This is a genomic window from Pseudazoarcus sp. NS36, assembly GCF_059703705.1.
Genome location: NZ_BAAKJA010000010.1, coordinates 1 through 56651, shown reverse-complemented (window position 1 = coordinate 56651; position 56651 = coordinate 1). Strand labels below are relative to the sequence as shown.

54 protein-coding genes and 1 rRNA gene (1 of these 55 running past the window's edge) are annotated in these 56651 nt (G+C 62.5%); 15 read left to right on the top strand and 40 right to left on the bottom strand.

The genetic code is table 11. The annotated features are described in order from the left end of the window. The 3 genes from glmM to ftsH form a co-directional block, all read right to left on the bottom strand. A protein-coding gene (gene glmM, locus AC6H0R_RS14840) for a phosphoglucosamine mutase (protein WP_497582147.1) crosses the window boundary here: on the bottom strand, positions 1-765 show its 5' portion. Its footprint begins 588 nt before the window's first position; the window shows 765 of its 1353 coding nt (coding positions 1-765); its start codon is at positions 763-765; its stop codon lies off the left edge, out of view. Positions 766-795: 30 nt separating this feature from the next. Further along, positions 796-1650 (bottom strand): dihydropteroate synthase, encoded by an 855-nt coding sequence (gene folP / locus AC6H0R_RS14835; RefSeq protein ID WP_497582146.1) that lies wholly within the window; start codon positions 1648-1650, stop codon positions 796-798. 73 nt (positions 1651-1723) lie between these two features. Next, positions 1724-3622, bottom strand: coding sequence for an ATP-dependent zinc metalloprotease FtsH (gene ftsH / locus AC6H0R_RS14830; RefSeq protein ID WP_497582145.1), 1899 nt, complete (start codon positions 3620-3622; stop codon positions 1724-1726). 183 nt (positions 3623-3805) lie between these two features. On the opposite strand from ftsH, the gene AC6H0R_RS14825 reads away from it, so the two are divergent. After that, positions 3806-5002: a CaiB/BaiF CoA transferase family protein gene (locus AC6H0R_RS14825; protein ID WP_497582144.1), complete on the top strand. Its 1197-nt coding sequence runs from the start codon at positions 3806-3808 to the stop codon at positions 5000-5002. On the opposite strand, the gene AC6H0R_RS14820 is transcribed toward AC6H0R_RS14825, so the two are convergent. The 3 genes from AC6H0R_RS14820 to rlmE are packed head-to-tail and all read right to left on the bottom strand — an operon-like array spanning position 5003 to position 7142. Continuing rightward, on the bottom strand, positions 5003-5827 hold the full coding sequence (locus AC6H0R_RS14820; RefSeq protein ID WP_497582143.1) for a Rossmann-like domain-containing protein: 825 nt from the start codon (positions 5825-5827) through the stop codon (positions 5003-5005). Beyond that, positions 5824-6489, bottom strand: a complete 666-nt coding sequence (locus AC6H0R_RS14815; RefSeq protein WP_497582142.1) for a DsbA family oxidoreductase — start codon at positions 6487-6489, stop codon at positions 5824-5826. The genes AC6H0R_RS14820 and AC6H0R_RS14815 overlap by 4 nt, the downstream gene beginning before the upstream one ends. A 26-nt stretch (positions 6490-6515) precedes the next feature. Next, a complete protein-coding gene (gene rlmE / locus AC6H0R_RS14810; RefSeq protein WP_497582141.1) occupies positions 6516-7142 on the bottom strand; it encodes a 23S rRNA (uridine(2552)-2'-O)-methyltransferase RlmE in 627 nt (208 codons plus the stop codon). 38 nt (positions 7143-7180) lie between these two features. Between rlmE and AC6H0R_RS14805 the strand changes: the two genes are divergently transcribed. Next, positions 7181-7636 carry a YhbY family RNA-binding protein gene (locus tag AC6H0R_RS14805; protein WP_497582140.1) on the top strand — a complete coding sequence of 152 codons (456 nt, stop codon included), beginning with the start codon at positions 7181-7183 and terminating at the stop codon, positions 7634-7636. 5 nt (positions 7637-7641) lie between these two features. On the opposite strand, the gene AC6H0R_RS14800 is transcribed toward AC6H0R_RS14805, so the two are convergent. The 6 genes from AC6H0R_RS14800 to AC6H0R_RS14775 form a co-directional block, all read right to left on the bottom strand. Continuing rightward, a complete protein-coding gene (locus AC6H0R_RS14800; RefSeq protein ID WP_497582139.1) occupies positions 7642-8133 on the bottom strand; it encodes a DUF4149 domain-containing protein in 492 nt (163 codons plus the stop codon). Next, positions 8117-8593: a transcription elongation factor GreA gene (gene greA / locus AC6H0R_RS14795; protein ID WP_497582138.1), complete on the bottom strand. Its 477-nt coding sequence runs from the start codon at positions 8591-8593 to the stop codon at positions 8117-8119. The genes AC6H0R_RS14800 and greA overlap by 17 nt, the downstream gene beginning before the upstream one ends. Next, positions 8590-11820, bottom strand: coding sequence for a carbamoyl-phosphate synthase large subunit (carB, locus tag AC6H0R_RS14790; protein WP_497582137.1), 3231 nt, complete (start codon positions 11818-11820; stop codon positions 8590-8592). Before carB ends, greA begins: the two co-directional genes overlap by 4 nt. A 54-nt stretch (positions 11821-11874) precedes the next feature. After that, positions 11875-13017 (bottom strand): glutamine-hydrolyzing carbamoyl-phosphate synthase small subunit, encoded by a 1143-nt coding sequence (gene carA, locus AC6H0R_RS14785; protein WP_497582136.1) that lies wholly within the window; start codon positions 13015-13017, stop codon positions 11875-11877. Positions 13018-13181: 164 nt separating this feature from the next. Beyond that, positions 13182-13988 (bottom strand): 4-hydroxy-tetrahydrodipicolinate reductase, encoded by an 807-nt coding sequence (gene dapB / locus AC6H0R_RS14780; protein WP_497582135.1) that lies wholly within the window; start codon positions 13986-13988, stop codon positions 13182-13184. 38 nt (positions 13989-14026) lie between these two features. Next, positions 14027-14413, bottom strand: a complete 387-nt coding sequence (locus tag AC6H0R_RS14775; RefSeq protein ID WP_497582134.1) for an outer membrane protein assembly factor BamE — start codon at positions 14411-14413, stop codon at positions 14027-14029. A 161-nt stretch (positions 14414-14574) separates the two neighbouring features. On the opposite strand from AC6H0R_RS14775, the gene fur reads away from it, so the two are divergent. Beyond that, positions 14575-15012 carry a ferric iron uptake transcriptional regulator gene (fur, locus tag AC6H0R_RS14770; protein WP_497582133.1) on the top strand — a complete coding sequence of 146 codons (438 nt, stop codon included), beginning with the start codon at positions 14575-14577 and terminating at the stop codon, positions 15010-15012. A 6-nt stretch (positions 15013-15018) separates the two neighbouring features. On the opposite strand, the gene recN is transcribed toward fur, so the two are convergent. Together recN and AC6H0R_RS14760 are read right to left on the bottom strand one after the other, a co-directional pair. Beyond that, a complete protein-coding gene (gene recN, locus AC6H0R_RS14765) occupies positions 15019-16698 on the bottom strand; it encodes a DNA repair protein RecN (RefSeq protein ID WP_497582132.1) in 1680 nt (559 codons plus the stop codon). Next, positions 16692-17585, bottom strand: coding sequence for an NAD(+) kinase (locus AC6H0R_RS14760; RefSeq protein ID WP_497582131.1), 894 nt, complete (start codon positions 17583-17585; stop codon positions 16692-16694). Before AC6H0R_RS14760 ends, recN begins: the two co-directional genes overlap by 7 nt. A gap of 97 nt (positions 17586-17682) precedes the next feature. On the opposite strand from AC6H0R_RS14760, the gene hrcA reads away from it, so the two are divergent. The 3 genes from hrcA (at position 17683) to AC6H0R_RS14745 (ending at position 20916) form a co-directional block, all read left to right on the top strand. Then, positions 17683-18717, top strand: a complete 1035-nt coding sequence (gene hrcA / locus AC6H0R_RS14755) for a heat-inducible transcriptional repressor HrcA (protein WP_497582130.1) — start codon at positions 17683-17685, stop codon at positions 18715-18717. Between the two features lie 50 nt (positions 18718-18767). Further along, complete coding sequence (hemH, locus tag AC6H0R_RS14750; protein WP_497582129.1) at positions 18768-19865, top strand: ferrochelatase; 1098 nt, start codon at positions 18768-18770, stop codon at positions 19863-19865. 73 nt (positions 19866-19938) lie between these two features. Next, on the top strand, positions 19939-20916 hold the full coding sequence (locus AC6H0R_RS14745) for an SPM autocatalytic domain-containing protein (protein WP_497582128.1): 978 nt from the start codon (positions 19939-19941) through the stop codon (positions 20914-20916). Here the strand turns inward: AC6H0R_RS14745 and AC6H0R_RS14740 are convergent, their stop codons facing one another. Then, positions 20917-22284, bottom strand: coding sequence for a serine/threonine-protein kinase (locus tag AC6H0R_RS14740; RefSeq protein ID WP_497582127.1), 1368 nt, complete (start codon positions 22282-22284; stop codon positions 20917-20919). 178 nt (positions 22285-22462) lie between these two features. On the opposite strand from AC6H0R_RS14740, the gene grpE reads away from it, so the two are divergent. From grpE to dnaJ, 3 genes are all read left to right on the top strand, one after another. Next, positions 22463-23005: a nucleotide exchange factor GrpE gene (grpE, locus tag AC6H0R_RS14735; RefSeq protein WP_497582126.1), complete on the top strand. Its 543-nt coding sequence runs from the start codon at positions 22463-22465 to the stop codon at positions 23003-23005. Between the two features lie 104 nt (positions 23006-23109). Then, positions 23110-25035 (top strand): molecular chaperone DnaK, encoded by a 1926-nt coding sequence (gene dnaK, locus AC6H0R_RS14730; protein ID WP_497582125.1) that lies wholly within the window; start codon positions 23110-23112, stop codon positions 25033-25035. 117 nt (positions 25036-25152) lie between these two features. Next, positions 25153-26271: a molecular chaperone DnaJ gene (gene dnaJ, locus AC6H0R_RS14725; RefSeq protein ID WP_497582124.1), complete on the top strand. Its 1119-nt coding sequence runs from the start codon at positions 25153-25155 to the stop codon at positions 26269-26271. Positions 26272-26338: 67 nt separating this feature from the next. On the opposite strand, the gene AC6H0R_RS14720 is transcribed toward dnaJ, so the two are convergent. Both AC6H0R_RS14720 and cysS read right to left on the bottom strand, forming a co-directional pair. After that, complete coding sequence (locus tag AC6H0R_RS14720) at positions 26339-26800, bottom strand: PH domain-containing protein (RefSeq protein ID WP_497582123.1); 462 nt, start codon at positions 26798-26800, stop codon at positions 26339-26341. A 20-nt stretch (positions 26801-26820) separates the two neighbouring features. After that, a complete protein-coding gene (gene cysS / locus AC6H0R_RS14715; RefSeq protein ID WP_497582122.1) occupies positions 26821-28191 on the bottom strand; it encodes a cysteine--tRNA ligase in 1371 nt (456 codons plus the stop codon). Between the two features lie 177 nt (positions 28192-28368). Here cysS and AC6H0R_RS14710 point away from each other — a divergent pair, with 177 nt between their 5' ends. Genes AC6H0R_RS14710 through AC6H0R_RS14700 form a run of 3 tightly spaced genes read left to right on the top strand, consistent with a single transcriptional unit; the run spans position 28369 to position 30193 of the window. Next, entirely contained in the window at positions 28369-28932 is a 564-nt protein-coding gene (locus tag AC6H0R_RS14710) for a peptidylprolyl isomerase (RefSeq protein ID WP_497582121.1), read from the top strand. A gap of 16 nt (positions 28933-28948) precedes the next feature. After that, positions 28949-29443, top strand: a complete 495-nt coding sequence (locus AC6H0R_RS14705) for a peptidylprolyl isomerase (protein WP_497582120.1) — start codon at positions 28949-28951, stop codon at positions 29441-29443. Positions 29444-29461: 18 nt separating this feature from the next. Further along, entirely contained in the window at positions 29462-30193 is a 732-nt protein-coding gene (locus tag AC6H0R_RS14700) for a UDP-2,3-diacylglucosamine diphosphatase (protein WP_497582119.1), read from the top strand. 45 nt (positions 30194-30238) lie between these two features. Here the strand turns inward: AC6H0R_RS14700 and AC6H0R_RS14695 are convergent, their stop codons facing one another. The 22 genes from AC6H0R_RS14695 to fdxA all read right to left on the bottom strand — a co-directional run bounded on the left by AC6H0R_RS14695 (position 30239) and on the right by fdxA (position 53047). Further along, a complete protein-coding gene (locus AC6H0R_RS14695; protein ID WP_497582118.1) occupies positions 30239-31411 on the bottom strand; it encodes an O-succinylhomoserine sulfhydrylase in 1173 nt (390 codons plus the stop codon). A gap of 23 nt (positions 31412-31434) precedes the next feature. Then, a complete protein-coding gene (gene purF / locus AC6H0R_RS14690; protein ID WP_497582117.1) occupies positions 31435-32958 on the bottom strand; it encodes an amidophosphoribosyltransferase in 1524 nt (507 codons plus the stop codon). Positions 32959-32969: 11 nt separating this feature from the next. Further along, the gene (locus tag AC6H0R_RS14685) at positions 32970-33461 is read right to left on the bottom strand and encodes a CvpA family protein (protein WP_497582116.1); all 492 of its coding nucleotides are present in this window, start codon (positions 33459-33461) and stop codon (positions 32970-32972) included. A 7-nt stretch (positions 33462-33468) separates the two neighbouring features. Continuing rightward, complete coding sequence (locus tag AC6H0R_RS14680; protein ID WP_497582115.1) at positions 33469-34158, bottom strand: SPOR domain-containing protein; 690 nt, start codon at positions 34156-34158, stop codon at positions 33469-33471. Further along, positions 34148-35467 carry a bifunctional tetrahydrofolate synthase/dihydrofolate synthase gene (gene folC / locus AC6H0R_RS14675; protein ID WP_497582114.1) on the bottom strand — a complete coding sequence of 440 codons (1320 nt, stop codon included), beginning with the start codon at positions 35465-35467 and terminating at the stop codon, positions 34148-34150. The genes AC6H0R_RS14680 and folC overlap by 11 nt, the downstream gene beginning before the upstream one ends. A gap of 14 nt (positions 35468-35481) precedes the next feature. Next, a complete protein-coding gene (gene accD / locus AC6H0R_RS14670; protein WP_497582113.1) occupies positions 35482-36348 on the bottom strand; it encodes an acetyl-CoA carboxylase, carboxyltransferase subunit beta in 867 nt (288 codons plus the stop codon). Continuing rightward, positions 36345-37160 carry a tryptophan synthase subunit alpha gene (trpA, locus tag AC6H0R_RS14665; RefSeq protein ID WP_497582112.1) on the bottom strand — a complete coding sequence of 272 codons (816 nt, stop codon included), beginning with the start codon at positions 37158-37160 and terminating at the stop codon, positions 36345-36347. Before trpA ends, accD begins: the two co-directional genes overlap by 4 nt. A gap of 40 nt (positions 37161-37200) precedes the next feature. Continuing rightward, on the bottom strand, positions 37201-38412 hold the full coding sequence (gene trpB, locus AC6H0R_RS14660) for a tryptophan synthase subunit beta (RefSeq protein ID WP_497582111.1): 1212 nt from the start codon (positions 38410-38412) through the stop codon (positions 37201-37203). Further along, positions 38399-39025 carry a phosphoribosylanthranilate isomerase gene (locus tag AC6H0R_RS14655; protein ID WP_497582110.1) on the bottom strand — a complete coding sequence of 209 codons (627 nt, stop codon included), beginning with the start codon at positions 39023-39025 and terminating at the stop codon, positions 38399-38401. The genes trpB and AC6H0R_RS14655 overlap by 14 nt, the downstream gene beginning before the upstream one ends. Then, on the bottom strand, positions 39026-39820 hold the full coding sequence (gene truA / locus AC6H0R_RS14650; RefSeq protein ID WP_497582109.1) for a tRNA pseudouridine(38-40) synthase TruA: 795 nt from the start codon (positions 39818-39820) through the stop codon (positions 39026-39028). Next, positions 39817-40419: a CbiQ family ECF transporter T component gene (locus tag AC6H0R_RS14645; RefSeq protein ID WP_497582108.1), complete on the bottom strand. Its 603-nt coding sequence runs from the start codon at positions 40417-40419 to the stop codon at positions 39817-39819. Before AC6H0R_RS14645 ends, truA begins: the two co-directional genes overlap by 4 nt. A gap of 62 nt (positions 40420-40481) precedes the next feature. Beyond that, entirely contained in the window at positions 40482-43091 is a 2610-nt protein-coding gene (locus tag AC6H0R_RS14640; protein ID WP_497582107.1) for a motility hub landmark protein FimV, read from the bottom strand. 232 nt (positions 43092-43323) lie between these two features. Next, positions 43324-44457 (bottom strand): aspartate-semialdehyde dehydrogenase, encoded by a 1134-nt coding sequence (gene asd, locus AC6H0R_RS14635; protein ID WP_497582106.1) that lies wholly within the window; start codon positions 44455-44457, stop codon positions 43324-43326. A 33-nt stretch (positions 44458-44490) separates the two neighbouring features. Further along, positions 44491-45543 carry a 3-isopropylmalate dehydrogenase gene (leuB, locus tag AC6H0R_RS14630; RefSeq protein WP_497582105.1) on the bottom strand — a complete coding sequence of 351 codons (1053 nt, stop codon included), beginning with the start codon at positions 45541-45543 and terminating at the stop codon, positions 44491-44493. A gap of 33 nt (positions 45544-45576) precedes the next feature. Next, positions 45577-46215, bottom strand: coding sequence for a 3-isopropylmalate dehydratase small subunit (gene leuD, locus AC6H0R_RS14625; protein WP_497582104.1), 639 nt, complete (start codon positions 46213-46215; stop codon positions 45577-45579). Further along, positions 46215-46346 carry an entericidin A/B family lipoprotein gene (locus tag AC6H0R_RS14620; RefSeq protein ID WP_497582103.1) on the bottom strand — a complete coding sequence of 44 codons (132 nt, stop codon included), beginning with the start codon at positions 46344-46346 and terminating at the stop codon, positions 46215-46217. The genes leuD and AC6H0R_RS14620 overlap by 1 nt, the downstream gene beginning before the upstream one ends. Before the next feature lie 17 nt (positions 46347-46363). After that, a complete protein-coding gene (gene leuC / locus AC6H0R_RS14615) occupies positions 46364-47773 on the bottom strand; it encodes a 3-isopropylmalate dehydratase large subunit (protein WP_497582102.1) in 1410 nt (469 codons plus the stop codon). A 65-nt stretch (positions 47774-47838) separates the two neighbouring features. Beyond that, positions 47839-48651, bottom strand: a complete 813-nt coding sequence (locus AC6H0R_RS14610) for a M48 family metallopeptidase (RefSeq protein WP_497582101.1) — start codon at positions 48649-48651, stop codon at positions 47839-47841. After that, complete coding sequence (locus tag AC6H0R_RS14605; protein WP_497582100.1) at positions 48648-49805, bottom strand: MFS transporter; 1158 nt, start codon at positions 49803-49805, stop codon at positions 48648-48650. The genes AC6H0R_RS14610 and AC6H0R_RS14605 overlap by 4 nt, the downstream gene beginning before the upstream one ends. Positions 49806-49815: 10 nt before the next feature. Next, complete coding sequence (gene aroC / locus AC6H0R_RS14600) at positions 49816-50952, bottom strand: chorismate synthase (protein ID WP_497582099.1); 1137 nt, start codon at positions 50950-50952, stop codon at positions 49816-49818. Positions 50953-51014: 62 nt separating this feature from the next. Further along, positions 51015-52682 carry a long-chain-fatty-acid--CoA ligase gene (locus tag AC6H0R_RS14595; protein ID WP_497582098.1) on the bottom strand — a complete coding sequence of 556 codons (1668 nt, stop codon included), beginning with the start codon at positions 52680-52682 and terminating at the stop codon, positions 51015-51017. 41 nt (positions 52683-52723) lie between these two features. After that, positions 52724-53047 (bottom strand): ferredoxin FdxA, encoded by a 324-nt coding sequence (gene fdxA, locus AC6H0R_RS14590; protein ID WP_497582097.1) that lies wholly within the window; start codon positions 53045-53047, stop codon positions 52724-52726. Positions 53048-53323: 276 nt separating this feature from the next. Here fdxA and trxA point away from each other — a divergent pair, with 276 nt between their 5' ends. The 3 genes from trxA to AC6H0R_RS14575 all read left to right on the top strand — a co-directional run bounded on the left by trxA (position 53324) and on the right by AC6H0R_RS14575 (position 56403). Then, positions 53324-53650, top strand: a complete 327-nt coding sequence (gene trxA / locus AC6H0R_RS14585; protein ID WP_497582096.1) for a thioredoxin TrxA — start codon at positions 53324-53326, stop codon at positions 53648-53650. Positions 53651-53789: 139 nt separating this feature from the next. Next, the gene (gene rho / locus AC6H0R_RS14580) at positions 53790-55049 is read left to right on the top strand and encodes a transcription termination factor Rho (protein ID WP_497582095.1); all 1260 of its coding nucleotides are present in this window, start codon (positions 53790-53792) and stop codon (positions 55047-55049) included. 40 nt (positions 55050-55089) lie between these two features. Then, a complete protein-coding gene (locus AC6H0R_RS14575) occupies positions 55090-56403 on the top strand; it encodes a TAXI family TRAP transporter solute-binding subunit (RefSeq protein ID WP_497582094.1) in 1314 nt (437 codons plus the stop codon). A 145-nt stretch (positions 56404-56548) separates the two neighbouring features. Here the strand turns inward: AC6H0R_RS14575 and rrf are convergent. Next, a 5S ribosomal RNA gene (gene rrf, locus AC6H0R_RS14570) occupies positions 56549-56651 on the bottom strand; the annotation flags it as partial.

Below are 56651 nucleotides of genomic sequence, written 5' to 3'. Positions count from 1 at the left end.
ACACATGATGACGCGGTCGGCGTCGCCGTCCAGCGCAATGCCGATATCCGCCTGATGAGCCAGCACGGCCTGGCGCAAATGTTCGGGCTGGGTGGCGCCGACCTCGTGGTTGATGTTGATCCCGTCCGGCTCGGCACCGACTGCCACCACCTCGGCCCCCAGCTCATGGAACACCTTGGGTGCGATGCTGTAGGCCGCACCGTGCGCGCAGTCGAGCACGATGCGCAAGCCGCGCAGGTCCAGTTCGTTCGGGAAGGTGCTCTTGCAGAACTCGATGTAGCGCCCGGCCGCGTCGTCGATACGCCGCGCCTTGCCAAGGCGGGAAGAATCCACGCAGCCAAGAGGCTGATCGACACCAGCTTCGATCTCCAGTTCGATCACGTCCGGCAGCTTGGTGCCACCGGCCGAGAAGAACTTGATGCCATTATCAAAGTACGGATTGTGCGAGGCGGAAATCACCACTCCCGCCTGCAGGCGCAAGGCCCTTGTAAGATAAGCCACGGCCGGCGTCGGCAACGGGCCGGCCAGCATGACATCAACCCCTGCCGCCGCAAAACCAGCCTCCAGCGCCGCTTCCAGCATGTAGCCGGAAATCCGCGTGTCCTTGCCGATCAGCACCGCCGGGTGCTCGCCAGCCGGCAGATGCTCGCGCTTGACCAGCGCCTGCCCGGCGGCATACCCCAGCCGCATTACGAAATCCGGAGTGATCGGCGCGGTGCCGACCAGTCCGCGCACGCCATCGGTGCCGAAATACTTGCGGGCCATTGCTGTTCCGTTCAATTCATCAAGCCGCGATTATGACGCGCGCCCGTCCATCAGCGCCATCCATACCGCCAGCGCATCGCGGGTAGCCGCCACGTCGTGCGTACGCACGATGCGCGCACCCCGCTCGACGGCCAGCACCGCCGCCGCCACACCGGCCGCCACGCGTTGATCGACCGGGCGCCCGGTGAGTGTGCCGAGCATGGTCTTGCGCGACATGCCGACCAGCACGTGCAGGCCGCTCTCGCGAAAGCGCCGCAGATCGCGGAGCAGTGCGAGGTTGTGTTCGATGGTCTTGCCAAAACCGAAGCCCGGATCGAGCAAGATGCGCGAATCCGCCACTCCGGCCTCCCGCAACACAGCAACCCGTGCATCGAGAAAGCTCATGACCTCAGCGACCACATCGGAGTACTCCGGTGCCTGCTGCATGGTCCTGGGCTCGCCCTGCATGTGCATGACACACAAGGCCGCGGTCGCACCGGCCACCGCCTCGACCGCGCCGGGCGCACGAAACGCGTTGATGTCGTTGATCATCGCCGCGCCGGCAGCGAGCGCCGCGCGCATCACGCCTGGCTTGACGGTATCGACCGACACCGGCACCGGCCCCTCAGCGAGCCGCTCGAGCAGTGGTATCACTCGGTCGAGCTCCTGCTGCTCACTGACCGGTTCGGAACCCGGCCGAGAGGATTCGCCGCCAATGTCGAGCACCTCAGCGCCGGCGGCCACTGCCGCCTCGGCGCTGCGCAAGGCTGCATCCAGGTCCTGTCCCAGACCATCACCCGAAAATGAATCGGGCGTGACATTGACGATGGCCATCACACGCGGCACGGACAAGTCGAGACGGAAACGCCCGCAGTGCAGGATCTCGTTGAAAGCTTCAGAGGTCATCGGTAACTCTTCCTCGGGAGCCACGAACAAAAAGACCGGCCAGGCCGGTCTTTTTGCTGAGGCTGCGCAGGGATCAGGCCGGTTCGGCCGCTGCGTCGGGTTCATCCGCACCCGGCGCGTCACCGCTCGGGCGCGACGGCGGCAAGGTCGACTGCTTGGGCGGGCGCGGCGGACGGCCCTCCATGATGTCCTTGATCTGATCCGCATCAATGGTTTCCCACTCGAGCAGCGCAGCCGTCATGGCCTCGACCTTGTCGCGGCTCTCGGTCAGGATTTTCTTCGCCAGAGCGTACTGTTCGTCGACGATACGGCGGATTTCCTGATCGACCTTCTGCAGCGTGGCCTCCGACAGATTCTTGTGGGTCGTGATGGAGCGACCGAGGAATACCTCACCTTCGTTCTCGGCGTACACCATCGGACCCAGTGCTTCCGACATGCCATAGCGCGTGACCATGTCACGGGCGATGCCGGTAGCACGCTCAAAATCGTTGGAAGCGCCGGTCGATACATTGCCGACAAAAATTTCCTCTGCGACACGCCCACCGAACAGCATGCAGATCTGCGCCAGCATCTCGTCCTGATACAAGCTGAAGCGATCCACTTCCGGCAGCGACCACGTCACGCCCAGCGCACGACCACGCGGAATCACGGTCACCTTATGCACCGGATCGCAACCGGGCAGCGTCATGCCGATGATGGCGTGACCGGACTCGTGGTACGCGGTCTTCTTCTTGTCTTCCTGCGTGATCACCATGGAACGGCGCTCGGCGCCCATGAAGATCTTGTCCTTGGCGCGTTCAAAGTCGTCCATGTCGACCAGACGCTTGCTGGAACGTGCGGCAAACAGCGCTGCCTCGTTCACCAGGTTCGCCAGATCCGCACCGGACATCCCGGGCGTGCCACGCGCCAGCACCGTGGCATTGACGTCCGGGGCAATCGGTACCTTGCGCATGTGCACCATCAGGATCTGCTCACGGCCACGGATATCCGGCAGCGGCACGACCACCTGACGGTCGAAGCGGCCCGGACGCAGCAGCGCCGGGTCCAGCACATCGGGGCGGTTGGTGGCAGCGATCACGATCACGCCGCTCTGCCCTTCGAAGCCGTCCATCTCGACCAGCAACTGGTTCAGGGTCTGCTCACGCTCATCGTTGCCACCGCCCAGGCCTGCACCACGCTGACGACCGACCGCATCGATCTCGTCAATGAAGATGATGCAAGGTGCGTGCTTCTTGGCGTTCTCGAACATGTCGCGCACACGGGCTGCACCGACACCGACAAACATCTCGACAAAGTCCGAACCGGAGATCGAGAAGAACGGCACCTTGGCTTCGCCGGCAATGGCCTTGGCCAGCAAGGTCTTGCCGGTACCGGGCGAACCGACCATCAGCACGCCCTTCGGGATACGGCCGCCGAGCTTCTGGAACTTGGACGGATCGCGCAGGAACTCGACCAGCTCAGCCACTTCTTCCTTGGCCTCGTCGCAACCGGCGACGTCGGCAAAGGTGATGGAGTTGGCCGACTCGTCCAGCATCTTGGCCTTGGACTTGCCGAAGGAGAATGCACCGCCGCGACCGCCCCCCTGCATCTGGCGCATGAAGAAAATCCACACGGCGATGAGCAGGAGCATCGGGAACCACGACACGAAAATGCTGGCGAGGAAGGACTGACCCTCATCTGGCTTGGAGGCCGTAACGGTCACGCCTGCACGCAGCAGGTCCGACACCATCCACAGATCCTGTTGGCCCGGCGTAAACACCGTGACTTCCTGCCCGGAGACGGTCGTGGCCTTCACCACCCGGCCGTCGATCGTGGCCTTGGTGATGCGGCCAGCGCGTGCATCCGCCATGAACTGGGAGTACTCCAGCGTGCTGCTCGGAGTGGCTTGGCGCGCGTTGAACTGGTTGAACACCGTCATCAATACGATGCCGATGACCATCCAGACAGCGAGATTCTTGAACATGTTATTCAACGTCGTTTCCTTGAAAGCCCAATGGAGGCGGCGAGATAGTGACTCATTCTATGGCCGATCGTTCCCGCCCGTAAACAAATCGCCCCGATGGGCGCAGGCAATCACCGCCCCCGGCCCGGTCGAGCTTGAACAGCGGGCGCTCTGACCTCAACATGGGGGCGACTTGTCCATTCTGCAACCACCATGACCCAAAAACGTCCGCTTGAAGGCGTCCGCGTGCTCGAACTCGGCACGCTGATCGCCGGCCCCTTCTGCACTCGCATCCTCGCAGAGTTTGGCGCCGAAGTCGTCAAGATCGAAGCCCCCGAGGGCGGCGACCCGCTGCGCACCTGGCGCAAGCTTTACCAAGGCACCTCGCTGTGGTGGTACGTGCAGGCGCGCAACAAGAAGTCCGTGACCGCCAACCTCAAGCACCCGGAGGGACGTAACTTCGTGCGTCAACTTGCCGAACGCGCCGACATCGTGGTCGAGAACTTCCGTCCCGGCGTGATCGAGAAGTTCGGCCTCGATTACGCCAGCCTCTCCAAGGCCAACCCCGGCCTGGTCATGGTGCGGCTGTCCGGCTTCGGCCAGACCGGCCCCTACCGCGAGCAGCCGGGCTTCGGTGCGGTCGGTGAATCCATGGGCGGACTGCGCTACATCACCGGCTTTGAAGACCGTCCGCCGGTACGTACCGGCATCTCCATTGGCGACTCCATCGCGGCACTGTGGGCGGCCATCGGCGCGCTGATGGCGCTGCGGCATCGCGAAGTGAACGGCGGCAGCGGTCAGGTTGTCGATGTTGCGCTGTACGAGGCCGTGTTCGCGATGATGGAGTCGATGGTGCCGGAGTTCGATGTATTCGGCTTCGTGCGCGAACGCACCGGCAACATCATGCCCGGCATCACACCTTCGGCCATCCACAGCACGCGCGACGGCAAGCACATCCAGATCGGCGCCAACGGCGACGCCATCTTCCGCCGCCTCATGCTCGCCATCGGCCGTGACGACCTCGCCAACGACCCTCAGCTGGCCGACAATGCCGGCCGCGATGCTCGCCGCGACGAGCTTTACGCCGTGATCGATGCCTGGTGTGGGTCGCACGATGCCGACACAGTGATGGCCACCCTCAACCGGGCCGAGGTGCCCGCCACCACGGTGTTTTCGGCTGCCGACATGTTTGCCGACCCGCAATTTCTCGCCCGCGAGATGCTGCGCTCGGCAAAGCTGCCGGACGGACGCGACTTCAAACAGCCCGGCGTCGTGCCGAAGTTATCCGACACACCGGGCGACATCGACTGGATCGGCCCAGAACTGGGCGCGCATACGGACGAGGTGCTGCGTGAGCTGGGCTGCGACGCCGCACGCATCCAGGCCTTGCGTGATGACGGAGCGGTCTGATCAGAGGCGGGCGAGCAGCGCGTCGAAACCCGGGTAGTCCGCCCGGTCAAGATCGAACTTGCGCACGTGTTGCGTCCAGGTGCGTCCGCCCTGCAATGCGTCGAGCAGCGCCACCGAATCCAGTATCCAGCTCCCACCGAGCCGGGTGACGCCACGCTCGAACAAGGGATCGGGCAGGCAGCCTGCACCGGGGCCGATCAGCACGAAACGCTCGGCCGCATGACAGGCCGAGTGCACACGATCGAAACTGTCATTGAGCAAGACCGTGCTGGTGCACAGCACTTCGGTACAGCTCGCCAGATCGTCTGCCGTCAAGGTCACGCGCCAGCCTTCGCGCTTGCCCGGCACTTCCGGCGGCAGCTCCAGCACGGTCAGGTCGGCGCCCGTACTCAACAGCCGGTCGAGCAAGGGCAAAAACAAGCCCACCATGCCCACCTTGACGCCAGGTGCCGCCACAATACCGCCAAGGGAATCCCTGCTCGGCGGCGGCGCAAAGCCCGCTCGGTCAAACAGCCCACGTGTGAGCGCGTTGGCGGCAGCAAAGCCGAGCGCGCGACGAACGCCGTCGGCCTGCGTGCAGCCGCGCAGCAAATGCAGTGGGTCCGCATCCCGCAAGGTGTCGAACGAAGCCAGGCGGTCACGCGTGTCGCCCAGACCGATATAGGCAAGCCCGACCGTTCCGTCCTCAAGCTCCAGCGCACAAAAGGCTGATTGCTTGCGCCCTGGGGTGCTTTCGCGCGGAAGATGCAGCGCCCTTACCTTCGGCAACCCTCCTCTCGCGGCCAGCACCTCAAAGGCGAGCAGCAGGTCAGCGCCGACGCTCACGAAACCCGCACACCTGCCGCCTGACGCAGCGCCGCACCAAGTGCCACAAGTGACTGGGCACCGGACACCGCGAGGCTGCGGTTGAGAATGAAGAACGGCACTCCTTCGACCCCCTGCTTCGACAGCTGAGCGGCCATGCGCTGAACGGCTTCGGCATCCTCGCTGCCGCTCAGGTATTCGACGATGACTTCACGGCGCTCGCCACAGGCCTGTGCGATGTCGGCCAGTGTTTCGACATCACCGATATCGCTCCCTTGCTGGAAGTAAGCCTCAAACACCCCGGCAACCAGTGCCTGGATGCGTTCGGGCCTGGCGCCACGGCTCTGCGCACGATAGATCAGGCGGTGCGCGCGCAGCGTGTTCGGACGCGTCCCGATCTTCTCGAAGGCAAACTCCAGCCCGTCCGGCTGCGCAGCCTCACGCAAGCGCGCAAACAGGGCATCCACGGCACGTGCGCTGCCGAACTTCTTCTCGAGGAACGGCCGGTATGGCTCGCCTTTGGACGGGGTATCCGGATTCAGAAAGTACGGCAGCCAGTGAATGCGCACCGGATGCTCCGGATGGGCTTCGGAGAACTGCGCCACCGCACGCATCAAACGATCGCGGCCGAGAAAGCACCACGGGCAGACGAAGTCGGAAACGACGTTGATGTCGATGAGCATGATGAACCGTCAATATTGGGGCGCCGTCAGCGCCCGCCGAGAAAACCCGTACCGAGCAGATAGACCTCGGCGCTGCGGTCGCGCGAAGCCTTGGGCTTGCGCGTCTGGAAAGACTTGAAACGCGTCTGCGCGGCCTGACGAAACTCCATGAAGCCCTGCCCCTGAAACACCTTGACCAGGAAGGCGCCACCAGGCTTGAGATGCTGCTCGCAGAAGTCCAGTGCCAGCTCGGCCAGATGAATGCAGCGCGCCTGATCGACGAGCTCGATGCCGGACATGTTCGGTGCCATGTCGGACAGCACGACATCCACCGCTTGTCCGTCCAGCAGCTCCTCGAGTGCGCTCAGCACCGCATCTTCGGTGAAGTCCCCCTGCAGGAAATCAACTCCTGCGACCGACTCCATCTCCAACAGATCGAGCGCGAACACCCGCCCCTTGGGCCCGACCTTCTTCACCACCGCCTGACACCATGAGCCGGGCGCTGCACCCAGATCGACCACCACCGCACCCGGCCTGAGCAGCCGGTCACGCTCGTCGATCTCCATCAGCTTGAAAGCTGCACGCGAGCGATAGCCTTCGGCCTTGGCGCGCTGCACCCAGGGGTCCGTAACATGTTCCATCATCCAGGCTTTGCTGGTCCTGGTGCGCTTCATCGGAGTAGAATTCCGCCCTTGACTGTTTGAGAAAAAAGATGAATGAGCTCACCCCCGCGCAGCGCCGCGAATTCCGTGCGGCAGCGCACCACCTGAACCCCGTCGTGACCATCGCAGGCAACGGCCTGACCCCTACCGTACTCGGCGAGATCGACCGTTCGCTGCAGGCGCACGAGCTCATCAAGGTCAAGGTCCAGGGCGTCGAGCGCGACGCCCGTGACGCCCTCATGCTTGACCTGTGCACGAAACTTAAGGCTGCACCCGTACAGCACATCGGCAACATGCTGGTGGTCTGGCGTCAGCGCCGCGAAGAAACCGCGGCCAAGGGCGCAGCCGCCAAGGCTCAGCCGCGCGGAAGCAAGCGACCGTCCGTTGCCAAATCCGCCCGCGCTTTCGCTGCCACCGCCCGTCGCACCGTGCTGATGCAGGCCGCCGCCGAGAAGAAACGCGTGGCAACCCGTCGCAGCCCGCGAAAGCCAAGCAAGCCGGGCTGAACAATTCAGCGCGGCAAGCTCCGCGCGAACTTCACCACCAGCACCACCGCGAGCATGCTCTGCACGGCGTAGAGCATGCTCGACACGCCATGCCACATCGCAAAGCGTGCACGCAGGGCTTCATCAGCACCCATCGCCGCCCGCAGTTCCGCGATTTGAGGCTGGATACCGAAGGCGCTCACCAGAGCGAGCCCGACCATTGCCGCGGCGACCCAGAACACCGCGGAACGTAACGCGCCGCGGGCCAGTGCATGGACCAGTACGCAGCCACCGACTACATACGAAATCCACCACGTGCTGTGGAACAAGCGGCCGGCAATGCTGCCTGCCAACGCCCGTTCGGGAATCAGCTCGAACAGCACCGGCGCAACGACAAACCCGACCGTCCACAAGGCACCCGCCCAGAACACGACCAGTGCCAGCAGCAGGTTGTCGAGCTGACGCACGGCGAGCGTGCGCGCAACCGTGCCGAACGAGGGCTCAGAGGTAGCGGACATCGATGATTTCATACGAACGCACGCCACCCGGCGCCTGAACGTCGGCCACGTCGCCGGCGTACTTGCCGATCAGCGCACGGGCGATCGGCGAGCTGACCGAGATCTTGCCGCCTTTCACGTCGGCCTCGTCGTCGCCGACGATCTGGTAGGTCACCTCATCACCGGTTTCAAGGTCTTCCAGCTCGACAGTCGCGCCGAACACGCAGCGACCATCGGCATCCAGCGTGGCCGGATCGATGATCTGCGCATTGGCGAGCTTGGATTCGAGCTCCTTGATACGCCCCTCGACAAAGCCCTGACGCTCTTTGGCCGCATCGTATTCGGCGTTTTCGGACAGATCGCCGTGCGAACGCGCTTCGGCGATCGCGGCGATCACGCTCGGCCGCTCGACGGTCTTCATGCGATGCAGTTCCTCGCGCAGCAGCTCGGCGCCGCGCACGGTCAGCGGAGTCTTGCTCATTGCCCGCCTCCCAGCTCCGCGTGCAGCTCCTGCAGGCTGTAAACATCGACTTCCGCCGCGTTGTCACGCATGCCGATGGAGGCCGCGCGCGCGCCCTCGATCGTCGTGAACACGGTGACCTTGGCGGCCAGCGCGCTGGTGCGGATCGAGCGCGAATCGACAATCGCCTGACGGCGCTCTTCGACAGTGTTGATGACCAGACTGATCTCGTTGTTCTTGATCAGATCGACAATGTGCGGACGGCCTTCAGTAACCTTGTTGATGATCTTCACCGGCAGGCCGGCTTCGGTCAGCGCACCGGCCGTACCGCGCGTCGCGATCAGGCCGAAGCCGATCTCGTGCAGCGTGCGAGCCACTTCGACGGCGGCCGGACGATCCGTCGGCTTGACGCTGATGAACACCTGCCCCTCTTCGGGCAGACGCACACCGGCACCGAGCTGCGACTTGATGAAGGCTTCGGCAAAGCTGCGCCCGACACCCATGACTTCGCCGGTGGACTTCATCTCGGGGCCGAGAATGGTATCCACACCGGGGAACTTCACGAACGGGAAAACGGCTTCCTTGACCGAGTAATACTTCGGCACGATCTCGCCGGTCACGCCCTGGCTTGCAAGACTCTGTCCCGCCATGCAACGCGCAGCGATCTTGGCCAGCGGCAGGCTGCAGGCCTTGGACACGAAGGGCACGGTGCGCGAGGCGCGCGGGTTAACTTCGAGCACGAAGACCGTGGCGTTGTCGCCTTCGCCCTGGATCGCAAACTGCACGTTCATCAGGCCGACGACGTTCAGAGCCTTGGCCATGGCCTCGGTCTGGCGGCGCAACTCGTCCTGCAGCTCGGCCGACAAGGTATAGGGCGGCAGCGAGCACGCGGAGTCACCGGAGTGAACGCCGGCCTGCTCGATGTGCTCCATGATGCCGCCGATCATGACCTGCTTGCCGTCGGACAACGCATCGACGTCCACTTCGGTGGCGTCGTTGAGGAAGCGGTCGAGCAGCACCGGCGATTCGTTGGAAACCTTCACCGCCTCGCGCATGTAGCGCTCGAGGTCACGCTGCTCATGCACGATCTCCATGGCACGGCCGCCCAGCACATAGCTCGGGCGCACGACCAGCGGATAGCCGATTTCGGCCGCCAGACGCACGGCATCTTCCGGCGTGCGCGCAGTGCGGTTGGGCGGCTGACGCAGACCCAGATCCTGCAGCAGTTTCTGGAAACGCTCGCGGTCTTCAGCCGCATCGATCATGTCCGGGCTGGTGCCGATGATCGGCACGCCGTTGGCTTCCATCGCACGCGCGCGCTTGAGCGGCGTCTGGCCGCCGAACTGCACGATGACGCCTTCCGGTTGCTCGATGTGCACGATCTCGAGGATGTCTTCCAGCGTGATCGGTTCGAAGTACAGACGGTCGGACGTGTCGTAGTCGGTCGATACGGTTTCCGGGTTGCAGTTGACCATGATGGTCTCGTAACCGTCGTCGCGCAGCGCCAGTGCGGCATGCACGCAGCAATAGTCGAACTCGATGCCCTGACCGATACGGTTCGGGCCACCACCGAGGACCATGATCTTGCGCTTACCCGTAGGCTTGGCTTCGCACTCGTCCTCATAGGTCGAGTACATGTAGGCGGTGGAGGTGGCGAACTCAGCGGCGCAGGTGTCGACCCGCTTGTACACCGGGCGCACACCCAACGCGTGGCGATGCAGACGCACGGCGGTTTCGTCCGCCGCAAGCAGCTTGGCGATGCGGCGGTCCGAGAAGCCCTTGCGCTTGAGCGCACGCAACTCATCGGCAGCGATGGCCTTGAGCGAGCGACCGGCCAGCGTCTTCTCGGTAGCAACGATGTCCTCGATCTGGGCCAGGAACCACGGATCGATCTTGGTCAGGTTGAACACCTGCTCCTGCGTATAGCCTTCGCGGAAAGCCTGACCGACGTACCAGATGCGCTGAGCGCCCGGGTAGATCAACTCGTGCTCAAGATCTTCACGGTCGGTCTCGACCTCATCCAGACCATACACGCCGACTTCAAGGCCGCGCAGCGCCTTCTGGAAGGATTCCTGGAAGCTGCGGCCCATGGCCATGACTTCGCCGACCGACTTCATCTGCGTGGTCAGACGGTCATTGGCCTGCGGGAATTTCTCGAAGGCAAACCGCGGAATCTTGGTGACGACGTAGTCGATCGACGGCTCGAACGAAGCCGGGGTCGCGCCACCGGTGATGTCGTTTTTCAGCTCGTCCAGCGTGTAGCCCACCGCCAGCTTGGCCGCGACCTTGGCAATCGGGAAACCGGTGGCCTTGGAGGCCAGCGCCGAGGAACGCGACACGCGCGGGTTCATCTCGATGACGATCATGCGACCGTCTTTCGGGTTGATTGCGAACTGCACGTTGGAACCGCCGGTATCCACGCCGATCTCGCGCAGCACGGCGATCGAGGCGTTACGCAGGATCTGGTATTCCTTGTCGGTCAGCGTCTGCGCCGGCGCGACGGTGATGGAATCGCCGGTGTGCACGCCCATCGGGTCAAGGTTCTCGATGGAGCACACGATGATGCAGTTGTCGGCGCGGTCGCGCACGACTTCCATCTCGAACTCTTTCCAGCCCAGCAGCGACTCTTCGATCAGCAGCTCGTTGGTCGGGCTCGCCTCGAGACCGCGTTTGCAGATCTCCTCGAACTCTTCCATGTTGTAGGCGATACCGCCGCCGGTGCCGCCCAGCGTGAAGCTCGGGCGGATGATCACCGGGAAGCCGATGCCGCCTTGTACCTGCTGCGCTTCCTCGAAACTGTGGGCAATGCCGGAGCGCGCCGAACCAAGACCGATCTTGGTCATCGCGTCCTTGAACTTGAGGCGGTCTTCAGCCTTGTCGATGGCCTCGCGCGAGGCCCCGATGAGTTCGCAACCGTACTTTTCCAGCACGCCGTGCTTGGCCAGATCGAGTGCGCAGTTCAGCGCGGTCTGACCGCCCATGGTCGGCAGCACCGCGTTCGGGCGCTCCTTAGCGAGGATGCGCTCGACCACCTGCCAGGTGATCGGCTCAATATAGGTCACATCGGCCGTACCCGGATCGGTCATGATCGTGGCCGGGTTAGAGTTAACCAGAATGACCCTGTAACCCTCTTCGCGCAGCGCCTTGCAGGCCTGTGCACCGGAGTAATCGAACTCGCACGCCTGGCCGATCACGATGGGGCCTGCGCCGATGATGAGAATGCTTTGAATGTCTGTGCGCTTGGGCATCAGCTGACCTCGGTATTACCAAAAAAGTGGCAGCCGCGGCTGCCACCGAATTCCTTACTTGCCGGCTTCGAGCATCTTCACGAAGCGGTCAAACAGATAGGACACGTCATGCGGCCCCGGGCTCGCCTCAGGGTGGCCCTGGAACGAGAAAGCCGGTGCGTCGGTACGCGCAATACCCTGGTTCGAACCATCGAACAGGGAAGCGTGCGTAACCTTCAGGTTGGCCGGCATGCTGGCGGGGTCGACCGCAAAGCCATGGTTTTGGCTGGTGATCAGCACCTGCCCGGTTTCCAGATCCTTCACCGGATGGTTGGCGCCGTGGTGACCGAATTTCATCTTCAGCGTCTTGGCACCGGAGGCCAGTGCCAACAGCTGATGGCCGAGGCAGATGCCGAAGGTCGGCACCTTGGCCGCGACGATTTCGCGGATGGCAGCAATCGCGTAGTCGCACGGCTCCGGATCGCCCGGACCGTTGGACAGGAACACGCCGTCCGGCTTCATCGCCAGCACATCGGCCGCCGGCGTCTGCGCCGGCACGACGGTGAGGCGACAGCCGCGACTGGTGAGCATGCGCAGGATGTTGCGCTTGACCCCGAAATCGTAAGCCACGACGTGAAAGCGCGGATTGGCCGGCTGCGTATAGCCTTCGCCCAGCACCCACTCGCCTTCGGTCCATTCCACGATATCACTCGCGGACACGACCTTCGCCAGGTCCATGCCGGAAAGCCCGGCAAAACCGCGTGCCGCAGCCAGCGCAGCCTCGACATCAGGCGCCTGCCCTGCCGCGGCGGTGACGATGCAACCGCCCTGCGCACCTTTCTCGCGCAGCACGCGGGTCAGCTTGCGGGTATCGATGTCGGCAATGGCGACGACGTTCTCGGCCTTCAGATAGGCATCCAACGTCTGCTCGGAACGGAAGTTCGACGTCAGCAGCGGCAGGTCGCGAATGACCAGACCTGCTGCATGGACGCGATCAGCTTCGACGTCCTCGGCGTTGATACCGGTATTGCCGATATGTGGGTAGGTCAGCGTGACGATCTGTCGGCAGTAACTGGGATCCGTCAGGATTTCCTGATAGCCCGTCATCGAGGTGTTGAACACCACCTCGCCAACAGTGGTGCCGATGGCACCGATTCCCTTGCCATGAAAGACCGTACCGTCGGCGAGAGCCAGTACAGCGGACGGAAACACAGCCACGTAAAACTCCTGATTCAGGCGATGACAGGAGACAGCGGACGCCGCCTCCATACGTGAAAAAAACGGGACAAGCCTGTCTAGGCCGATCCCGCTGTCGAATTCGCCGAATTATAGCGTTCGCGGGCATTCCACGCAAACGCCAAAGGCCTCCCCGAGGCCTGCGATCAACGCAAGCCGAGTACGTCCTGCATGTCGAAAACGCCGCGCTCATGCCCGGCCAGAAAGTGCGCCGCGCGCAAGGAGCCGAGCGCATACGGCATACGGCTGCCCGATTTGTGGGTGATCTCGATGCGCTCACCGAGTCCGGCAAACAGCACGGTGTGGTCGCCCACCACATCGCCACCACGAATCGTCGAGAAGCCGATGGTCTCGTTCTTGCGCTCGCCAGTGACGCCTTCGCGACCGTAGATCGCGCATTCATCGAGATCGCGCCCCAACTCGCGCGCAACGATTTCGCCCATGCGCAGCGCGGTACCCGACGGCGCGTCGATCTTGTGCCGGTGATGCGCCTCGATCACCTCGATGTCGTATCCGGAATCAAGAATCCGCGCGGCCACCTCAAGCAGGCGGAACACGGCATTGACGCCCACCGCCATGTTCGGTGCAAACACCACCGGAATGTCCTCGCCGGCTTCGGCAATGCTGCGCTTGCCATCTGCGGAAAAGCCGGTGGTGCCGATCACCATGGCCGTGCCCAGCTCGCGCGCCAGCGCGAGATGCTCGAGCGTGCCTTCGGGACGGGTGAAATCGATGATGCAATCGGCCGCAGCGATTGCCGCACGGGCGTCACCCGTGATCGTCACGCCACAAGGGGTTCCGAGAAATTCACCCGCATCGCGCCCGATGAAGGCTGAATCGCGATGATCGAAAGCGGCAACCAGGCTTGCCTGCGGGTCATTGAGCGTGGCCTCGACCAGCATCCGGCCCATGCGTCCGGACGCGCCGGCGACGGCGATGCGGCGTTGCGTCATGCTTGAAACCTCTGAAATACGGTAGTCGTCGCAGCCGATCAGCGGCGACGGGAAGAAGGCACTTCGACTACGCGAGTACCCTGGGCCTGCACTTCTGGCGTCGAACCATCGTCGGCCATCACGTCACCTTCAACGCTGTCGAGCTTGTCGTCGACGAAAAACAGGCTCAACGTGCGCGTCTGCGGGTCACCCCAGCCTTCGGTGAAGCGATACACGTAATCCCAGCGGTTCTCGCGGAACATGTCGACCACCAGCGGAGAACCCAGCGCAAATCGCACCTGATCGCGGGTCATGCCCTTGCGCAACTGGGCAACCATCTCCTGATCGACATAGTTGCCCTGGCGCACGTCAATGCGATAGGCGCTGCAACCGGACACAAGCAGTGCCCCGGCAAGAAACAACACGGGAACGGTAATCGAGCGCATGAATCGCCTTTAGCGGTTTCGGGGACGCGCCGGCGCGTCGTTCTCTTCACAGGGCAAAAAATATATCATAGGCCGCAAGCCCGCGCTGAGTCGTCATGCGCCTGTGACCATCGCATGCATCGACGATGCGGCTCGATAACAATAACGAGAGGCAGGAATCCATGTCAGACAATTCACAAAACCTTAAGAACATCGGTCTGAAGGCCACCTATCCGCGGCTGCGCATTCTGGACCTCTTCCAGCACACTGAAACCCGTCACCTGACGGCTGAAGACGTCTATCGCCTGCTGATTTCGGACGGCATGGATATCGGCCTTGCCACGGTGTACCGCGTATTGACCCAGTTCGAACAGGCGGGCGTACTCGAACGGCACTATTTCGAGGCCGGCAAAGCGGTATTCGAGCTCAACGAGGGCGGCCACCACGACCATCTGGTCTGTCTGCAGTGCGGTGCAGTCGAGGAATTCTTCGATGCTGAAATCGAAAAGCGCCAGGAGCGTGTCGCTCACGAGCGCGGCTTCGAGGTCAAGGAACACGCCCTCTACCTGTACGCCAACTGTCTGCGCAAGAACTGTCCGAACGCCGAAAAAAGCAGCTGAGCGATCTCAAGACTGGCGCGAGCGACCACTCGCGCGCGCCAGCATCTCATCGGCATGTCCAAGCGTCTTGTCGGTGATCTCGAGTCCGCCAAGCATGCGCGCGACCTCCTCCACCCGCCCGGACCGATCCAGCGTCGTAACCGCACTCAAGACTTCGCCGCCCACCTGCACCTTGGCGATATTCCACTGCCAATCAGCGCAGGCCGCAACCTGCGGCAGATGGGTTACGCACAACACCTGACGATCCCGCCCCAGACGCTGCAACAGCTGTCCGACACGCTCGGCAACCGCTCCACCGATCCCCACGTCCACCTCGTCGAAAATCAGCGTAGGCACCGCCGCATCACGGCTGGTCATGACCTGGATGGCCAGCCCGATTCGCGACAACTCGCCCCCGGAGGCCACCTTGGCCAAGGGACGCAAAGGCTGATTGGGGTTCGCCGCCACGCGGAATTCGACATCTTCCAGCCCGTGTGAGCCGCCCTGTTCGCGCGGCAGCATGGCCACCTCGAAACTGCCGCCAGCCATCGCCATGGTCTGCATGGCCTCACTGACCTCACGCGACAGACGCTCGGCTGCAGGCTTGCGCTGCGCCGACAACTTGAGGGCTGCGGCTTCCCAGCACTTGTGTGCTTCAGCTTCTGCCGCCGCAAGCCGCGCCGGGTCGGCGCGCTCTTCAAGCTCGAGCAACTCCTGACGCCAGTCATCCAGCAATCCGGGCAAGGCTTCCGGCTGAACACGATGCTTGCGTGCAACATCCGTGATGGCTGCGATACGCGCCTCCAGCTCACGCAAACGCGCCGGGTCGAGATCCAGGCGCTCCTGATAGCGCCTCAGCCCATGCGCGGCCTCGTCCACCTGGATCAACGCACCGGCCACCAGATCGCGCACTTCGGCCAGCTCTGCGTCCAGCGCGGCCATGCTTTCAATACGCGCAGCAACATGCCCGAGCATGGAACTGACCGAAACCTCGCCCTCGGCAATCGCACCGAGCGCTTCGGCCGAGCCCTCAATCAGACCAGCTGCGTGCCCGAGACGACGCTGTTCGGCATCGAGCTCAGCCCACTCATCGGAGCGGAAAGCGAGCTTCTCCAGCTCTTCGATCTGCCACACGAGCAGTTCGCGCTGACGCTGGGTCGCCGCGGCATCACTTTCGGCCGCCTCGCGCTGCCGCGCGAAGCGCTGCCAGACTCGATGCAGCTCCGCCACTTCGGAGGCAAGCGCCGCAGCGCCCGCATGGGAATCGAGCAGGCTGCGCTGCGCGTCACCGCGCAACAAGGCGTGATGAGCATGCTGACCATGGATGTCGGCCAGCCATTCACCGGCTTCACGCAACTGCGCGAGCGTAACGGGGACACCGTTGATCCAGCCACGCGAACGCCCACCGGCATCGACCACACGGCGCAGCAGGACCATGTCGTCATCCGCAGGCAGATCGCTGTCGGCCAGCCATTGGGCCAAGGGGCTGTTCGGCGGCAGATCGAACTCGGCAACGATATCGGCCTTGTCCTGGCCGGTGCGCACCGTGGCACCGTCACCACGGTCGCCGAGCGCGAGGCCCAGCGCGTCGAGCAGGATGGACTTGCCGGCGCCGGTCTCGCCGGTCAGGGTCCCGAAGCCGGACTCGAACTCGAGTTCAAGCCGGTCGACAATGACAAAATCGCGGATGGTCAGGCGTCTCAGCATGCGGGGGTACTCGGCGCCGCGCTCCAGTGGAGCTTCTCGCGCAACATGGCGAAATAGCTGTAACTCTCGGGATGCAACAGACGAATGGTGCCGGGCGCACGTGCAATGCTCAACCGGTCTCCCGGACAGGCATCAAAGCGCTCATGCCCGTCGAAGAAGATTCCACCGTCGTGCGGGCCCAGCAATTCGATCTCGATGCGGCAGGTATCGGGCAACGTCACCGGCCGCGCCGTCAGCGCATGCGGCGCCAGGGGCACCAGCGCGATGCAATGCACCGTCGGATGAAGAATCGGGCCGTTGGCAGAGAGTGAATACGCAGTCGAACCGGTCGGGGTCGACACGATCATGCCGTCAGAACGCTGGGTATAGACGTATTCGCCGTCCACGCTGACGTTGAACTCCAGCAGCCGCCCCGACTCCCCCTTGTTCAGCACCACGTCGTTGAAGGCCGACATGCGCTTCATCTCGACGCCATCGCGCGTCACCACCGCATCGAGCATGAAGCGATGCTCTTCCTTGTAGCGCCCTTCAAGGATGTTCGCCAGATGCTGCACCGCTTCATCGCGGCTGATGTCGGTCAGAAAACCCAGACGGCCCCGATTGACACCGACCAGCGGCACATCGCTGTGGCCCAGGGTTCGCGCAGCGTGCAGCATGGTGCCATCACCGCCGAGCACCACCACCAGGTCACAGGCGCGGCCAATCGCGGCATAGTCGTGCGCTTCGCATCCCGGACACAGTTTGACGATGGAACCGGCCGTACCCTCTTCGATCCATACGGAGAGGCCGCGTGCAGTGAGAAACGTGGCAAGCTCAAGGATCGCATCCTCGACGCCGGGGTCCTGGTACTTGCCGACGAGCGCGACCGTGCGGAAGGCATTTTTCATGCGCGGATTAAACCACAATCGCCGATGTGCCCGGCGATCTCGACAGGGCTCGGCTGCGTCCTGAATAATGCACGCTGAACGACACCACGAAGGCGACATGACCCAACCCACGCTCGACGCTCGCGCACAGATCCTGCTCAAGACGCTGATCGAACGCTATATCGAGGAAGGCCAGCCGGTCGGCTCGCGCACGCTGTCCAAACACTCCGGGCTCGAACTGTCGCCGGCCACCGTGCGCAACGTCATGAGCGACCTGGAGGAAATGGGCTTCATCACCAGCCCGCACACCTCGGCCGGCCGCATGCCGACCTCGCGCGGCTACCGTTTCTTTGTCGATTCGCTGCTCACGGTGCAGCCGATGGAGCGCTCGCGCATCATGGAATTGCGCGGTCACTTGCTGCCGGACCAGCCGCAGCGTCTGATCAGTTCGGCTTCGCACCTGCTGTCCAGCCTCACGCATTTCGCCGGCGTGGTGGTCAGCCCACGCCATGAAACCGTGCGCATCCGCCAGATCGAGTTCGTGCGCATTTCCGACGCACGCATCCTGCTGATCATCGTCACCACTGCCGGTGACGTGCAGAACCGCATCCTGCACACCAAGCGCAGCTATACGCCGGGCGAGCTGACCGAGGCTGGCAACTACCTGACCGCACACTACGTCGGTCAAGCCTTTGAAGAGATGCGCAATCGCCTGCAGGGCGAATTGCAGCAACTGCGCAGCGATATTTCGGAACTGATGAGCGCCACGGTGGAAGCCAGCGGCGAACTGGCCGACTCACCGGACAGCTACGTACTCTCCGGCGAAACCAACCTGCTCGATGTCGAGGACCTGTCGTCGAACATGTCGCGCATCCGCGAGCTGTTCAAGCTCTTCGAGCGCAAGACCGGGCTGATCCAGTTGCTCGAACTGTCCAACCGCGCCAACGGCGTACAGATCTTCATCGGCAACGAATCCGGCATGGAAGAGCTCGACGGCTGCAGCGTCATCACGGCCGGCTACGAGGTCGACGGCAAGGTGGTTGGCTCGGTCGGCGTCATCGGCCCGACGCGCATGGCCTACGACCGCGTGATTCCGATTGTCGACATCACTGCCCGCCTGCTGTCGAACGCGCTCTCGCACAGCAACGATTGAGGCCGGCCACGGTCTCAATCGCCTCTCACGCACCGCAAGGATTCCCCCGCATGGCCCGCTACTGGACCGAACCCGCCTACACGCACGGTACGGCGCCGATAACCGGCGTCCTGATCGCCAACCTCGGCACCCCGGAAGCGCCCACCGCGCCCGCGCTGCGCAAGTACCTCAAACAGTTTCTGTCCGACCCACGCGTGGTCGAGATTCCGCGTGTCGTGTGGTGGCCGATCCTCAACGGCATCATCCTGACCCTGCGCCCGAAAAAGTCGGCCGCCAAGTACGCCACGGTATGGACCAATGAAGGCTCGCCGCTCAAATTCCATACCGAAAAGCAGGCCAAGCTGCTCGCCGGGCAGCTGCTGCACAACGGCCACGGCCAGGTCGTGGTTGACTGGGCCATGCGCTACGGTGAACCCTCGATCCCGGCTGCACTGAACCGCATGCGTGCCGCTGGCTGTACCCGCATCGTCGTGCTGCCGCTCTATCCGCAGTACGCCGCCAGCACCACCGCCAGCGTCATGGACGAAGTCGCACGCTGCATCACGCACTGGCGCAACCAGCCCGAGATCCGCTTCGTGCGCAGCTTCCAGGACCACCCCGGCTACATCGCTGCGCTCGCCGCCAGCGTGCGCGAACACTGGCAGGCCAATGGCGAGCCGGACAAACTGATCATGAGCTTTCACGGCATCCCGCGCCGCTCGCTGGATCTCGGCGACCCGTATCACTGCGAATGCCACAAGACCGCCCGGCTGCTCGCCGAAGCGCTGCAGTTGCCGCGCGAGCGTTGGCAGATCACTTTCCAGTCACGCTTCGGCAAGGCCGAATGGCTGCAGCCCTATACCGAGCCGACCCTGCAGAAGCTCGCGCGCGAAGGACTCAAACGCGCTGACGTGATCTGCCCCGGCTTCGTATCCGACTGCCTGGAAACGCTGGAAGAAATCGCCATGGAGTGCTGCGAGGCCTTCCTTGAGGCTGGCGGCAGCGAATTCCACTACATCCCCTGTCTGAACGAACGACCGGACTGGATTGCCGCACTCGGCATTGTGGCCGAATCGCACCTCGGCAACTGGCTTGATATCGCGCCGCCGAGCGCGCAGGAGCAGGAACTGGCCGCACTGCGCGCCAAGGATCTTGGCGCCGCACGCTGAGCGCAGGCCTCAAGAAATTCCGCGTTCTGCCGTTAACAGGCTTGTCACGGATTAATCCGTTCGCAGGCCGGCCATGAAAATCGAAAGCGCACAGATCGCGATGCAGTCCACTCATCTCGCCTATGAGCGCGAGAGCGTTTCGGTGAGCGTCGAACGTTGGGGACCGCGTCCCGCGGAACCTGCTGCATCAGCAACTACAGACCTTGATCAAATCGCCGCAGCAGAAGAAGACGCGCTGGACGATCCGCGCCTGCTCCTGCTGCGCGCGATGATCGAGAAAATGCTCGGTCGCAGCATCGACTTGCTGCGTATGTCCGACCTGAAACCCGAAACAGGCAGCACCTACACCCCACCGCGCGAGGCCCCGCCTGCCGGCGACGGCTCGGGCATGTCGATGAGCGTGCGCGGCGAGCGCATGGAGTACGAGCGTGTCGGGTTCGCCGCGTCCGGCGTGGTACGCACGGCAGACGGGCGCGAGATCCGTTTCGACGTGGCTTTCGAGATGGAGCGCAGTTTCAGTGAGCGTTTCGCTCTTGACGTCGAAAGCGGCACGCCGCGCCGCCTGAAAGATCCGCTCATGCTCGACTTCGCCGGCAGCGGTGCAAGCCTGTCAGACGCGCGCTTTGCCTTTGACCTCGACGCCGACGGCTCGCTGGACGAGCTTCCGTTACCGGTCGGTGGCCGCGGCTTTCTGGCCTTCGACCGCAACGATAACGGCCGCATCGACGACGGCAGGGAATTGTTTGGTCCGATGAGTGGCAACGGCTTTGCCGAACTCGCCGCGCTCGACGCCGACGGCAATGGCTGGATCGACGAAGCCGACCCGGCTTTCAGTCAGCTACGTCTCTGGCAAGCCGATGGGAATGGTCAGGGCAGCCTGATGACGCTGGCTGAAGCGGGCGTGGGCGCATTGTCACTGGCGCGCGTCGCAACGCCCTTCACACTGCGCAACACTGCCAATGAAACCCTCGGGGTGATGCGCCAGAGCGGCGTCTATCTGAACGAGAACGGCAGCGTCGGTACCGTCAGTCAGGTTGATCTGAGCGTCTGATCAGTCGTCGACCAGCTGCAGGTCGGCACTGCCGGTTGCCGTGCGATCTGCCCGTGCGGCTTCCTTGCCTACTCTGGCCGCCAGCGCACGCATGCCGTCCGCGCAACGCCGTGCGACGACCGAGGCGATACGGTTACGGAAGGCCGCCTGCAATTCGTCCGAGGCCAGCGCGAGTGCCGCCGGCGTGACTTCGAGGTAAGTGCAGTCGCGCAGCGTGACGACCGAATACATCTGACGGCTCACCGGCGCATCCATCCAGGCCAGCTCACCGAAAATCTCGCCGTGCAGCAGGGTGTCGACGCGCTTGCCCTCGACGGACATCTCCACCTCACCCTCGACCAGCACGCCGAAGCGTTCGTCCTCGTTGCCCTCGCGGAAGATCGCCGTATGCGGCGGAACGATGCGCCACGACGAGATGCGCAGCGCTTCCCACACCTCGATGTCGTCAAACTCGGTGAAGAACGCCAGACGGCGCAGCGCAGCGAAACGCCGCGTGTCCATGCTGCGGTGGTTCTCGTCGACAATGCGATAACGAATGCCGGACAGGTCCTGCGCAAACTCCGCCCCGTTGCGATAGCGCGAATACAGATCCTTCTCCAGCGCCTTGAACACCACCTTGTCCACCGACTCCGGCAATTCCGGATTCAGGCCTGAGGGCGGCGGCGGCTCGGCGTTGAGGATCTTGTAAACCAGCTGCGCGTGGTTGCCGGCCCGAAACGGCAGGCGGCCAGTCAGCAGGTTGTACAAAACGACGCCGAGCGAGTACAGGTCGGTCTTCTGATTCAGAGGATAGTTCTTGATCTGCTCCGGGCTCATGTAGGCCGGAGAGCCCACGCCGACGATGAAGGTGGAGTCGCTGTCCGCCTTCTTGTTGATGTTCAACGCCAGCCCGAAATCGGTGATCTTCACGTTGTCGTCGTCATCCACCAGGATGTTGTCGGGCTTGATGTCCCGGTGCACCACCCCCTGGCGAAAAGCGTGGTCGAGCGCCATGCAGCACTTGAACACGATGCTCATGACGCGGTGCAAGGGCAGCAGGTTATCGAAGGTGCAGTAACGACTCAGCGGCTTGCCGGGGAAATACTCCATCACGGCGTGCGCCTCGTCGTCCTCGATGACAACTTCATGAATGCGGATGATGTTCGGATGCTGCAGGCGCCGCACGACGCTCGCCTCGGCCTTGATCAGCTTGCGCAGGCGACGGATTCGCCGCGCCTGCCCTTCCCCATCGCCACGAAAACGCACGTGCTTGACCGCCACCCCTTCAGGATGGTCTTCGCTGACGGCGCGGTAGACCGTTGCGGTCGCACCTTTGCCGACCTGCTCGATGATGTCGAATCTGCCGATGCGTGAAGGGAGGTCGCTCATGGAATTCCGGGACGTACACTTCGGATGCGGAATGATTCGCTAGCATACACCGCCCTGCAAACCGGGCGCCTGCCAGTCCGGAAGCGTGTTTGGCGAAATTTTAAATGCACACGGACTTGAAATACCGTTGCGGCGCCCCCAGTTGCGACCAGGTCGATGAACCAACGGAGTCGCAACGATGCAGGACCAGAACCACACCGAACCCGAGATCGTCCAGGACGACGGCACGCCTGCAGAGCAGCACGAAGCGCAGACGGACACCACCCCCAGCCTCGAAGAATCCATCCGCATTGCCGAGCAGAAGGCCGCCGAGCACCACGACGCCTGGCTGCGCGCAAAAGCCGAGTCAGAGAACATCCGCCGCCGTGCGCAGGAAGACATTGCCAAGGCGTCGAAGTTTGCCGCCGAGAAGTTCGCCTCTGCAATGCTGCCCGTGCGTGACAGCCTCGAAGCCGCGCTGGCCACCGAGAACCAGACGCTCGAAAAGCTCCGCGAGGGCGTCGAGCTGACGCTCAAGCAGCTCAACTCCGCTTTTGAAGGCGCTGCCGTCAGCGAAGAAAACCCGCTCGGCACCAAGTTCGACCCGAACAAGCACCAGGCCATCGGCGCGATCGAATCGGACGCCGAACCCAACACCGTCGTGACCGTGCTGCAGAAGGGCTACACGCTGCATGACCGCGTGCTGCGCCCGGCGCTGGTTCAGGTCGCCAAGGCCAAATAGACCTTCATCGCAACGCGGGCTTGAAAGCTCGCCACCCCGCCCCATATTGACCATGACACGGTCGCACGGGGCGACCAACGAATTTGAAATACAAGGAAGAAATCATGGGCAAGATCATCGGCATCGACCTCGGTACCACCAACAGCTGCGTTTCCGTGATGGAAGGCGGCAAGCCGAAGGTCATCGAAAACTCCGAAGGCGCGCGCACCACGCCGTCCGTCGTCGCCTACGCGGAAGACGGCGAGATCCTGACCGGTGCGCCGGCCAAGCGTCAGGCCGTCACCAACGCCAAGAACACCCTTTTCGCAGTCAAGCGCCTGATCGGCCGCCGCTTCGAAGAGAAGGAAGTGCAGAAGGACATCGACCTGATGCCCTACACCATCTGCAAGGCCGACAACGGCGACGCATGGGTGGAAGTGCGCGGCAAGAAGATTGCCCCGCCGCAGGTCTCCGCGGAAGTGCTGCGCAAGATGAAGAAGACCGCCGAGGACTACCTTGGCGAGGAAGTGACCGAAGCCGTCATCACGGTGCCGGCCTACTTCAACGACAGCCAGCGTCAGGCCACCAAGGACGCCGGCAAGATCGCGGGTCTGGAAGTGAAGCGCATCATCAACGAGCCGACCGCGGCTGCGCTGGCCTTCGGCATGGACAAGAAGCCGGGCGACTCCAAGATCGCCGTGTATGACCTCGGCGGCGGCACCTTCGACATCTCGATCATCGAGATCGCCGACATCGACGGCGAGCACCAGTTCGAAGTGCTGGCCACCAACGGCGACACCTTCCTGGGTGGTGAAGACTTCGACCAGCGCATCATCGACTACATCGTCACCGAGTTCCAGAAAGAGCAAGGCGTCGATCTGAAGAAGGACGTGCTGGCCCTGCAGCGCCTGAAGGAAGCCGCCGAGAAAGCCAAGATCGAGCTGTCCTCCGGCACGCAAACCGAAGTGAACCTGCCGTACATCACGGCCGACGCTTCCGGTCCGAAGCACCTTGCCGTGAAGATCACCCGCGCCAAGTTCGAAGCGCTGGTGGAAGACCTCATCGCCCGTTCGATCGAGCCCTGCCGCATCGCTCTGAAAGACGCCGGCCTGAAGGTCACCGACATCGACGACGTGATCCTGGTCGGCGGCCAGACCCGCATGCCCAAGGTCATCGACAAGGTGAAGGAGTTCTTCGGCAAGGATCCGCGCCGTGACGTGAACCCGGACGAAGCCGTGGCCGTGGGCGCCTCCATCCAGGGCGGCGTGCTGCAGGGCGAGGTCAAGGACGTGCTGCTGCTCGACGTCACCCCGCTGTCGCTGGGCATCGAAACGCTGGGCGGCGTGATGACCAAGCTTATCCAGAAGAACACCACGATCCCGACCAAGGCTTCGCAGGTGTTCTCGACCGCCGACGATAACCAGAGCGCGGTGACCATCCACGTGCTGCAGGGCGAGCGCGAAGTGGCTTCGGGCAACAAGAGCCTGGGCCAATTCAACCTCACCGACATTCCGCCGTCTCCGCGCGGCATGCCGCAGATCGAAGTCACTTTCGACATCGACGCCAACGGCATCCTGCACGTATCGGCCAAGGACAAGGCCACCGGCAAGGAAAACAAGATCAAGATCCAGGCCAACTCCGGTCTGTCGGACGAGGAAGTCGAGCGCATGGTGCAGGACGCCGCCGCGCACGCCGAGGACGACAAGAAGACCCGCGATCTGGTCGAGACCCGCAACCAGTGCGACGGACTGATCCACTCTGTGAAAAAGGCCGTTGCCGAGCACGGTGACAAGCTCGATGAAGCCGAGAAGTCGGCCATCGAAACCGCCATCAGCGAGGCTGAGGAAGCACTCAAGAGCAACGACAAGGACCAGATCGACGCCAAGAGCGCCGCGCTGGCCGAAGCCAGCCAGAAGCTCGGCGAGAAGATGTACGCCGACCAGCAGGGTCAGGCCGGTGCAGCGGGTGCTGCCGAAGCCGGTGACGCCGGCAAAGCCGCCGACGCCGACGTGGTCGACGCGGAATTCACCGAGGTGAAGGACGAGAAGTAAGCCGGGTCGAGAATCAGGCACCGAGTGCAAAGAGGAACAAGGCCGGGACTTCCCGGCCTTGCCTTTGGCCCTCGCTGGCCTCTCCACTCACCCCTCTCCACACTCGACTGGAAACCCATGTCTAAACGCGATTACTACGAAGTTCTGGGCGTCAATCGCGACGCGTCGGCCGACGAGATCAAGAAGGCCTATCGCAAGCTCGCGATGAAGCATCACCCCGACCGCAACCCCGACAACAAGGATGCGGCAGCAAAATTCCAGGAACTCAGCGAGGCCTACGAGTCCCTGTCGGACGAACAGAAGCGCGCCACCTATGACCGCTTCGGTCACGCCGGCATGGCCGGTGCAGCGGGCGGCGGTGGCCAGGGCTTCGACGGATTCGGCGATGCCTTCTCGGACATCTTCGGCGACATCTTTGGCGGTGGCCGAGGCGGTGGCCGCTCCAACGTCTATCGTGGCGCCGATCTGCGCTACAACCTCGAAATCAGCCTCGAGGAAGCCGCGCGCGGCACCGACAAGACCATTCGCATCCCGACCGCCGAGACCTGCGGCACCTGCAACGGCAGCGGCGCCAAGCCCGGCACCCAGCCGCAGACCTGCTCAACTTGCGGCGGCGCAGGTCAGGTTCGCATGCAGCAGGGCTTTTTCTCGATCCAGCAAACCTGCCCGAAGTGCCACGGCACCGGACGCATGATTGCCAACCCCTGCGGCAGCTGCGGCGGCGCCGGGCGCGTGAAGAGCCACAAGACGCTGGAAGTGAAGATTCCCGCCGGCATCGACCAGGGCATGCGCCTGCGTCACGGCGGTCATGGCGAGCCGGGCGTCAATGGTGGCCCGCCGGGCGATCTGTACGTGGAAATCCATATCCGTTCGCATGCCGTGTTCGAGCGCGAAGGCGACGACCTGCACTGCGAGATGCCGATCAGCTTCACCACCGCCGCGCTGGGCGGCGAGATCGAGATCCCGACGCTGGACGGCATGGCTCGCCTGAAGATTCCGGCCGAAACCCAGACCGGCAAGGTCTTCCGTCTGCGTGGCAAGGGCATCCGCAACGTGCGCTCACACGCGCCGGGCGACCTGATGTGCCACGTCGTCATCGAAACGCCGGTGAAACTCACCGAACGCCAGAAGGAACTGCTGCGCGAGTTCGAAGGTGCAGCCGAAGGCGGCTCGGACGAGCACAACCCGAAGGCCAAGTCGTGGATGGACAAGGTGCGCGACTTCTTCGCAACCTGACGTAACACCGCAGCACCAGCAAAAAGGCCCGCCAATCGGCGGGCCTTTTCATTCACACCTCGGCCATTCAGGCCACTGGGTGACTGATGCTTTCGATGGCACGCTTGACCGTCATCGGGTCATCAATGCTCTTGAAGATCAGATCGCTCAGGCCACGCCCGGTCACGCGCACATCGCCGAAACCGAAGATGCGGCCGAAGACGCCCTGATCGATTTCCACCGTCTCGATCGACGACAGCTTCATTTCATCGGTCTTGCGGCTGATGATGCCCACCTTGTGGATGACGCGCTTGTTGGTCACCCCCAACTCGGTAAAGCGCAGCACCAGCCATGCATACAGGGCAAACAGCCAAAGCAGCCCGCCAGCGGCCCAACCCAGTAACCACTGGAAATCAAACCAGGCCGTGACCACCACGGCCGTCACTCCGAGCGCCACCCACACGAACACCGGCAACCAGGAAAACCAGTGCAGCCGAAAAATGGACTCGACACGCTCGCCGGTCGACAAGGACTCCTGAATGTATGCCATGGGCTCTCCCTGAATCGGACTTAGGCACGACGCCAGGTCGTGCCTCCTGCACCGTCTTCGAGCACGATACCGGCTGAAGTCAGCTCGTCGCGAATACGGTCTGCGGTGGCAAAATCGCGCGCCTTCTTGGCTGCGGCCCGCTCGGCAATGCGCGCGTCAATGCTGGCTTCATCCAGCCCGCCTTCGCTGCCCCCTTGCAGGAAGTCCTGAGGATCGCGCTGGAGCAGGCCCAACGTGCCAGCCAACGCGTGCAGCAGCGCGGCCTTGGCCGCGTCACCGCGATTGGCTTCACTTGCCAGCTCGAACAACACCGCCACGGCTTCGGCAGTGTTGAAATCGTCGTTCATGGCAGCTGCGAAACGCAGCGCCAGCGGATCATCCAGATTCGCCTCGCCGGCCGGAGCGCAGTTCTTCAGCGCCGTGTAGAGGCGCGTCAGCGCACTGCGTGCGTCATCAAGGTGGGCATCTGAGTAGTTCAACGCGCTGCGGTAATGCGCACGCAGGATGAAAAAACGCACCACCTCGGGATCGTACGAGCCGAGCACTTCGCGGATGGTGAAGAAGTTTCCAAGCGATTTCGACATCTTCTCGTTGTCGACACGCACGAAACCGTTGTGCATCCAGTAGTTCACGAAGCCGTGACCGTGCGCGCCTTCGGACTGGGCGATCTCGTTCTCGTGGTGCGGGAATTGCAGGTCGGCGCCGCCGCCGTGGAGGTCGAAGTGGTCGCCGAGCAGCTCGGAACTCATCGCCGAGCACTCGATGTGCCAGCCCGGTCGGCCCTCGCCCCAGGGGGATGCCCATTTCACTTCGCCCGGCTCTTCGGCGCGCGCATGTTTCCACAGCACGAAGTCGAGCGGGTCGTTCTTGTCGCTGGCCACCTCCACTCGCTCACCGGCTCGCAGCTCGTCCAGCGACTTGCCGGAGAGCTTGCCGTAGCCGTCGAACTTGCGCACGGCGTAGCACACGTCCTTGTTGGCGGCGACGTAGGCCAGGCCTTTCTCGGTCAGGCGCGAGATCAGGCTCTGCATGCTCGCGACGTAGTCGGTGGCGCGCGGCTCGTGATCCGGGCGCAGCACGCCGAGCGCGTCGGCGTCCTCGTGCATGGCAGCAATGAAACGGTCGGTCAGCGCGCGGATGGACTCACCGTTCTCCTGCGCACGGCGGATGATCTTGTCGTCGATGTCGGTGATGTTGCGCACATAGGTGACATCGAAACCGCTCGCACGCAGCCAGCGCGTGACCATGTCGAACACCACCATGACCCGCGCATGCCCGAGGTGACAATAGTCGTACACCGTCATGCCGCACACGTACATGCGGACCTTGCCTGGTTCGATCGGGACGAAGTCTTCCTTCTTGCGGGTCAGGGTATTGTGGATCTGCAGCATGCCGTCATCCGTTTGCGGTGGCCGGGCGCGACGGAAACCGCGCCGCCGGGCGCCGTGCGCCACCGTGGGGGTTTTGCTAGAATCCGGGCGGACTGCGCTCCGGAAGCGCGCGATCATAGCACAGCGCCCCCGCCGGCCGAACGGCCTCCCCGCCTTGCACCCTGCCCGGAATCAAACATGAAGCAACTGCTCTGCGCCATCGCCCTGCTCGCCCTCGCCGGCTTCGCCCAGGCTGCCAAACCGGTGGTCGAGCTGCACACCAACCGCGGCGTCATCACCCTGGAACTCGACGCCGACAAGGCGCCGACCACGGTCGAGAACTTCGTCGCCTATGTTCAAAGCGGCTTCTACGCCGACACGGTGTTTCATCGCGTCATCGATGGCTTCATGATCCAGGGCGGTGGTTTTGACCAGGCCCTGCGCCAGAAGCCGACGCGCGCCGCGATCAGGAACGAAGCCAGCAACGGTCTGAAGAACGCCACGGGCACGATCGCCATGGCCCGCACCAATGATCCGAACTCCGCCACTGCGCAGTTTTTCATCAACCTCGTCGACAACACCGGGCTCGACTATCCCCGGCCTGATGGCCACGGCTATACCGTGTTCGGCCGCGTCACCGCCGGCATGGACGTGGTACGCGCCATTGCCAAAAGTCCGGTGCGTCGCGCCGGCATGCACCAGCACCTGCCAGCCGACCCCGTCGTGCTCGAACGCGCCGTGCTCAAAGCACCCGCCAACTGAATCCTCTGGAGACACCATGAACGTCAAACTGCACACCAACCACGGCGTGATCACGCTGGAACTCGACGCTGACAAGGCGCCCGCCACGGTCGAGAATTTCATTTCCTACGTGAAGGCCGGCCACTACGACAACACGGTGTTTCACCGCGTCATCAACAATTTCATGATCCAGGGCGGTGGCTTCGAACCCGGCATGAAGCAGAAGCCCACTGGCGAGCCGATCCAGAACGAAGCCGACAACGGCCTCAAGAACGAGATCGGCACCGTCGCCATGGCTCGCACGCAGGCACCGCATTCGGCTACCGCGCAGTTCTTCATCAACGTCGCCGACAATGCTTTCCTGAACTTCCGCTCAGCTGACATGCAGGGTTTCGGCTACTGCGTATTCGGCCGCGTCAGCGATGGCATGGATGTCGTGGAGAAGATCCGTAACGTGCGCACCGGTTCCAGCGGCTTTCATCAGGACGTGCCGGTCGAGGATGTCGTGATCGAGCGCGCCGAGCTGGTCTGAACAGAGTCTAGGCGCCCGGTGAAAGCCCTCTTCATCTCCGACCTGCATTTGTCGGAGGACACGCCCGAAACACTCGCCGCCTTTGACGCCCTGCTGGCCGGGCCGGCACGGGGCGTCGACATGCTCTACATCCTCGGCGACCTGTTCGAGTACTGGGCCGGTGACGATGACGACACACCGCTCTCACGCCATGTCGCAGCAGGCTTGCGGGGGCTGTCGGATGAGGGCATCCATGTCTCCTTCCTGGCCGGCAACCGCGACTTCCTGCTCGGCGAGGCCTATGCCAGCCAGGCCGGCATGCAGCTGCTGGCCGAACCGAGCGAGATCGAGCTCGACGGTCAACGCGTGCTGCTGTCGCACGGCGACACGCTGTGCACGGATGACCGGGCGTATCAGGAGTACCGTGCGATGGTGCGGGCCACTCCGTGGCAGACCGGCTTCCTGGCCAAACCATTGGCCGAACGACGCGCCTTCATCGACCACCTGCGCCAGCGAAGCCAGCAGGCCAAGAGCGAAAAATCCATGGAAATCATGGATGTGAATTCTTCTGCAGTCGAAGACATGCTGCGCCGGCACGGCTACCCCACGCTGATTCACGGCCACACCCACCGCCCTGCGCGGCACGTGCACCATCTCGAGGATCGCGAATGCATACGCTGGGTGCTGCCGGACTGGCACGACGACGCACCCTGGCTGATGTGGGACGGAGAACACGGCTTCGTCACCGGTAGAACCTCCGCCGCACAATGACAAAGGCCGCCTCAAGGGCGGCCTTTGTCATTGCAGCAGGCGATCTCAGCCGTTCAGGCCGCGCGCCAGATCGGCCTGAATGTCATCGACCGACTCGAGCCCTACCGCCACACGCAAGAGACCGTCGCCAATACCTGCTGCGGCACGTGCCTCGGGCGAAATACGACCGTGCGTAGTCGTGGCCGGGTGCGTGATGGTGGTGCGCGTATCGCCCAGGTTGGCGGTAATCGACAGCATCTTCGTCGAATCCACGACCTTCCAGGCGGCTTCACGCCCACCCTTCACGTCGAAGCTGACGATGGCGCCACCAAAGCCCTTCTGCTGCTGCATCGCCAGCGCATGCTGCCGGTGCGACGCCAGCCCGGGGTAGTACACGCGTTCCACACCGGGCTGCGCTTCCAGCCAGCTGGCCAGCTTCAGCGCCGCGGCCGATTGCGCCTCCATGCGCAGACGCAAGGTTTCCAGACCTTTCAGAATTACCCAGGCGTTGAACGGCGAAATGCAGGGCCCGGCGGTACGCAGGAACTTGAACACCTCATCAATCACCGCCTTGCCACCGACCACCGCGCCGCCAAGAACACGCCCCTGGCCGTCCAGATACTTGGTGGCGGAGTGGATCACCACGTCAGCCCCCATTTCCAGCGGACGCTGCAGGGCCGGGGTGCAAAAACAGTTGTCGACAGCGAACAGCGCGCCGGCTTCATGCGCGATCCGGCCGATGGCCGCAATGTCGACGACTTCGGTCAGCGGATTGGAAGGCGTCTCGACGAAGAACAGCTTGGTATTCGGGCGTACCGCCTTGCGGTAGGCCTCCAGATCGGTCGCCGGCACCAGCGTGGTCTCGATACCGAAGCGCGACAGGATGTTGCCGAACAGCTGCTGCGTGGCGCCGAACAGGCCCGTCGAAGCGATGATGTGCTCACCCGCCTTCATCGTGCCCATCACCAACGCGAGGATGGCCGACATGCCGGATGACGTGGCAACACAGGCCTCACCGCCTTCCAGCGCAGCAAGGCGATCCTGCATCATCGATACGGTCGGGTTGGTGAAGCGGGCATAAACCATGCCCTCCTCCGCGCCGGAAAATCGCGCGGCGGCCTCGGCAGCACTGCCGAAGACAAAGCTGGAGGTCAGATACAGCGCTTCGCTGTGCTCACCGAACTGGCTGCGCGTGGTGCCAGCCCGAACGGACAGCGTGTCAAAGTCGAATTCGTTCATCAGCAGTAAGGCTTGGTCGCGGTTCAGTTGTCCTGATGGCCGACGACGAGGTTAAGGTCGAGCTGCGCGTCATCATCTTCCCCGCCACGGCTCTCGCCGCGCTGGTTCTCGACGCCGAACAGATACTCGGCGGTCACGTCGCCCGTCACGTAGCAGCCGTCGAAACAGGACGTCTCGAACACCGAGATCGCCGGATTCAGGGCTGTGACCGATGCCTTCAGGTCTTCGAGATCCTGATAGATCAGGCCGTCTGCGCCGATTTCGCGGCGAATTTCCTCTTCGTCGCGATCCGACGCAATCAGTTCGCTGCGCGAAGGCATGTCGATGCCGTAGACGTTGGCATGGCGCACCGGCGGCGCGGCGGAGGCCATGTACACCTTACGGGCACCGGCCTCACGCGCCATCATCACGATCTCGCGGCTGGTCGTGCCACGCACGATGGAATCGTCGACCAGCAACACGTTCTTGCCGGCGAACTCCTGCGGAATGGTGTTGAGCTTCTGGCGTACCGACTTACGTCGCACGGCCTGCCCCGGCATGATGAACGTGCGGCCGATGTAGCGGTTCTTGACGAAACCTTCGCGATACGGGAGGCCAAGCTGACTGGCCATTTCCATGGCCGAAGGGCGGCTCGAATCCGGAATCGGAATGACCACGTCGATGTCGATGTTGGGCTGCGTGCGCTGCAGTTTGCGCGCCAGGAATTCACCCATCTTCACGCGAGACTCATACACCGAAATGCCGTCGATGATGGAATCCGGGCGGGCCAGATACACGAACTCGAACATGCACGGCGCCTGCACCGTGTGCGGCGCGCACTGACGGCTCTTGAAGTTGCCGTCCAGGTCGATCAACACGGCCTCGCCCGGCGCCACATCACGCACCGTGCGATAGCCCGTGACGTCGATGGCCACCGACTCGGAGGCCACCATCCATTCCGTGCCCTCGGCCACGTCGCAACGTCCTACCACCAGCGGACGGATGCCGTGCGGATCGCGGAAGGCCAGCAGACCATAGCCGGAGATCATGACCACCGCGGCATAGGCGCCACGACAGCGACGGTGCACGTTGGCCACGGCACGAAACACTGCCTCGTCATCCAGCTTGAAGCCGTTGGCGGCGGCCTGCAGTTCGTGCGCCAGCACGTTGAGCAGCACCTCGGAATCCGAATTGGTGTTGATGTGACGCAGATCGGACAGGAACAGCTCGCGCTTGAGCTCTTCGGCATTGGTCAGGTTGCCGTTGTGCGCCAGCAGCAGGCCGAACGGCGAATTGACGTAGAACGGCTGCGCCTCGGCCGGATTACAGGCCGAACCGGCGGTCGGGTAACGCACGTGTCCGATACCCCAGTCACCCACGAGGTTACGCATGTTGCGCGTACGGAAGGCATCACGCACCAGGCCGGGCCCCTTGTGCATGTAGAACTTGCCACCGTCCGAGGTGGCAATGCCGGCCGCATCCTGGCCGCGATGCTGCAACACCATCAGGCCGTCATACAGCAACTGATTGACCGGCGACTTCGCGACGACCCCTAAGATTCCGCACATGGAGCAAACACCTATCTGAACCGAATTCTCTCGGCGACCACATCCGGCAGCCACGGCTTGGATGCCACGACTGCCGTCTCGAGCGGCGGCGCGAACAGCGAATTTTCCCACCAGGGTTCCTTCGCCATACCGAGCATGCCACCCACCAACACCAACACAAACGCAATTGCCAAGCCTCTGGCAACTCCAAAAAACGTCCCGAACATCCGGTCTGCGGGCCCCAGGCCTGCGGCCCTCAACAACTCCCTCAGGAGAAAGCGCAGCACCGCCGCGAGCAATAGTACGCCGATGAAAATCAGCGCGAAACCAGCCACTTGGCGCCACGCCGGCTCGGCAATCTGGGCCTCCAGCAAGCTGGCGACCTCGGACGCGTACAGCCACGCGGCCCCCAGAGCGACTACCCAGGCCAGCAACGCAACGACCTCGCTGACCAGACCACGCCACAGCCCGACCAGCGCGGAAAGCACGACGATGACCAGCAGAACGTAATCGAGAACGGTCATTCAGTTGTCAGCGCGTCGTCACGACGCCATCAAACGAAGCGCCACGCAGGCGCGCAATCGTGGATTCAGCTTCGGCACGCGACGCGAAGGGGCCCATTCTCACACGGCTCACGCCGCCGGCCGTCTCGACAAAACTCGCAAAACCCTTTGCCGCCAGATCCATCTGACGTGTGCGCGCCTTGGTGTCATCGCTGAAGGCACCGATCTGCACCAGAAACTGCACTGACTCCTCTGGCGCTGGACGCCCCTCAAGAATCGCGCGGGCGCGTCGCGCCTCGGCACTTTCCTCGGGTATGGGTTGCGGCTTGGGTGCTGCCTGCGTGGGGGCCTGGACCGGCGCGGGCTTTGTCGGCGCAGGCTCAGGTTTCGGTTTCGGCTCTGCCGGCACAGGCTTGGCAACCGGAACGGAAGGCGCGACTTGAACTGCGGGCGCGGGAGCCGGCGGCTCAACCACTGCCGGAGCCGCAAGCTCGGCCGGCGCCTCGGCCACTGGCTCGGCGATGGGTTCGCGGGAACCGATCGGGCGTGCATCAACGGTACGGTCAGGAATCGTGACCTGAATGTCACTGACAGGCGGAATCGGCTCTCCGTCCATCACCATCGGCAGGACGATGGCGGCGATCAGCGCGAGCGCAGCAGCGCCTACCAGACGGCGGCGCGAGCGTTTCTTGAGTTCGAGGTTGTCGTTATCGGACACGCAGAACACCCGCCTCAGGGCACTCGATGACGGCCATGACACCGGACACGGTCATGAAGGAACCGAAGGCTGCAATTCTATCATTCTCATCGGCACTTTTCCGCGCCGCGAGATACGCCTCTGCGGGGCTGTCGAAACACATGATCTCGCCCTTGGCCCCACCAGCACGCACCCGCTCGGCAAGTGCCTGTGCGGTCAATCCACGAGGGCCTTCGAGCGAACACAGATACCAGTGATCGATCCGTTCACGCAGGCGCTCGACCACGCCTTCGACGTCTTTGTCTGCATACATGCCCAGCACCGCTCGGGTCTCGGGAAAGAAGCCCATTCCGAACAGGTTCTCGGCCAGCACTCCGGCAGCCTGCACGTTGTGTGCAACATCGAGCACGACCGCCGGTCGGCCCGGCAAGACCTGGAAGCGGCCCGGCAGCTCGACGTGCATGAAGCCTTCGCGCACCGCCTGCATGGCCACCGGAAAGTGATCGCGCAGACAATCAAGCGCCGTCAGTACCGCCGCGGCATTCAACAACTGATTGGCACCGCGCAACGCCGGATAACCCAGGCCACCCCGCCGCACGCGCCCACCTTCGGTCTGCCCGGGCTGTTCCAGACGCCACCAGGCCCATTGCTGCCGATCACCGGAACATCCGAAATCGCGGCCACTGACCCAAAGCTGCGCGCCAATGGCGGCTGCATGATCGAGCAGCGACATCGGTGGCTGCGGGTCTCCGCAGATGGCCGGACGGCCCGCGCGAAAGATGCCGGCCTTCTCGAAACCGATCTGCTCCCGTGTGTCGCCGAGATAGTCCTGGTGATCCATTGCCACGCCCGTGACGATGGCGCAGTCCGGCTCGATGGCATTGACGGCATCGAGCCGCCCGCCCAGCCCGACTTCGAGAATGGCCACGTCCACGTTCTCACGGCACAGCAGCCACCACGCGGCGAGCGTGCCGTGCTCGAAGTAGGTCAGCGCCACAGCGCCACGAGCCGCTTCGACGGCATTGAAGGCCTCGACCAGCGCCGCATCGGTGGCTTCACTGCCGTCGATGCGCACGCGCTCGTTGTAGCGCAGCAAATGCGGGGATGAATACAGGCCGGTGCGATAGCCACCTGCACGCAGGATGGCCTCGAGCATGGCGCAGGTCGAACCCTTGCCATTGGTGCCACCGACGGTGATGACTCGCGGGCGCGAGGCGCACTGCATCGCCTGCAGCACGACGGCGACCCGCTCCAGACCGAGCTGTATGGCCTGCGTGTGACGCGATTCGAGCAGCCCGAGCCAATCGTCGAGCGTGCCGGGATGATTCATGAGTGGATCGCCCGTCAGGCCTCCAGCGCGGGCTGACGCGTGAGCAGCGCAATGACGCTGGCCAGTGCAGCACGCATTTCACGACGATCGACGATCATGTCGATCGCGCCCTTCTCGAGCAGGAATTCCGAACGCTGAAAGCCTTCCGGGAGTGTCTCCCGCACGGTCTGCTCGATCACGCGCGGGCCGGCAAAGCCGATCAGCGCGCCCGGTTCGGCGATGACCACGTCGCCCATGAAGGCGAAACTGGCGGACACGCCGCCCATGGTGGGGTCAGTCAGCACCGTGATGAAGGGCAGACGACGACGCGACAGACGCGTCAGGCCGGCATTGGTCTTGGCCATCTGCATCAGCGAGAACAGGCTTTCCTGCATGCGCGCACCACCCGATGCGGTAATGCAGATGAAGGGAGCGCGCAATTCCTCGGCAGCCCGCACACCGCGCATGAAGCGCTCGCCGACCACCGAACCCATGGAGCCGCCCATGAACTCGAACTCGAAGCAGGCCACCACCACCGGCAGGCCCTGGATGGTGCCGCGCATGACGATCAGCGCATCATCTTCACCCGTATCCCGCGTGGCGGACGACAGCCGCTCGGTGTACTTGCGCGAATCCTTGAACTTGAGCGGATCAACCGGCATGACCGACATACCGACATCGCTGCGCCCTTCTGCGTCAAGCAACCGGTCGAGGCGGTCACGCGCACGGATGCGCTGGTGATGGCCACACTTCGGACACACCGAATGATTGGTATCCAGATCGGCACGGTACAGCACGGCCTCACAGGCCGAACATTTGCTCCACAGGCCTTCCGGAATGGACTTCTTGGCAATACCGCCCTTGTTGATGCGCGGCGGAAGCAGCTTGGTCAACCAGCTCATTGGGCTACCTTTTCAAGTGCGTCGAGAGCATCGCGCAGACCACGCACCAGCGCAGTGACGCGTGCGGCGACCTCTTCGACAGGACTGTTTTCAATTTCTTCGATGATGCGGCTACCGACCACGACGGCATCGGCAAACTCGCCGACTCGACGGGCCGATTCGGCATCACGGATGCCAAAGCCGACTCCGATCGGCAGACCGACACGGTCACGGATCAGGGCGACGCGATCACGCACTTCGTCAAAATTGACCGCCCCTACACCGGTGACGCCCTTCAGCGAGACGTAATAGATATAGCCACTACCCGCTTCGGCGACATCACTGAAGCGCTGCTCGGACGACGTAGGTGCCAGCAAAAAGACCGGATCAAGCCCGGCCTCACGCACCGTCATGGCGAACTCGCGGCACTCCTCGGGCGGATAATCCACCACCAGCACGCCATCGACTTCGGCCGCCTTCGCGCGCTCGACAAACTTCGGCACACCCATCGCCTCGATCGGATTGGCATAGCCCATCAGCACCACCGGGGTCCGGCTATCGGTCTGACGGAACTCGCTGACGATCTCGATGACCTTGCGCAGGCTCATCCCACGCTCCAGAGCACGCTCGGAAGCACGCTGGATGGTCGGGCCATCTGCCATCGGGTCGGAAAACGGAACCCCCAGTTCGATGATGTCGGCGCCACCGGCAACCAGCGCATGCATCAACGGCACGGTGAGCTCTGGCGAGGGATCGCCTGCCGTAATGAACGGGATCAGCGCTCGACGGCCGCCTTCCTTCAACTCTTTGAATACGTTCTGGATTCTGGACATGGTCTACAAAAATAAACGGGCCGCAAACGGCCCGGTGGAATCAGAGGGTCATGCCCGAACGCTCAGCGACGGTATGCATATCCTTGTCGCCGCGGCCGGACAGGTTCACGAGCAGAATCTTGTCCGCGTCAAGCGTGGGCGCCAGCTTCATCGCGTAGGCGATGGCGTGCGAGCTTTCCAGCGCCGGAATGATGCCTTCGACGCGGCACAGCGCATGAAAAGCCTCCAGCGCCTCAGCATCGGTAATGCCGACATATTCGGCGCGCTGGCTATCCTTCAGCCATGCGTGCTCGGGGCCAACGCCCGGATAGTCGAGGCCAGCAGAAATCGAGTGTGTTTCGATGATCTGGCCATCCTCGTTCTGCAGCAGATACGTACGGTTACCGTGCAGCACGCCAGGACGACCGGCCGTAAGGCTGGCCGAGTGACGCCCGGTAGCGATACCGTCGCCAGCCGCCTCGACGCCAACCAGGCGCGCCGAAGGCACTTCCAGATACGGGTGAAAGATGCCCATGGCGTTGGAGCCGCCACCGACACAGGCGATGACGTAATCCGGATGGCGCCCCGTCAGATCCGGCACCTGGGTCAGACATTCCTTGCCAATCACCGACTGAAAGTCGCGCACCAGCATCGGATACGGGTGCGGGCCCGCCACCGTGCCAATGATGTAGAACGTGTTTTCGACGTTGGTGACCCAATCGCGCATGGCTTCGTTGAGCGCGTCCTTGAGCGTGCGCGAGCCGGATTCGACTGGCACCACGGTAGCGCCCAGCAGCTTCATGCGATACACGTTGGCGGCCTGACGCTTGACGTCTTCGGCGCCCATGTAGACCACGCACTCCATGCCATATCGCGCGGCGACAGTAGCGGTTGCGACGCCGTGTTGTCCGGCCCCGGTTTCGGCGATCACGCGCGGCTTGCCCATGCGGCGCGCCAGCATGGCCTGGCCGATGCAGTTGTTCACCTTGTGCGCGCCGGTGTGGTTCAGATCCTCGCGCTTCAGATAGATGCGCGCGCCGCCGCACTTGGCCGTCAGCCGTTCGGCAAAATACACGGGGCTCGGGCGCCCGACGTAGTGCTTGAGCTCGTACTCGAACTCGGCCATGAAGGCCGGGTCGCGCTGAGCCTCGTCATACGCCTGACGCAGTTCGGCCAACGCCGGAATCAGGGTTTCCGAAACGAAAGCACCGCCGTAGGGGCCAAAGTGGCCACTGGCGTCCGGAAACGAATAGGGAGTGTCAGCCATCTGCATTACGAACTCCAGCAATGAACGCCGCGATGCGCGCCGCGCTCTTGATACCCTTGTCTACTTCCACACCACTCGACACGTCCACCGCCCACGGGTGAATGTGGCGTATGGCCTCACCAACATTGTCGGCATCCAGCCCACCCGACAGGATCAGGCGACGCCGATCCATCGAATCAGGGATCAGAGACCAGTCGAAACGGTGACCGGTTCCGCCATAAGCTTCGGAAAAAGCATCCAGCAGGATGCCTGAAGACGAGCGGTGCAAAGATGCGAATTCTAACAGATCGAACCCCGCCCGAACCCGCGCCGCTTTGAACCACGGGCGGCCATAGCGGGCGCAATCCTCTCCCTGCTCGTCACCGTGAAACTGCAATGCGTGCAGCGGCACCTGTGCCAGCACATCACGCACGAAGGCCTGTTCGGCATTCACGAACAAGCCGACGACACTGACAAAAGGCGGCACCCGTCGCGCAAGCCGGGCGGCCAGCACAGGGGACACGAAGCGCGGACTATGCGGATAGAACACAAGCCCGATCGCGTCGGCGCCCGCATCGACGGCGGCATCAACGTCTTCGGGGCGAGTCAGGCCACAGATCTTGATACGGGTACGGGACATTCAGACAACCGGAAAGCGGGGCATGGCGATGATACGCCCATCCCCCGGCAGCGGCCATCCGGCCGGGTAATCGACTCCACACAGGTAGAGCCCGCCCGCCGGAAAGGTCGGCGCGGCCACGCTGCGATCACGCGCTGAGAGAACCTCTGCAATCCACTCCGGCGGGCGCGTGCCTTTACCCACCATGACGAGGGCCCCGACCAGATTGCGGACCATGTGATGCAGAAATCCATTGGCGTGGAAATCAAACAGCAAAAAGTCACCGTCACGCTGCACACGAGCCTCATGCATCAGTCGCATCGGCGTTTTCCCCTGGCAGCCCGTCGCACGAAATGACGTGAAATCGTGCCAACCGAGCAAGGCCTGCGCCGCCTCATCCATTCTTGCGGCGTCAAGCGGCAGATGGAACCAGCCAACCCGCCCCGCCAGCAACGCCGGCCGCGTGCGCGAAACATGCAGCACGTATCGGTAGCGACGCGCCATCGCAGAAAAGCGGGAGTGAAAATCGTCATTCACCGGCTGCGCCCAACGCACTGTAACAGGTACGTTCAGATGGGCGTTGACCCCACGCACCCATGCATTGAGGGGGCGCTCTGCATCACAGTCGAAATGCGCCACCTGCGCTGTCGCATGCACACCGGTGTCGGTCCGCCCGGCGCAATGCAGCCGGATCGGCTGGCCCGCAATGGCGGAAATCGCCCGCTCCAGATGATCCTGCACCGTGCGCCCGTGCTGCTGACTCTGCCAGCCTTCGAATGCATCACCTGCATACTCGACGCCCAACGCAATCCTCACGACAGTCCCCACCACACCCAACTCACCATGGCGATGAGCAACAAGCCGACGACACAGCGGTCCACCGCCTTGAACGGCTCCTTGCCAACTTCAATCTGCTCATGCAGATCGTTGCTGTCATCGCGAATCCACTCCTGCCACTTAGGCGGTTTCTCAGCCTCGACAAGCCGCAACACCAAAAGCGTTCGCACTGCCACCCGATCCGCCGGGAAACCTATGACTCCGAAAGGACGCATCAAGGCGTGAATGGCGCCGACCAATCGCTGGGGAGGCATGCGCTCGAGCAGCAGCGAAACCAGCAGCACCACGACCAGCACCCGGGCAGCATGCTCGTAAGCCAGCAGCACGCCTTCGCGTGACGGACTCAGGCGCGGCCAGTCAACCAACAGGGCCTCTCCCGGCGTAAAGCCTGCAAACAGGATGACGATGGCGATCACGATGAAGCGCACACGCCGCACCAGGCGAACGCTGCGCTGAGGCGCCAAGAGCGCGCCCAGCAGCGCGCACAGGCACAGCGCAGCGGTGAGTGGCAGCACCCCAAAAAACTGAAGGCCCGCGACGACGACGAGCCAGAGAAAGACCTGCAGACCGGAATGCATGTAAACGAATCAGCCGGCGGCGCCGAATCCTCGGACACCGCCGGCAGCAAGATTGCAAAACCTCATGCGAGGCGTTCGAGCATGCGCTGGGCTTCCTCACGCTGCTCATCGGAACCGTCTTTGACGACTTCCTCAAGCAACTCGCGGGCGCCTTCGCGATCTCCCATTTCATCGTAGGCACGGGCGAGTTCGAGTTTTGTCTCCATCTCGCGCTGCACGTCCTGCGCATCAAACTGCGGCACAGCAGCCGACTCGTCAACATCACCATCCGCAGCCATCTGGGCCTGCGCTGGTTCATCGACCGGAGGCGCCATTTCAGCCTCCGGCGTGGCCGGCAAATCGAGATCAAGATCGATCGACGTCAGGTCCATGCCCTCCGAAGCATCCGGCTTGACGGACGGGGGCGGCGTCAGATCGAGATCAAAATCAAGCAGATTTGCGTCGAACTCGGTCCGCTCGAGGTCCATCACTGTTTCTTCTTCCTCGACCGGCTCATCGACGACAGGATCCGGTTCAATCTCAGCCGGAGACTGCGACTCTGGGGCAGATTCAGCAGAACTCACCTCCTCGCCCAAATCGAGGTCGAAGCTCATCGCATTGTCGTCTTGTGCGGGCACCTCGGCAGCCGGTTCCGCAGGCGCCTCTGAACCCACCTTACCGAGATCGTCAAAATCGAAGTCCAGCGCCGGCGATTCCTCGGCCGCAGCGCTCTCAGGACTTTCCAGACCATCGTCAGTCACGACACCAGACAGACCCTGATCCGCCTGAGGCCCCAGATCAGGCAGATCCAGCTCACTCTGATCCAGACCAATCTGCGTATCCTCAAGCTTGCGTGCCTCTGCCCCCGAAGCCGAGGCAGCCACCCCGGCAGCCGCAAAGGAAGCACCTGCACCACTTGCTGCCGCACCGCCAGACTCTGCATACAGGGGGTTTTCGGGATCGAGTTTGCGACCCATCGAAGCAGCCTTCTGCCAGTCACCACCCTCCCCGCCAGTACGGGAATACAGATCGGTGGCGATCACTTCGAACTGACGACGATCGCCCCGTTGCACGTACACTTCAAGCAATTTGAGGTAGATAGCGTGCCGCGATGCATCCACCTTGAGGGCATCGAGCAGAATCTCTTCAGCTTGGGCATCGCGCCCGTAGGCCAGATAGACATCCGCCTCGGCAACGGGATCTACCCCCTCGTCGGCATCAATGGCAGACAGGCCGGTCTGGCTGAAGTCGGTATCCATGACACTGGTGTTGCTGTCGGTGTCGACACTCTCACCACCGGGCTGACTGACCACCGACAGAGGCTCCTCCGGCTCACTCAAGCCTTGCGGCGCGACACTGTCGAAGTCCTGCGCTTCACGACGCCGACGAGCCACACGCAGCCCAAGCAATGCCAGCAGGCCGATTACCAAAGCACCAACCGCGAGCAACAGCGGATTGGCCGTAATGCGCTCCATCAACCCCGGTTCGTATACCGGCATCGCGGGCGGGGGCGCAGGAGGTGCAGGAGCAACCGTGGGCGCCGGAGCAGGAGCAGGACTCGTCGCTTCATTCGGGGCAGCGGCAGCATCCGGTGCGGACTCGCCTGCCGGCGCTTCGTCTGCCTGCAGGCGAGCAATCACGGAATCACGGATATCGATGATGCCTTGTTGATCCGAAACGGTCTGTTCAAGCTCTGCAAGACGCGAACGCATTTCTTCGACTTCGCGCTTCAAGACATACATGTCTTCTTCAGCAAGTGTCGCGGAGCGCTCTGCGCCGTCCACTGCGACCGGACCGCTGGCGCCACTCTCGACCGGACTACGGGTGCCCGAAACCTGCACCTGGTCCACAGGCCTCTCTTCCCGCACGATCTCTTCCACGCGGGGTTCGACACGGCCGGTACTCTCGCGAGAAGCTTCTGCTTCCCGCTGCGGGGCACGCGCCGAAACAGCCGCGGCCACACGGTTGCGATAGGCCTCGAATTCAGCGGATTGCGCCTGCACTTCACGCCGCGCCTCCTCCGCCGAGATAGCAGCAACCGAAATCTCGTCCGGAATGCTCAGAGACTCACCGGCACGCAATCGATTGATGTTTCCACCAGCAAATGCATTAGGGTTTTCGCGCAGCAGTGCGATCAGCATCTGCTCAAGTTGCGCATTGGCCGGAAGATAATCAAGCGCAATGCGATGCAATGTTTCACCTCGGCGTACGACATGCTGCGCATCGCCCGACATCGCTTGCGCGCCTCGAGAAGCGGCGGCAGAACGCGTCGGCGCTGCAGCCACGGGAGCCGGACGCATATCAACCGGATCGAGCAGGAATGTGTACTCGCGCAGCAGGCTTCCGGAAGCCCAGCGCAGCTCTACGAGTACGTCCATGAACGGCTCGTTGATGACACGGGAACTGCTGAGGCGAATTACCGAGCGGCTACCGCGGCGCTCCACCTTCAACTCAAGCTCGGACATCAGCGCCGAATACTCGAGATTGGCGCGCTTGAAAGCTTCAGGTGAAGGCACGAATGCCGACATGCCATCGAGCTCTTCAGGGGTAGCGTGAAGTTCTATTTCCGCCCGCAAAGGTTGGCCGAGGGCGCTGAAAACATTGATCCCGCCAAGCCCCGCAGCATTTGCCTGAAAAGGCATCACAGCGGCAATGGCAGTCGCAAGAACGGTGAGCTTGAGCGATTTTTTCATAGCGGTCGTCGTGTGAAGCACCCGGTAGAAGAAAAGACGGCCAGGGGGCGGAACCCGCGCGGATATGCCTATATAAGCGGCATGTTCAGCGCAATCTAGCATCTTCTTTAACTTCGCGCAGCAACTTGCGCTTCCAATTGGCATTTTCAGCAGAAAGTGCCACACGGAAACCACACTGCGACCATGAGAGCGGGAGCAAACCGACCGACTGCTCCCGCCTCACTACGACTCTTCAACGGCCGAGCAGAATGCCGAGCATACGACGCAAAGGTTCGGCCGCACCCCACAAAAGCTGATCGCCAACCGTAAACGCGCCAAGATATTCCGGCCCCATCGCCATCTTGTGCAGACGACCGACCGGAATGGACAGCGTGCCCGTAACCGCCGCCGGGGTCAGCTCCCGTTCGGTGATCTCACGCTCATTCGGAACGACCTTCACCCATTCGTTTGCATTCGCGATGATGGCGCTGATCTCATCAAGCGGAACGTCCTTCTTCAGCTTGATCGTCAGCGCCTGCGAATGGCAGCGCATGGCGCCAATACGCACGCAAAGCCCATCAATAGGCACGCTGCCGGCACTGCGGAACGGCGGATTGCCGAGGATCTTGTTGCACTCGGCGCCGCCTTTCCATTCTTCCTTGGATTGGCCGTGCTCAACCGGCACGTCGATCCAGGGAATCAGGCTGCCGGCCAATGCCGCCCCCCGGAAGTTCTGTACCGGGAATTCGGACGAGCGCATGGTCTCGATGACCTTGCGATCAATGTCGAGAATGGCAGAGCGCGGATCAGCCAGTTCATCGGCCACGGCATCACGCAGCATGCCCATCTGCGAGATGAGGTCACGCATGTTCTGCGCGCCAGCACCCGAGGCCGCCTGGTAGGTCATGGCCGAAATCCATTCAACCAGACCAGCCTTGAACAGCCCGCCCAGCCCCATCAGCATCAGCGACACTGTGCAGTTCCCGCCGATCCAGTTGCGCCCGCCCTTGGCCAGCGCCGCATCGATGACATGGCGGTTAACCGGATCGAGGATGATCACGGCGTCATCCGCCATGCGCAGCGCACTGGCAGCATCAATCCAGTGACCATCCCAACCCGCGGCGCGAAGCTTGGGGAAGACTTCCTTGGTGTAGTCGCCACCCTGACAGGTAATGATGATGTCGCATGCGGCCAGCGCCTCGACGTTCATCGCATCCTGCAGCGGCAATGCCACTTCCTTGCCACCGAACACCGGAGGCTTGCCACCCGCGTTCGATGTCGAGAAATAGACCGGCTCGATGCGGGCGAAATCACCCTCCTCTTCCATGCGCTGCATCAGCACCGAACCCACCATGCCGCGCCAGCCGACCAGACCCACCTTGTTCATTTCACTTCCCCTGCTTGTTCGTTTTGCTCCGGATTACAGTGCTGCAAGTACGGCATCGCCCATCTGGCTGGTGCCAACACGCGTCATGCCCGGCTCGAAGATGTCACCGGTACGATAGCCTTGCGACAATACCTTCTTGACCGCGTTCTCGATATGACGCGCCTCATCTTCCATCGCAAACGTGTAACGCAACATCATCGCGGCGGAGAGAATGGTGGCCAGCGGGTTCGCGAGCCCCTTGCCGGCGATGTCCGGCGCCGAGCCATGCGACGGCTCATACATGCCCTTGCCGTTCTCGTCGAGCGAAGCGGACGGCAGCATGCCGATCGAGCCGGTCAGCATCGCGGCTTCGTCCGACAGGATGTCGCCAAACATGTTTCCGGTAACGATCACGTCGAACTGCTTGGGGTTGCGCACCAGCTGCATGGCTGCGTTGTCGACGAGCATGTGCAACAGCTCGACGTCCGGATACTCGGAGGCCAGCTCGATCATGACTTCACGCCACAACTGGGAGGTTTCCAGCACGTTCATCTTGTCGACCGAGCACAGGCGCTTGTTGCGCTTGCGGGCAGCTTCAAAGGCCACGCGGCCGATGCGGCGAATCTCGCTCTCCGAGTAGTGCATGGTGTTGAAGCCATAGCGCTCGCCGTTGCGCATCTCGATGGCGCGCGGCTGACCGAAGTAGATATCGCCGGTCAGCTCACGCACGATCAGGATGTCCAGACCGGCAACGATATCGGGCTTGAGCGACGACGCATTGGCCAGCTCCGGATACAGGATCGCCGGGCGGAAGTTCGCAAACAGGTTCAGATCCTTACGGATGCGCAGCAGACCGCGCTCCGGGCGCTGTTCACGCGGGTGGTTGTCCCACTTCGGGCCGCCGACCGCACCCAGCAGGATGGCGTCGGCCTCTTTGACCAGCTTCTGTGACGCTTCCGGCAGCGGATCGCCGCTGGCGTCCACTGCGCAGCCGCCAACCTGGGCCTCTTCGAATTCCATCTTGAGGTCGAGCGCCTTCAGCACACGAACCGCCTCAGCCATGATCTCCGGGCCAATCCCGTCGCCCGGGGCAATGCAAATCTTCATTGAAACCATCTCCAGTCGTCCGAACCCGAAGGTTCAGGAAAAGTAATACGGATGCTCGGCGCGTCGGCGCGCCTCGAATGTCTTGATTTCGTCTGCATGCAGCAAGGTCAGACCGATATCGTCCCAGCCGTTGAGCAGACATTCCTTGCGAAACGCATCCACCTCGAAAGCGATCTGTTCGCCATTCGGGCGCGTGATGGTCTGCGTGGCCAGATCGACGACCAGCCGATAGCCCTCGATCGCCTCGCACTCGCGGAACAGTACATCCACCGTCTCGGCCGACAGCACGATCGGCAACAGTCCGTTCTTGAAACTGTTGTTGAAAAAGATATCGGCAAAGCTCGGCGCAATGATGACCCGGAAGCCGTAATCCTCCAGCGCCCACGGGGCATGCTCACGCGAGCTGCCGCAACCGAAGTTGGCGCGCGCCAGCAGCACCTGCGCGCCGTCATAGCGCGGCTGATTGAGCACGAAATCAGGATTCTTCGGCCGACCGCTGTTGTCCTGCCCGGGCTGGCCGACGTCAAGATAACGCCATTCGTCGAACAGGTTCGGACCAAAGCCGCTGCGCTTGATCGATTTTAGAAATTGCTTGGGAATGATCGCATCGGTATCGACGTTTGCACGATCGAGCGGTGCAACCAGCCCGTTGAGGGTATTGAACGGTTTCATTACTTCACTGCCTTCTGGATGGCCTCGCCACCCTTTTCGATATCCTTGCCAAGGCCCTGGACGGTATTGCATCCGGAGAGGAAAACCCCGACCGCCAGTGCCAACGACAGAAAGCGCATCACGTTTTTCATTTCAGTCTCCGCCCAGCTCAGTTGATCTGACGAACGTCCACGAAGTGACCACTCACAGCCGCGGCAGCGGCCATTGCGGGACTCACGAGATGGGTTCGCCCACCTGCGCCCTGCCGCCCTTCAAAATTCCGGTTCGAGGTCGAGGCACAACGCTCACCAGGCTCCAACCGATCGGCATTCATCGCCAGACACATGGAACAGCCTGGCTCACGCCATTCGAAACCGGCTTCGATGAAGATGCGATCCAGACCTTCGTCCTCGGCCTGGCGCTTGACCAGTCCCGAACCCGGCACGACCAGCACACGGCGCACGTTGTCGGCCTTCTTACGCCCCTTCACCACCTCAGCCGCTTCGCGCAAATCCTCAATCCGCGAATTGGTACAGGAGCCGATGAACACCTGATCGACCTGAATTTCGGTCATCGGCGTATTCGGGGTCAGGCCCATGTACTTCAGGGCCCGCTCGGTGCTTTCACGACGCACGGGATCCTCAATATCGGCCGGGTCAGGCACGCTTCCGCCAATGGTGGTCACCATCTCCGGGGATGTACCCCAGGTCACCTGCGGCTCAAGCTTCGCGGCATCGAGCTCAACCACCAGATCGAAGCGCGCTCCGTCATCCGAATGCAGGGTGCTCCAGTACTGCACGGCCTTGTCCCAGTCGGCGCCGGTCGGCGCGAACGGGCGTCCTTTGACGTAGTCGATCGTGATCTGATCCACCGCCACCATGCCGGCACGAGCGCCGGCTTCGATCGCCATGTTGCAGATCGTCATGCGCCCTTCCATCGAAAGCGCGCGAATCGCACTGCCGCCGAACTCAATGGCGTACCCCGTACCGCCTGCAGTACCGATCTTGCCGATGATGGCCAGCACGATATCTTTCGCCGTCACGCCGCGCGGCAATTCACCGTCAACGCGCACCAGCATGCTCTTGGATTTCTTCTGCAGCAGGCATTGCGTGGCGAGCACGTGCTCGACTTCTGACGTGCCGATACCGTGCGCCAGACAGCCGAAAGCACCGTGCGTCGAGGTATGCGAATCACCGCACACCACTGTCATGCCCGGCAGCGTTGCGCCGTTTTCGGGGCCAATCACATGCACGATGCCCTGGCGCGCATCCTTGAACGGGAAATAGGCCAGTGCGCCGACTTCGCGGATGTTGGCGTCCAGCGTTTCCACCTGCTGGCGCGAGACGGGATCCTGGATCCCCATGTCCCAATGATCGGTCGGCGTATTGTGATCGGCCGTAGCGACGATGGACTGGATGCGCCACGGTTTGCGATGGGCGAGCTTCAGCCCCTCGAAGGCCTGCGGGCTGGTGACCTCGTGCACGAGGTGGCGATCAATATAGATCAGCGCCGTTCCGTCGGCCTCTTGCCGCACAAGGTGGGCGTCCCACAATTTGTCATACAAGGTGCGCGCGTTCATGCATCTCGTTCCACGGAAAAAGTTCTTGATTATTTCACAGCGGGGCTAGGCTGACCAGATTACGCCTAGCGCTTTGCCGCCTGATACAGCGGCATTACACGCTCGCTGGCTACCGCAAGCTCACGTTGTCGCTCGGCATGCCCCGGATGCGTCGACAGCCACTGCGGCGGCCCTCCGGCAGAACGGCTGGCCATCTTGTTCCACAGCGTCACGGCCGCACGCGGATCAAAGCCCGCACGTGCGGCAAGCTCGACGCCGATTCGGTCAGCCTCGGTTTCATGCAGGCGCGAGTGCGGCAGCTCGAAGGTGACGCTCGCCACCTTGCCCATCAGATCCTGCCCTACCGCGCCGGCGCCAAGCACGGCACCAACAACCGACACGCCAATGCCTGTGGCCATCGAACGGGACACACGCTCACGCGCATGCTCGCGCAACGCATGCGCGATCTCGTGCCCCATCACAGCCGCAATCTCGTCATCGCTCAGTTTGAGCTGCTCGATCAAGCCCGAATAGATCGCCATTTTCCCGCCCGCCATGCACCAGGCGTTGAGATCGTCCGATCGGATTACGTTGGTCTCCCACTGCCACGCCAACGCATCCTGCCGAAAGGCACCGACCTGGGCGACCAGCCGCTTGGTGATACCACGCACTCGCTCAAGCTGGCGCGCATCGCGATTGAGCACCCCTTGCTCGCGCGCTTCGGCAAGCACTTCGTCGTATTGCTTGGCCGAAGCCTGCTCGATCTCGGTGGCCGACACCATCATCATCTGGCTACGATTGACGCCGATCTCGCCACCGCTGGTGGTCTGCACAGACTGGCAGCCGACGAGCCCCGCCGCCGCGGCTACACACAGCGAACTTCTCAGCATTGCCTTCATTTCCCCTCCTCTGCGTCCGGGCCGGCCTTACGCCAACCGATCATCAACCACATCAGACCGACCAAACCGAAACTCGATCCCAGCGTAAAAGTCCAGGCGGCGCCGACAGCATCCCAGCTCACGCCACTGATCAGGCCGCCCAGCATGCCGCCCGCACCAAAAGAAAGGCTCCCGTACAAGGCCTGCCCATGCGCCTGCAAACGCCCCGGGAACCAGCGATTGATCATTGCAATGGCGGCCGCGTGATAGGCACCGAAGGTCACGCCGTGCAGCAATTGGGCCAGAAGCAGCAAGGTCAGACTGTGCGCCCCCCAACCCACCATGAGAAAGCGCAACACCACCGCAGCCAACGAGAACAGCAAAATCGCACGCATGCCGAAACGTTTCGCGAGGCCCGGCATGACGAGGAACACCCCGATCTCGGCGATGACGCCCAGCGCCCACATCCACCCGATCACGGCCTTGCCGTAGCCATGCTCGGCAAGATGAATCGAGTAGAACACATACATTGCACCATGCGCTGCCGCCATGAAGAAGCAGGCGCCGAGCAAGGCCTGCACTTCGCGGCGGCGCAGGGTTTCACCCAGTCGCGCACGGCCTCGCGCGCCACGGCGCCCTTCCGCCTCGGGCAAGGCAAAGCCACACAGCACGATGCCGAAAAGAATGGCTGCAATGAAAATCAGGACGACATCGATACGCACGAAATCGAGCAGATGCCCCAAGCCGACCACGGCAACGACGAAGCCGACCGAACCCCACAGGCGGATGCGGCCATAGTGATGGCCCAGCGCCCCGAGGTGCGAAAACGTCAGGCTCTCGACCAGCGGCAGCGCGGCACTCCAGAAGAAGGCCATCAGCACCATCGCAGCAAACATGCCCGCGAACTCGGTAGTAGCAAAGAACAGGCAGAAGCCGGCCAGGCTGGCAATGGCGGACAGGCGCACGATTGGTACGCGCAGGCCGGTTCGCTCGGCGAGCCAACCCCACAGGTTCGGAGCCAGGACTCGCATGACCTGCATCACCGACATCAGCACGGCAATGTCGGTGGCGGAATACTCGAGTGACTGCAGATACAGCGTGAAGTACGGCGAGAACGCGCCGACAAAGCCGAAGTAGAAAAAGTAGTACGCCGACAGCCGCCAATAGGGAAGCATGACCGCGCGCTCAATCCTCCGTCGGCGCAGGCGGGCTTTGATGACCCTCGGGCGCGAGCCGCGGCACGACGGGCGTACTGGTGCGCACGTCCGCGCATTGCGCACGATGGCGCAACGCGTGGTCCATCAGCACGAGCGCGAGCATGGCCTCGGCGATCGGCGTAGCGCGAATGCCCACGCAGGGGTCGTGGCGACCATGGGTATTCACGACGACCGCGTTGCCCTGCTTGTCGACCGAGCGGCGATCCAGACGGATGCTCGAAGTCGGCTTGATCGCCATGCTGACGATGATGTCCTGCCCGGTAGACAGCCCACCCAGCACGCCGCCGGCGTTGTTCGACAGAAAGCCCTCCGGCACGATTTCGTCGGAATGCTCGGTGCCACGCTGCGCCACTGACGCGAAACCCGCTCCGATCTCGACGCCCTTGACGGCGTTGATGTTCATCATCGCGTAGGCGATATCAGCATCCAGCCGGTCATACACCGGCTCGCCCCAGCCAACCGGCAAACCGGTGGCGACGACATTGATACGGGCGCCAATCGAATCGCCAGACTTGCGCAGCTCGTCCATGAAGGCTTCGAGTTGCGGCACGATCTGGGCGTTGGGCGCAAAAAAGGGATTCCGATCGACCTCGGCCCATTCCACGAACGGAATCTCGAGCGGCCCGAGCGCAGCCATGTAGCCGCGGATGACAACGCCGTACTGCTCACGCAGCCACTTGCGGGCAATCGCACCGGCAGCAACGCGCACTGCCGTTTCACGCGCCGACGAGCGGCCACCACCACGATGATCACGGATGCCGTACTTCTGCCAATAGGGGTAGTCGGCATGACCGGGGCGGAAGGTTTCCGCGATGTTGCCGTAATCCTTCGAGCGCTGGTCCTGGTTGCGGATCAGCAGCGCAATCGGGGTGCCAGTCGTCTGGCCCTCGAACACGCCCGAGAGGATCTCCACTTCGTCCGGCTCGCGGCGCTGCGTAACATGACGCGACGTACCGGGCTTGCGGCGGTCCAGTTCACGCTGGATATCCTCGACCGAAATCGCGAGCCCCGGCGGACAGCCGTCGACCACGCAACCGATCGCGGGGCCGTGGGACTCGCCGAAGGAGGTAAAGCTGAAGAGCTTGCCTTGGGTATTGCCGGACATGGAGAACTCGCGCTGGCGGTCGAATCGAGGGCGCTGATTCTAACACGCCGCCAAGCACGACCTCAGGCCGGGGCGTCGCGCAACTGCCGACGAAGGATCTTGCCGACATTGCTCTTCGGGAGCTCGTCGCGGAACTCGACCCGATGCGGGACCTTGTAGGCAGTAAGGCTCTCTCGGCAGTGGGCGATGATCGCGGCCTCGGTCAAAGCCGGGTCACGACGTACAACGAAGACCTTGACCACCTCGCCGCTGCGATCATCGGGCACACCTACCGCGGCAACCTCAAGCACTCCCGGATGGCTGGCCACGACATCCTCGATCTCGTTTGGCACCACATTGAAGCCCGAAACGATGATGAGATCCTTCTTGCGGTCGACAATGGTCAGGTAGCCCTGCTCATTCATGGTGGCAATGTCACCCGTACGGAAGTAGCCGTCAGACGTGAAGGCTTCAGCCGTCTCCTCCGGACGATTCCAGTACCCGCGCATCACCTGCGGCCCACGGATACACAACTCCCCGGGCTCCCCGGTCGGCACTTCCCCACCCGCATCATCCCGGATCGACACCTCCGTTGAGGGCAGCGGCAAACCGATCGAGTGGTTGTATTGCTGAAGATCGAGCGGGTTGATGCTCACGGCCGGCGATGTCTCGGTCAGCCCGTAGGCCTCAAGCAAGACCGAACCAGTAGTCGCCTGCCAGCGTTCCGCGACCTGCCGCTGCACGGCCATGCCACCACCAAGCGTGATCTTCAGCGCAGAAAAATCTAGCTTGGCGAAATCGGGATGATTCAACAGGGCATTGAAAAGCGTGTTCACACCGGTGACAGCCGTGAAGCGGTGCTTGCGCAGTTCCTTTACGAATCCGGGAATGTCGCGCGGATTGGTAATGAGCAGATTGGTCGCGCCAAAACTCGAATAAACGAGGCAGTTCGCCGTCAGCGAAAAGATGTGATAAAGCGGCAGCGCAGTAACGATCAGCTCTTCGCCTTCCTTGATCACCGGGCGAATCCAGGCTCGCGCCTGGCTCATGTTGGCAACGATGTTGGCATGCGTCAGGACGGCACCTTTCGCGCGCCCGGTCGTACCGCCTGTGTACTGCAGGAAAGCAACGTCACCCCCGGACAGCTGATGGCGCACGAAACCTATCCTGGCGCCACGGGCAAGCGCATCATCCAGCCGCAAATACCCAGGAAGCTGCCACGCCGGAACCATCTTGCGAACATGGCGCACGGCAAAATTGACCAGAGCACCCTTCACGCTGCCAAGCAGATCACCCAGCGCAGTCACGATCACGTGCTGCAGCGGCACGGCCTGGCGCACGCGCTCCACGGTGTGCGCGAAGTTCTCCAGCACGACGAGCGCCTCGGCACCGGAATCCGTCAGCTGGTGCTCCAGCTCACGCGGGGTGTATAGCGGATTGACGTTAACCACCACACAACCGGCACGCAACACCCCGAACAATGCCACCGGGTACTGCAGAAGGTTCGGCATCATCAATGCAACGCGGGCACCGGGTTGCAGTCCGAGCTCGCCCTTCAGATAGGCCGCAAAGGCTGCAGACAGGCGATCCAGCTCGGCATAGGACAGCGCCTTGCCCATGTTGAGATAGGCCGGCTTCCCGCCAAAGCGGGACACGGACTCCTCGAACACCTCGACAATGGAAGGATGTTCCGGAGTACCGAGTTCAACCGGCATCCCCGCCGGATAACTTTGCAGCCAGATCTTCTCCATCCGCACCTCGGCAGCGGGGCGGGCTCCCCCGAATTGTGGAGTCAGCGTTCGAGCTGATCCAGCTTGTCCTTCACGGCAGCCCACTCTTCCGAATCAGGCAGCGCGTCCTTGCGTTCCACAATGGGCTTCCACTCTTTGGACAGCTCGGCATTGAGCTCGATGAAGTGCTGCTGATCCGCCGGCACATCGTCCTCGGCGAAAATCGCCTCGACGGGACATTCGGCGACGCACAGCGTGCAGTCGATGCATTCGTCAGGGTCGATCACCAGAAAGTTTGGCCCCTCGCGAAAGCAGTCCACCGGGCACACATCGACGCAATCGGTGTACTTGCAGCGGATACAGGATTCCGTCACCACATAAGTCATAGCTTTTCGTCTCCACGAATATCAGAATGCGGCGATATACTTCAAGCTTAACGCCACAAGTCGGCGAACAATATAGCCGACAGCGGCACCTTTTTGCTACGCAGACAACAAGGTTGCACGGAAATCCTTGACGTGGATTCGGCCTTGGCATAACTTTCGGCTTCAACCGGAGCACCCCTGCTCCATCAGACACCCGCCCAGCATGCCGCCCCTTCCGGATACCGGCATCTACAGATTCAATTCATAGCACTGCGGCCAGAACCCTCACGAGGAATCATGAGCGAGCATATTCAGCACGTAACCGACAGCAATTTCGATACCGAAGTCCTGCAGGAAAACCTTCCCGTTCTGGTGGATTACTGGGCTGAGTGGTGTGGCCCGTGCAAGATGATTGCGCCCATCCTTGACGATGTAGCCCAGGAATACGCAGGCCGCCTCAAGATCGCCAAGCTCAACATCGACGACAATCAGGAAACTCCCGCCAAATTCGGCATCCGCGGCATCCCGACCTTGATGTTGTTCAAGGGCGGCAATGTCGAGGCCACCAAGGTCGGCGCGCTGTCCAAATCCCAACTGACCGCCTTCATCGACAGCAACCTCTGAAATCAACACCCGGCCAGCGGTTCCCGCTGGCCTTCGTGACGCCTGTCTGCACCCTCCGGAACGCGACTTCGCCTCCCCTGCAGCGCAGGCACACCCCACCTGAAACATTCACCTACGCGCATCCGCGCTCAAATCCGCCATGCATCTATCGGAGCTCAAAGCCCTCCACGTCAGCCAGTTGCTTGAAATGGCACACTCGAACGGTATCGAAGGTGCCAACCGGCTGAAGAAACAGGAACTCGTTTTTGCCCTGCTGAAAAACCGCGCCAAAAAGGGCGAGCCAATCTATGGTGATGGTGCCCTTGAAGTGCTGCCCGACGGATTCGGTTTTCTGCGTTCGCCAGACACCTCTTATCTCGCCGGCACCGACGACATCTACGTGTCGCCGTCGCAGATTCGCCGCTTCAACCTGCACACCGGCGACACCATTGAGGGTGAAATCCGCACCCCAAAGGACGGTGAGCGTTACTTTGCGATGGTCAAACTCGACAAGATCAATGGCGAGTCTCCAGAGAACTGCAAACACAAGATCCTGTTCGAAAACCTCACTCCGCTGCATCCGAACGAGTGCTTCAAGCTCGAACGTGACATGCGCGGTGAAGAGAACATCACCGGCCGCATCATCGACATGATTGCCCCGATCGGCAAAGGTCAGCGCGGCTTGCTCGTCGCCCCTCCGAAGAGCGGCAAGACGGTCATGTTGCAGCACATCGCACACGCACTCATCTCCAACCATCCGGAAGTCGTCGTCATCGTACTGTTGATCGACGAACGCCCCGAAGAAGTCACGGAAATGCAGCGCTCGGTACGTGGCGAAGTCGTCGCATCGACCTTCGATGAACCGGCGTCCCGTCACGTCCAGGTCGCCGAGATGGTCATCGAGAAAGCCAAGCGCCTGACCGAACACAAAAAAGACGTGGTGATCCTTCTCGACTCGCTGACTCGACTCGCCCGCGCGTACAACACCGTCGTACCGGCTTCCGGCAAAGTTCTGACTGGCGGGGTGGACGCCAACGCGCTGCAGAAGCCCAAGCGCTTCTTCGGTGCGGCGCGCAACATCGAGGAAGGCGGTAGCCTGACCATCATCGCCACAGCGCTGATCGACACGGGCAGCCGCATGGATGACGTGATCTACGAAGAGTTCAAGGGTACCGGCAACATGGAACTGCACCTTGAGCGTCGCATGGCCGAAAAGCGCGTTTATCCCGCAATCAACGTCAACCGATCCGGCACGCGACGCGAAGAGCTCCTGATGAAGCCCGAGATCCTGCAAAAGGTATGGGTGCTACGCAAGCTGCTGTACGGAATGGATGACATGGACGCGATGGAGTTCCTGCTCGACAAGATCAAAGCTACCAAGAGCAACGGCGAGTTCTATGATGCAATGCGGAGAGGGTAAGAACCAGCCTCCTCACTGCTGACTTCAGGAGCACGGCGCCATGAACACCATCCAATGGCTGAGAAACCAGTCCAGTGTGTTTGTCAGCATCACCGTGCTCAGTATCGTTGGCGCCCTTTTTTTCGCATCCTGGCTCCTTTTCAGTGTTGTCCGTCCCGCCCCTCCCCGCACCGTCACAATGATGACCGGAGCCCCGGGAGGCGGCTACGCGATGTTCGGCGAGCTTTATCGGACCGCTCTCGCGCGCGAAGGCATTGAGCTGGTGCTTCGACCTTCCAGCGGCTCCATCGAGAACCTGCGTGGCCTGATGACGGAGGGAGTCGATCTCGCCTTCATCCAGAGCGGGATCGCGCATGACCCAGAATCCCGGGATCTCGTCTCCTTGGGCAGTATGTACTTCGAGCCTGTGTGGATCTTTCACCGGCTCCCTGCCCCGCTGACTCGTCTGGCGCAAATCAACGGATACTCCATCGCCACCGGGGAACCGGGCAGCGGCACTCAGTTGCTCGCGCTACAAATGCTGGCCGACAGCGGTGTCGCACTCAACAGCCCTGGGCTGAAAATGATTGGAGGGAACGAAGCCGCAAACGCCTTGCTTGAGGGAAAAATTGATGCAGCCTTCATCATTTCCGGCTCAGAATCCCCCGTCATCCAGCGCTTGCTGGGCTCACCCGGCATACATATCGCCGAACTAAAGCACACGGCGGCGTACACCAAGCGCATTCCCCACCTCGATACCGTCGTACTTCCCGAAGGCTCAATTGATCTAGTCAAAGTAAGCCCTCCCAGGGACGTCGATTTGCTCGGGGCATCAGCGAACCTCATTGCCCGCGCTGACCTGCACCCTGCAATCATCAGCTTGTTGCTCCAAAGCGCGCGTGAGATTCACGCATCGCCAGGCCTGTTCCAACGCGCTGGTGAATATCCAAGAATTGCGGGGCGCGATCTGCCGCCAAGCGATGTTGCCCAGCGACTCTATGAAAGCGGCCCACCGTTCCTGCAACGATATCTGCCTTTTTGGCTGGCCATTCTTGTAGATCGCTTGCTCGTTGCGCTCATTCCCCTGATCGCAATCATGATCCCACTGATGCGCATTCTCCCTGCCGTCTATTCATGGCGAATGCGTTCACGCATTTACCGCTGGTATGGCGAAATGAAGTTTCTTGAAGATCGGATTGATCCACACACTAGCGATGAAGAGATTTCGGAGTACCTCAAACAACTCGACCATATCGAAGAGCTTGCCAATCATCGTCGCATTCCGCTTTCATACAACAGCGAGTTATACACTTTGCGCGAACATATCCAGTTGATCCGTGAGCGGCTCTTCAAACTTCGACAAAGTCGTGCCTAGTCGTCATCGGTCTTCACGCTTGCGGTACCGCGTTCGCTGAACTGAGTTGTTCAGAGGTTGAGGCTGTAGGCGTATTGGTTTTTTTCTAATGCAGTAGACGCAAAAAAGCCCGCTTGTATGAGCGGGCTTTTTGCTTTTGGGGTTAGTCTGACGATGACCTACTTTCACACAGGTATCTGCACTATCATCGGCGCGGGCCTGTTTCACGTTCCTGTTCGGGATGGGAAGGAGTGGTTCCAGGCTGCTAT

Bases quoted from the DNA above. Each gene is read 5' to 3' on its own strand.
- folP (WP_497582146.1), bottom strand. From the start codon at position 1,650: ATGACCTCTGAAGCTTTCAACGAGATCCTGCACTGCGGGCGTTTCCGT.
- AC6H0R_RS14825 (WP_497582144.1), top strand. From the start codon at position 3,806: ATGACCCAAAAACGTCCGCTTGAAGGCGTCCGCGTGCTCGAACTCGGC.
- AC6H0R_RS14815 (WP_497582142.1), bottom strand. From the start codon at position 6,489: ATGCTCATCGACATCAACGTCGTTTCCGACTTCGTCTGCCCGTGGTGC.
- rlmE (WP_497582141.1), bottom strand. From the start codon at position 7,142: ATGAAGCGCACCAGGACCAGCAAAGCCTGGATGATGGAACATGTTACG.
- AC6H0R_RS14805 (WP_497582140.1), top strand. From the start codon at position 7,181: ATGAATGAGCTCACCCCCGCGCAGCGCCGCGAATTCCGTGCGGCAGCG.
- AC6H0R_RS14800 (WP_497582139.1), bottom strand. From the start codon at position 8,133: ATGTCCGCTACCTCTGAGCCCTCGTTCGGCACGGTTGCGCGCACGCTC.
- greA (WP_497582138.1), bottom strand. From the start codon at position 8,593: ATGAGCAAGACTCCGCTGACCGTGCGCGGCGCCGAGCTGCTGCGCGAG.
- carB (WP_497582137.1), bottom strand. From the start codon at position 11,820: ATGCCCAAGCGCACAGACATTCAAAGCATTCTCATCATCGGCGCAGGC.
- dapB (WP_497582135.1), bottom strand. From the start codon at position 13,988: ATGACGCAACGCCGCATCGCCGTCGCCGGCGCGTCCGGACGCATGGGC.
- AC6H0R_RS14775 (WP_497582134.1), bottom strand. From the start codon at position 14,413: ATGCGCTCGATTACCGTTCCCGTGTTGTTTCTTGCCGGGGCACTGCTT.
- fur (WP_497582133.1), top strand. From the start codon at position 14,575: ATGTCAGACAATTCACAAAACCTTAAGAACATCGGTCTGAAGGCCACC.
- recN (WP_497582132.1), bottom strand. From the start codon at position 16,698: ATGCTGAGACGCCTGACCATCCGCGATTTTGTCATTGTCGACCGGCTT.
- AC6H0R_RS14760 (WP_497582131.1), bottom strand. From the start codon at position 17,585: ATGAAAAATGCCTTCCGCACGGTCGCGCTCGTCGGCAAGTACCAGGAC.
- hrcA (WP_497582130.1), top strand. From the start codon at position 17,683: ATGACCCAACCCACGCTCGACGCTCGCGCACAGATCCTGCTCAAGACG.
- hemH (WP_497582129.1), top strand. From the start codon at position 18,768: ATGGCCCGCTACTGGACCGAACCCGCCTACACGCACGGTACGGCGCCG.
- AC6H0R_RS14745 (WP_497582128.1), top strand. From the start codon at position 19,939: ATGAAAATCGAAAGCGCACAGATCGCGATGCAGTCCACTCATCTCGCC.
- AC6H0R_RS14740 (WP_497582127.1), bottom strand. From the start codon at position 22,284: ATGAGCGACCTCCCTTCACGCATCGGCAGATTCGACATCATCGAGCAG.
- grpE (WP_497582126.1), top strand. From the start codon at position 22,463: ATGCAGGACCAGAACCACACCGAACCCGAGATCGTCCAGGACGACGGC.
- dnaK (WP_497582125.1), top strand. From the start codon at position 23,110: ATGGGCAAGATCATCGGCATCGACCTCGGTACCACCAACAGCTGCGTT.
- dnaJ (WP_497582124.1), top strand. From the start codon at position 25,153: ATGTCTAAACGCGATTACTACGAAGTTCTGGGCGTCAATCGCGACGCG.
- AC6H0R_RS14720 (WP_497582123.1), bottom strand. From the start codon at position 26,800: ATGGCATACATTCAGGAGTCCTTGTCGACCGGCGAGCGTGTCGAGTCC.
- cysS (WP_497582122.1), bottom strand. From the start codon at position 28,191: ATGCTGCAGATCCACAATACCCTGACCCGCAAGAAGGAAGACTTCGTC.
- AC6H0R_RS14710 (WP_497582121.1), top strand. From the start codon at position 28,369: ATGAAGCAACTGCTCTGCGCCATCGCCCTGCTCGCCCTCGCCGGCTTC.
- AC6H0R_RS14705 (WP_497582120.1), top strand. From the start codon at position 28,949: ATGAACGTCAAACTGCACACCAACCACGGCGTGATCACGCTGGAACTC.
- AC6H0R_RS14695 (WP_497582118.1), bottom strand. From the start codon at position 31,411: ATGAACGAATTCGACTTTGACACGCTGTCCGTTCGGGCTGGCACCACG.
- purF (WP_497582117.1), bottom strand. From the start codon at position 32,958: ATGTGCGGAATCTTAGGGGTCGTCGCGAAGTCGCCGGTCAATCAGTTG.
- AC6H0R_RS14685 (WP_497582116.1), bottom strand. From the start codon at position 33,461: ATGACCGTTCTCGATTACGTTCTGCTGGTCATCGTCGTGCTTTCCGCG.
- folC (WP_497582114.1), bottom strand. From the start codon at position 35,467: ATGAATCATCCCGGCACGCTCGACGATTGGCTCGGGCTGCTCGAATCG.
- accD (WP_497582113.1), bottom strand. From the start codon at position 36,348: ATGAGCTGGTTGACCAAGCTGCTTCCGCCGCGCATCAACAAGGGCGGT.
- trpA (WP_497582112.1), bottom strand. From the start codon at position 37,160: ATGTCCAGAATCCAGAACGTATTCAAAGAGTTGAAGGAAGGCGGCCGT.
- trpB (WP_497582111.1), bottom strand. From the start codon at position 38,412: ATGCAGATGGCTGACACTCCCTATTCGTTTCCGGACGCCAGTGGCCAC.
- AC6H0R_RS14655 (WP_497582110.1), bottom strand. From the start codon at position 39,025: ATGTCCCGTACCCGTATCAAGATCTGTGGCCTGACTCGCCCCGAAGAC.
- AC6H0R_RS14645 (WP_497582108.1), bottom strand. From the start codon at position 40,419: ATGCATTCCGGTCTGCAGGTCTTTCTCTGGCTCGTCGTCGTCGCGGGC.
- AC6H0R_RS14640 (WP_497582107.1), bottom strand. From the start codon at position 43,091: ATGAAAAAATCGCTCAAGCTCACCGTTCTTGCGACTGCCATTGCCGCT.
- asd (WP_497582106.1), bottom strand. From the start codon at position 44,457: ATGAACAAGGTGGGTCTGGTCGGCTGGCGCGGCATGGTGGGTTCGGTG.
- leuB (WP_497582105.1), bottom strand. From the start codon at position 45,543: ATGAAGATTTGCATTGCCCCGGGCGACGGGATTGGCCCGGAGATCATG.
- leuD (WP_497582104.1), bottom strand. From the start codon at position 46,215: ATGAAACCGTTCAATACCCTCAACGGGCTGGTTGCACCGCTCGATCGT.
- AC6H0R_RS14620 (WP_497582103.1), bottom strand. From the start codon at position 46,346: ATGAAAAACGTGATGCGCTTTCTGTCGTTGGCACTGGCGGTCGGGGTT.
- leuC (WP_497582102.1), bottom strand. From the start codon at position 47,773: ATGAACGCGCGCACCTTGTATGACAAATTGTGGGACGCCCACCTTGTG.
- AC6H0R_RS14610 (WP_497582101.1), bottom strand. From the start codon at position 48,651: ATGAAGGCAATGCTGAGAAGTTCGCTGTGTGTAGCCGCGGCGGCGGGG.
- AC6H0R_RS14605 (WP_497582100.1), bottom strand. From the start codon at position 49,805: ATGCTTCCCTATTGGCGGCTGTCGGCGTACTACTTTTTCTACTTCGGC.
- aroC (WP_497582099.1), bottom strand. From the start codon at position 50,952: ATGTCCGGCAATACCCAAGGCAAGCTCTTCAGCTTTACCTCCTTCGGC.
- AC6H0R_RS14595 (WP_497582098.1), bottom strand. From the start codon at position 52,682: ATGGAGAAGATCTGGCTGCAAAGTTATCCGGCGGGGATGCCGGTTGAA.
- fdxA (WP_497582097.1), bottom strand. From the start codon at position 53,047: ATGACTTATGTGGTGACGGAATCCTGTATCCGCTGCAAGTACACCGAT.
- trxA (WP_497582096.1), top strand. From the start codon at position 53,324: ATGAGCGAGCATATTCAGCACGTAACCGACAGCAATTTCGATACCGAA.
- rho (WP_497582095.1), top strand. From the start codon at position 53,790: ATGCATCTATCGGAGCTCAAAGCCCTCCACGTCAGCCAGTTGCTTGAA.
- AC6H0R_RS14575 (WP_497582094.1), top strand. From the start codon at position 55,090: ATGAACACCATCCAATGGCTGAGAAACCAGTCCAGTGTGTTTGTCAGC.